At 59.0% G+C, this 57671-nt stretch carries 48 protein-coding genes and 2 tRNA genes (1 of these 50 running past the window's edge); 37 read left to right on the forward strand and 13 right to left on the reverse strand.

Annotated features, from left to right (window positions below; all coding sequences use genetic code 11):
* Nucleotides 1–36: 36 nt before the first annotated feature.
* Nucleotides 37–558, reverse strand: coding sequence for an outer membrane protein assembly factor BamE (locus DW49_RS0110890; protein ID WP_003377475.1), 522 nt, complete (start codon nucleotides 556–558; stop codon nucleotides 37–39).
* Between the two features lie 98 nt (nucleotides 559–656).
* Between DW49_RS0110890 and fur the strand changes: the two genes are divergently transcribed.
* The gene (fur, locus tag DW49_RS0110895; RefSeq protein WP_002555142.1) at nucleotides 657–1064 is read left to right on the forward strand and encodes a ferric iron uptake transcriptional regulator; all 408 of its coding nucleotides are present in this window, start codon (nucleotides 657–659) and stop codon (nucleotides 1062–1064) included.
* Between the two features lie 79 nt (nucleotides 1065–1143).
* On the opposite strand, the gene recN is transcribed toward fur, so the two are convergent.
* Nucleotides 1144–2817 carry a DNA repair protein RecN gene (gene recN / locus DW49_RS0110900; RefSeq protein WP_005620425.1) on the reverse strand — a complete coding sequence of 558 codons (1674 nt, stop codon included), beginning with the start codon at nucleotides 2815–2817 and terminating at the stop codon, nucleotides 1144–1146.
* A 269-nt stretch (nucleotides 2818–3086) separates the two neighbouring features.
* Between recN and grpE the strand changes: the two genes are divergently transcribed.
* From grpE to greA, 7 genes are all read left to right on the forward strand, one after another.
* Nucleotides 3087–3650, forward strand: coding sequence for a nucleotide exchange factor GrpE (gene grpE, locus DW49_RS0110905; RefSeq protein ID WP_002555140.1), 564 nt, complete (start codon nucleotides 3087–3089; stop codon nucleotides 3648–3650).
* Between the two features lie 110 nt (nucleotides 3651–3760).
* Entirely contained in the window at nucleotides 3761–5677 is a 1917-nt protein-coding gene (gene dnaK, locus DW49_RS0110910; protein ID WP_005620421.1) for a molecular chaperone DnaK, read from the forward strand.
* A 324-nt stretch (nucleotides 5678–6001) separates the two neighbouring features.
* Nucleotides 6002–7144 carry a molecular chaperone DnaJ gene (dnaJ, locus tag DW49_RS0110915; protein ID WP_005620418.1) on the forward strand — a complete coding sequence of 381 codons (1143 nt, stop codon included), beginning with the start codon at nucleotides 6002–6004 and terminating at the stop codon, nucleotides 7142–7144.
* A 22-nt stretch (nucleotides 7145–7166) separates the two neighbouring features.
* A complete protein-coding gene (gene dapB / locus DW49_RS0110920) occupies nucleotides 7167–7970 on the forward strand; it encodes a 4-hydroxy-tetrahydrodipicolinate reductase (protein WP_003377483.1) in 804 nt (267 codons plus the stop codon).
* A 216-nt stretch (nucleotides 7971–8186) separates the two neighbouring features.
* On the forward strand, nucleotides 8187–9323 hold the full coding sequence (gene carA / locus DW49_RS0110925) for a glutamine-hydrolyzing carbamoyl-phosphate synthase small subunit (RefSeq protein ID WP_005620415.1): 1137 nt from the start codon (nucleotides 8187–8189) through the stop codon (nucleotides 9321–9323).
* A 135-nt stretch (nucleotides 9324–9458) separates the two neighbouring features.
* Nucleotides 9459–12680 carry a carbamoyl-phosphate synthase large subunit gene (gene carB, locus DW49_RS0110930; protein WP_005620413.1) on the forward strand — a complete coding sequence of 1074 codons (3222 nt, stop codon included), beginning with the start codon at nucleotides 9459–9461 and terminating at the stop codon, nucleotides 12678–12680.
* A complete protein-coding gene (gene greA / locus DW49_RS0110935; protein WP_005620412.1) occupies nucleotides 12677–13153 on the forward strand; it encodes a transcription elongation factor GreA in 477 nt (158 codons plus the stop codon). Before carB ends, greA begins: the two co-directional genes overlap by 4 nt.
* 79 nt (nucleotides 13154–13232) lie before the next feature.
* Here the strand turns inward: greA and DW49_RS0110940 are convergent, their stop codons facing one another.
* Nucleotides 13233–13544: a YhbY family RNA-binding protein gene (locus DW49_RS0110940; RefSeq protein ID WP_003377487.1), complete on the reverse strand. Its 312-nt coding sequence runs from the start codon at nucleotides 13542–13544 to the stop codon at nucleotides 13233–13235.
* A gap of 103 nt (nucleotides 13545–13647) precedes the next feature.
* On the opposite strand from DW49_RS0110940, the gene rlmE reads away from it, so the two are divergent.
* The 16 genes from rlmE to DW49_RS0111020 all read left to right on the forward strand — a co-directional run bounded on the left by rlmE (nucleotide 13648) and on the right by DW49_RS0111020 (nucleotide 29659).
* Complete coding sequence (gene rlmE, locus DW49_RS0110945) at nucleotides 13648–14298, forward strand: 23S rRNA (uridine(2552)-2'-O)-methyltransferase RlmE (protein WP_005620411.1); 651 nt, start codon at nucleotides 13648–13650, stop codon at nucleotides 14296–14298.
* Nucleotides 14299–14491: 193 nt separating this feature from the next.
* On the forward strand, nucleotides 14492–16396 hold the full coding sequence (gene ftsH / locus DW49_RS0110950; protein ID WP_005620409.1) for an ATP-dependent zinc metalloprotease FtsH: 1905 nt from the start codon (nucleotides 14492–14494) through the stop codon (nucleotides 16394–16396).
* Nucleotides 16397–16404: 8 nt separating this feature from the next.
* Nucleotides 16405–17256, forward strand: a complete 852-nt coding sequence (gene folP / locus DW49_RS0110955; protein WP_024419630.1) for a dihydropteroate synthase — start codon at nucleotides 16405–16407, stop codon at nucleotides 17254–17256.
* Between the two features lie 16 nt (nucleotides 17257–17272).
* Nucleotides 17273–18616, forward strand: a complete 1344-nt coding sequence (gene glmM / locus DW49_RS0110960; protein WP_003377494.1) for a phosphoglucosamine mutase — start codon at nucleotides 17273–17275, stop codon at nucleotides 18614–18616.
* 66 nt (nucleotides 18617–18682) lie between these two features.
* The gene (tpiA, locus tag DW49_RS0110965; protein WP_005739097.1) at nucleotides 18683–19438 is read left to right on the forward strand and encodes a triose-phosphate isomerase; all 756 of its coding nucleotides are present in this window, start codon (nucleotides 18683–18685) and stop codon (nucleotides 19436–19438) included.
* A 4-nt stretch (nucleotides 19439–19442) separates the two neighbouring features.
* Entirely contained in the window at nucleotides 19443–19823 is a 381-nt protein-coding gene (gene secG, locus DW49_RS0110970) for a preprotein translocase subunit SecG (protein WP_005739096.1), read from the forward strand.
* Nucleotides 19824–19869: 46 nt separating this feature from the next.
* A tRNA-Leu gene (locus DW49_RS0110975) sits at nucleotides 19870–19955 on the forward strand.
* 95 nt (nucleotides 19956–20050) lie between these two features.
* Nucleotides 20051–20127 (forward strand) — tRNA-Met (locus DW49_RS0110980).
* 130 nt (nucleotides 20128–20257) lie between these two features.
* Entirely contained in the window at nucleotides 20258–20716 is a 459-nt protein-coding gene (gene rimP / locus DW49_RS0110985) for a ribosome maturation factor RimP (RefSeq protein WP_024419631.1), read from the forward strand.
* A gap of 59 nt (nucleotides 20717–20775) precedes the next feature.
* The gene (nusA, locus tag DW49_RS0110990) at nucleotides 20776–22257 is read left to right on the forward strand and encodes a transcription termination factor NusA (RefSeq protein WP_005620402.1); all 1482 of its coding nucleotides are present in this window, start codon (nucleotides 20776–20778) and stop codon (nucleotides 22255–22257) included.
* Nucleotides 22258–22284: 27 nt separating this feature from the next.
* Complete coding sequence (gene infB / locus DW49_RS0110995) at nucleotides 22285–24810, forward strand: translation initiation factor IF-2 (protein ID WP_005620400.1); 2526 nt, start codon at nucleotides 22285–22287, stop codon at nucleotides 24808–24810.
* A gap of 159 nt (nucleotides 24811–24969) precedes the next feature.
* Complete coding sequence (gene rbfA / locus DW49_RS0111000) at nucleotides 24970–25386, forward strand: 30S ribosome-binding factor RbfA (RefSeq protein WP_003377505.1); 417 nt, start codon at nucleotides 24970–24972, stop codon at nucleotides 25384–25386.
* 3 nt (nucleotides 25387–25389) lie between these two features.
* Nucleotides 25390–26307: a tRNA pseudouridine(55) synthase TruB gene (truB, locus tag DW49_RS0111005; RefSeq protein ID WP_003377507.1), complete on the forward strand. Its 918-nt coding sequence runs from the start codon at nucleotides 25390–25392 to the stop codon at nucleotides 26305–26307.
* A gap of 158 nt (nucleotides 26308–26465) precedes the next feature.
* Nucleotides 26466–26735: a 30S ribosomal protein S15 gene (rpsO, locus tag DW49_RS0111010; protein WP_002555121.1), complete on the forward strand. Its 270-nt coding sequence runs from the start codon at nucleotides 26466–26468 to the stop codon at nucleotides 26733–26735.
* A gap of 175 nt (nucleotides 26736–26910) precedes the next feature.
* On the forward strand, nucleotides 26911–29016 hold the full coding sequence (gene pnp, locus DW49_RS0111015) for a polyribonucleotide nucleotidyltransferase (RefSeq protein ID WP_005620399.1): 2106 nt from the start codon (nucleotides 26911–26913) through the stop codon (nucleotides 29014–29016).
* A gap of 289 nt (nucleotides 29017–29305) precedes the next feature.
* Nucleotides 29306–29659, forward strand: coding sequence for a BON domain-containing protein (locus DW49_RS0111020; protein WP_003377509.1), 354 nt, complete (start codon nucleotides 29306–29308; stop codon nucleotides 29657–29659).
* Between the two features lie 154 nt (nucleotides 29660–29813).
* Here the strand turns inward: DW49_RS0111020 and DW49_RS0111025 are convergent, their stop codons facing one another.
* The 3 genes from DW49_RS0111025 to DW49_RS0111035 form a co-directional block, all read right to left on the reverse strand.
* A complete protein-coding gene (locus DW49_RS0111025) occupies nucleotides 29814–30122 on the reverse strand; it encodes a DUF2845 domain-containing protein (protein ID WP_020337805.1) in 309 nt (102 codons plus the stop codon).
* A gap of 25 nt (nucleotides 30123–30147) precedes the next feature.
* Nucleotides 30148–33111: a DUF748 domain-containing protein gene (locus DW49_RS0111030; RefSeq protein ID WP_024419632.1), complete on the reverse strand. Its 2964-nt coding sequence runs from the start codon at nucleotides 33109–33111 to the stop codon at nucleotides 30148–30150.
* Between the two features lie 124 nt (nucleotides 33112–33235).
* Nucleotides 33236–34252, reverse strand: a complete 1017-nt coding sequence (locus tag DW49_RS0111035) for a class I SAM-dependent rRNA methyltransferase (RefSeq protein WP_005620394.1) — start codon at nucleotides 34250–34252, stop codon at nucleotides 33236–33238.
* Between the two features lie 148 nt (nucleotides 34253–34400).
* Here DW49_RS0111035 and DW49_RS0111040 point away from each other — a divergent pair, with 148 nt between their 5' ends.
* Both DW49_RS0111040 and DW49_RS0111045 read left to right on the forward strand, forming a co-directional pair.
* The gene (locus DW49_RS0111040) at nucleotides 34401–35984 is read left to right on the forward strand and encodes an alkaline phosphatase D family protein (RefSeq protein WP_005620393.1); all 1584 of its coding nucleotides are present in this window, start codon (nucleotides 34401–34403) and stop codon (nucleotides 35982–35984) included.
* A 104-nt stretch (nucleotides 35985–36088) separates the two neighbouring features.
* Nucleotides 36089–37039, forward strand: coding sequence for an AEC family transporter (locus DW49_RS0111045; RefSeq protein WP_005620391.1), 951 nt, complete (start codon nucleotides 36089–36091; stop codon nucleotides 37037–37039).
* On the opposite strand, the gene DW49_RS0111050 is transcribed toward DW49_RS0111045, so the two are convergent.
* The 6 genes from DW49_RS0111050 to gatC form a co-directional block, all read right to left on the reverse strand.
* Nucleotides 37026–37409 (reverse strand): carboxymuconolactone decarboxylase family protein, encoded by a 384-nt coding sequence (locus DW49_RS0111050; protein ID WP_003377515.1) that lies wholly within the window; start codon nucleotides 37407–37409, stop codon nucleotides 37026–37028. The genes DW49_RS0111045 and DW49_RS0111050 overlap by 14 nt on opposite strands.
* A 31-nt stretch (nucleotides 37410–37440) precedes the next feature.
* Nucleotides 37441–38472: a calcium/sodium antiporter gene (locus tag DW49_RS0111055; protein WP_005620389.1), complete on the reverse strand. Its 1032-nt coding sequence runs from the start codon at nucleotides 38470–38472 to the stop codon at nucleotides 37441–37443.
* Nucleotides 38473–38538: 66 nt separating this feature from the next.
* The gene (locus tag DW49_RS0111060; protein ID WP_005620387.1) at nucleotides 38539–38907 is read right to left on the reverse strand and encodes a septal ring lytic transglycosylase RlpA family protein; all 369 of its coding nucleotides are present in this window, start codon (nucleotides 38905–38907) and stop codon (nucleotides 38539–38541) included.
* Between the two features lie 270 nt (nucleotides 38908–39177).
* A complete protein-coding gene (gene gatB, locus DW49_RS0111065; protein ID WP_005620386.1) occupies nucleotides 39178–40623 on the reverse strand; it encodes an Asp-tRNA(Asn)/Glu-tRNA(Gln) amidotransferase subunit GatB in 1446 nt (481 codons plus the stop codon).
* Between the two features lie 10 nt (nucleotides 40624–40633).
* Complete coding sequence (gene gatA, locus DW49_RS0111070) at nucleotides 40634–42085, reverse strand: Asp-tRNA(Asn)/Glu-tRNA(Gln) amidotransferase subunit GatA (RefSeq protein WP_024421239.1); 1452 nt, start codon at nucleotides 42083–42085, stop codon at nucleotides 40634–40636.
* Nucleotides 42086–42099: 14 nt separating this feature from the next.
* Complete coding sequence (gene gatC, locus DW49_RS0111075) at nucleotides 42100–42387, reverse strand: Asp-tRNA(Asn)/Glu-tRNA(Gln) amidotransferase subunit GatC (RefSeq protein ID WP_002555109.1); 288 nt, start codon at nucleotides 42385–42387, stop codon at nucleotides 42100–42102.
* A 206-nt stretch (nucleotides 42388–42593) separates the two neighbouring features.
* Between gatC and mreB the strand changes: the two genes are divergently transcribed.
* From mreB to tldD, 8 genes are all read left to right on the forward strand, one after another.
* On the forward strand, nucleotides 42594–43631 hold the full coding sequence (mreB, locus tag DW49_RS0111080) for a rod shape-determining protein MreB (RefSeq protein WP_002555108.1): 1038 nt from the start codon (nucleotides 42594–42596) through the stop codon (nucleotides 43629–43631).
* 230 nt (nucleotides 43632–43861) lie between these two features.
* Nucleotides 43862–44941 (forward strand): rod shape-determining protein MreC, encoded by a 1080-nt coding sequence (gene mreC / locus DW49_RS0111085; protein ID WP_005620363.1) that lies wholly within the window; start codon nucleotides 43862–43864, stop codon nucleotides 44939–44941.
* The gene (gene mreD / locus DW49_RS0111090; protein ID WP_003377527.1) at nucleotides 44934–45425 is read left to right on the forward strand and encodes a rod shape-determining protein MreD; all 492 of its coding nucleotides are present in this window, start codon (nucleotides 44934–44936) and stop codon (nucleotides 45423–45425) included. Before mreC ends, mreD begins: the two co-directional genes overlap by 8 nt.
* Nucleotides 45426–45492: 67 nt before the next feature.
* Nucleotides 45493–46095: a Maf family protein gene (locus DW49_RS0111095; RefSeq protein WP_005620361.1), complete on the forward strand. Its 603-nt coding sequence runs from the start codon at nucleotides 45493–45495 to the stop codon at nucleotides 46093–46095.
* On the forward strand, nucleotides 46092–47549 hold the full coding sequence (rng, locus tag DW49_RS0111100) for a ribonuclease G (RefSeq protein WP_005620360.1): 1458 nt from the start codon (nucleotides 46092–46094) through the stop codon (nucleotides 47547–47549). Before DW49_RS0111095 ends, rng begins: the two co-directional genes overlap by 4 nt.
* Before the next feature lie 181 nt (nucleotides 47550–47730).
* Nucleotides 47731–51546, forward strand: coding sequence for a YhdP family protein (locus tag DW49_RS0111105; RefSeq protein WP_024419636.1), 3816 nt, complete (start codon nucleotides 47731–47733; stop codon nucleotides 51544–51546).
* Nucleotides 51547–51594: 48 nt separating this feature from the next.
* Nucleotides 51595–52440, forward strand: coding sequence for a carbon-nitrogen hydrolase family protein (locus tag DW49_RS0111110; protein ID WP_005620357.1), 846 nt, complete (start codon nucleotides 51595–51597; stop codon nucleotides 52438–52440).
* Between the two features lie 2 nt (nucleotides 52441–52442).
* Nucleotides 52443–53882, forward strand: coding sequence for a metalloprotease TldD (gene tldD, locus DW49_RS0111115; RefSeq protein ID WP_005620355.1), 1440 nt, complete (start codon nucleotides 52443–52445; stop codon nucleotides 53880–53882).
* A gap of 48 nt (nucleotides 53883–53930) precedes the next feature.
* Here the strand turns inward: tldD and yjgA are convergent, their stop codons facing one another.
* Nucleotides 53931–54452 carry a ribosome biogenesis factor YjgA gene (gene yjgA / locus DW49_RS0111120; RefSeq protein WP_024419637.1) on the reverse strand — a complete coding sequence of 174 codons (522 nt, stop codon included), beginning with the start codon at nucleotides 54450–54452 and terminating at the stop codon, nucleotides 53931–53933.
* Nucleotides 54453–54559: 107 nt separating this feature from the next.
* Here yjgA and pmbA point away from each other — a divergent pair, with 107 nt between their 5' ends.
* From pmbA to DW49_RS0111135, 3 genes are all read left to right on the forward strand, one after another.
* Nucleotides 54560–55906 (forward strand): metalloprotease PmbA, encoded by a 1347-nt coding sequence (pmbA, locus tag DW49_RS0111125; protein WP_005739075.1) that lies wholly within the window; start codon nucleotides 54560–54562, stop codon nucleotides 55904–55906.
* Nucleotides 55907–56193: 287 nt separating this feature from the next.
* Entirely contained in the window at nucleotides 56194–56589 is a 396-nt protein-coding gene (locus DW49_RS0111130; RefSeq protein ID WP_005620349.1) for a hypothetical protein, read from the forward strand.
* Nucleotides 56582–57671, forward strand: the 5' portion of a protein-coding gene (locus DW49_RS0111135) for a class II fumarate hydratase (RefSeq protein ID WP_005620348.1). 287 nt of this gene lie beyond the right edge of the window; only the first 1090 of its 1377 coding nucleotides appear in the window; the start codon lies at nucleotides 56582–56584; the stop codon falls past the right edge of the window. The genes DW49_RS0111130 and DW49_RS0111135 overlap by 8 nt, the downstream gene beginning before the upstream one ends.

A 57671-nucleotide genomic window follows, 5' to 3' on the forward strand; every position in this document is an offset into this window, starting at 1 on the left:
GCCGGCGTGCCGGGCTTTTTGCTGAGCGGCTGGTGACTAACGGGTGTTAGTGTCCAGTGGCTCTTGAGTCGGGACCGGTACGGTCTCGACGCTGTCGACGTCCTTCTGGATGGTGTCCAGCAGCGAGCCTGGCTTGGCTGGCTGTTCAGGCGGCTGCTGCGGCTGATTCTCTACAGGCGCAGTGGTATCGCTGCCTTTGCCGAGAATGGCTTCATCGCGGCTGACGCCTGGCATGAAGTCGCCGGACAGGCTCACGAGCTGGTCATTGCCATTGAATATCAGGCTGACACGCTCCTGCTGGCGTTCACCGCCACCTGGCTGCAGGCTGTACAGGTAATCCCACCGATCGGCGTGGAAGGTGTCGGTCAGCAGGGGGTTGCCCATGATAAACCGTACTTGCCGCCGGGTCATTCCGGGGCGTAACTGGTCTATCATGTCCTGCGTGACGACATTACCCTGCTGGATGTCGATTTTGTAAACCCCGGGGAATGAACAACCGGCGAGTGCGAGCAGTCCCACGAAGGTGAAACTGGTTAGCAAGAGCTTGGTGTTTTGCATCGGTGGGCGACTTCCACTATCTTGGCTGGGACAACGTAAACCCCGATCATACCTGCATTAAGAGAAGCTGCGAAGCAGCGTCTGCGAGAAAGCTGACCATGGTTGAAAATAGCGAACTACGAAAAGCAGGACTAAAGGTAACCCTACCGAGGGTTAAAATACTCCAAATGCTCGATTCTGCCGAGCAGCGCCACATGAGTGCCGAGGATGTTTACAAGGCGCTGATGGAGGCTAGCGAGGACGTCGGCCTGGCCACGGTTTACCGTGTCCTGACCCAGTTTGAAGCTGCGGGATTGGTGGTTCGCCACAATTTCGACGGTGGTCATGCTGTGTTTGAGCTGGCTGATGGCGGCCATCACGACCACATGGTCAACGTGGAATCAGGCGAGGTGATCGAATTCTTCGACGAAGAAATCGAGAAGCTTCAAAAAGCCATCGTCGAAAGACACGGCTTTGACCTGGTGGACCACAATCTGGTGCTCTACGTCCGTAACAAGAAGGCGTGAAACCAGATGACACAAAGGCGACCCAAGGTCGCCTTTGTGCTTTCTATGATTGCGTTTTAAGTGACTGCGTTTCAGTGGCTCAGGTTTTAGCCGTCACGACCATCTTCTTGGCGTGTGCCAAGGATTCCTTGGTCAGGTCGATGCCGCCCAGCATTCGGGCCACTTCTTCTATGCGCTCGGTTTTCGTCAGTTTGGAGACCGCCGTGCGCGTCGCTTCGTTATCCCTGACTTTGTGCACGAACAGATGCTGATGGCCCTGCGCGGCGACCTGCGGCAAGTGCGTGACGGTCATGACCTGCCCACGCTCGCCCAGGCGACGCAGCAGTTGACCCACGATCTCGGCAGTCGGGCCGCCAATGCCCACATCCACCTCGTCGAACACCAGTGTCGGCACTCGTGAGGTTTGTGCGGTGATCACCTGAATGGCAAGGCTGATCCGTGACAGTTCGCCTCCCGAAGCCACTTTAGCCAGCGCTTTCAGTGGTTGACCGGGGTTGGCGCTGACCAGTAGCTCCACTTGCTCAAGGCCGTGAGGCAGCGGCTCGGCATTGGCGTTGGGTTTGAGGTCGATCTGGAAGCGCCCGCCCGGCATGCCCAGGCGATGAATTTCCTGCTCTACCGCATTGGCCAGTGTGGTCGCTGACATATGACGCCGGTCGCTCAATTCGCGCGCTTTCTCCTGATAATGGCGGGCAAAGGCCTGCACCTCGTGCTCCAGGCGCTCGATGGATTCGTCGTTGGCGTTCAGTGTTTCTATTTCATCCAGCAGCTTTTGTTGCAGTGTGGCCACTTCGCCCGGCTGGATACGGTGCTTGCGCGCCAGCGTATAGATAGCATCGAGTCGCTCTTCAAGCTGTTGCAAGCGGGCTGGATCGGCATCGAAATGATCCAGAAAGCGATTCAGCTCGCCTACGGCCTCTTCTACCTGGATCTGCGCACTGGACAGCAAGCCTGTGGCCTCGCTCAGGGCGGTGGGTGAGTGGTCGACGCTGCCGAGGCGATGCAGGCTGGCGGTCAAGGCTGTGAGTACGTTGCCGGAATCGCTTTCGCTGCATTGCTCGACGACCTGTCGGCAAATGCTCAGCAGGCTTTCGGCGTTGGTCAGGTCCTTGTGTTCCTGCTCGAGCTGCTCCAGCTCGTTTTCGCCCAGGCTCAGGCTTTCCAGTTCTTCAAGCTGGTAGCTGAGCAGTTGATGGCGTGCGCGTTGCTCGTCGCCGGAGTTGGAGAGGCGCTCCAGCTCCTGTCGCGTCTGCCGCCAGCGCTGCGCAGCAAGATGAACCTGGCGGGCAAGGTCGGTCGCGCCCGCGTATTCATCCAGCAGGCGTCGGTGGGTGTCGGTCTTGAGCAGCGACTGATGCTCGTGCTGGCTGTGGATATCAATGAGCAGTTCGCCCAGCGCTTTCAAGTCTCCCTGAGGGCAGGGCGAGCCATTGATGTAAGAGCGCGAGCGACCTTCGGCGGTAATCACCCGGCGCAGGATGCAGGGGCCGTCGTTGTCGAGGTCGCGTTCTTTGAGCCAGGCCTGGGCCTCGGGAATGTCGCCCAGGTCGAACGTGGCAAGGATGTCTGCCTTGTCGGCCCCCGGCCTGACCACGCCGCTGTCGGCCCGGTCGCCCAGAGTCAGGCCCAGGGCGTCGAGCATGATCGACTTGCCGGCACCGGTTTCGCCAGTAATAACGCTCATGCCTCGATCCAGTTCCAGATCAAGGTGTTCGACGATGGCGTAGTTGTGTACGGAAAGGTGCACCAGCATTGAGCGGCTCCCGGGCTGTTTGTCTGGATATTTATACAGTGTTTTGTTCGTGGCTGACAATGCCTCTGCTTAGCTCGATTTGGTCTGCTTTCAGTGTTTTTTAGTACCGGTTGCTTCATGGCGCCATTTTTTTCTGGCCCCATATCCGGTTTTTTTGTCAGGGAATACGTATCTCGATCACATCAGACCCTTGAAGCGGGAAATTCCGATCCCATATAGGTGGCAGAAGCGCGAGTCGGGATCGCGGACGTTTTTAGAGGAGAATATTTATGGCTGACGAACAGAATCTGGATGCGCAGGCTCAGGATCAGGCTGCCGAGGCAGGCGCGGGTGAAGAACTGACAACCCGTGTGCAGGTGCTCGAAGAGCAACTGGCTGCTGCGCAGGACCAATCCCTTCGGGTGGCTGCGGATTTGCAGAATGTCCGCCGCCGTGCCGAACAGGATGTTGAAAAGGCGCACAAGTTTGCGCTGGAAAAATTTGCCGGTGATCTGTTGCCGATCATCGACAGTCTGGAGCGAGGCCTTGATCTGTCCAACCCGGACGATGAAAGCATTCGCCCGATGCGTGAAGGCATCGAGCTGACCTTGAAGATGTTTCAGGACACCCTCAAGCGTTATCAGCTGGAAGCCATTGATCCGCATGGTCAACCGTTCAGTGCCGACCAGCACCAGGCAATGGCCATGCAGGAAAGTGCCGATGTAGAGCCTAACACTGTGCTCAAGGTATTCCAGAAGGGTTATCAGCTTAATGGTCGTCTGCTGCGCCCGGCCATGGTCGTGGTCAGCAAGGCACCATCGCCTGCAACGCCGTCAATCAACGAGCAGGCTTGAAATCAGCTGTAAGGCCCCCATTTAAAGGTCAAGCGTTTAAGAGCTACCGCAATTTGTAAACGCAATTGCGGCAACTACATCAAATTTTTGCAAGTTTCGGGAGAGTCAAGATGGGCAGAATTATCGGTATCGACCTGGGGACTACCAACTCCTGCGTCTCCATTCTGGAAAACGGTAACGTCAAGGTTATCGAGAACGCCGAAGGCACGCGTACCACGCCTTCGATCATTGCTTATGCCAACGATGGCGAGATCCTGGTCGGTCAGTCCGCCAAGCGTCAGGCCGTGACCAACCCGCACAACACCCTGTACGCGGTAAAGCGTCTGATCGGTCGCAAGTTCGACGAGCAAGTCGTTCAGAAAGACATCCAGATGGTCCCTTACAAGATCGTCAAGGCTGACAACGGTGATGCCTGGGTTGAAGTGAATGGCCAGAAAATGGCGCCTCCTCAGATTTCCGCTGAAATCCTGAAGAAGATGAAGAAGACTGCCGAAGACTACCTCGGTGAAGCGGTTACCGAAGCGGTCATCACCGTTCCGGCCTACTTCAACGACAGTCAGCGTCAGGCGACCAAGGACGCTGGCCGTATCGCCGGTCTGGACGTCAAGCGCATCATCAACGAACCTACCGCAGCCGCTCTGGCGTACGGTATGGACAAAGCCAAGGGCGACCACACTGTCATCGTTTATGACCTGGGTGGCGGTACTTTCGACGTTTCGGTTATCGAAATTGCCGAAGTCGATGGCGAGCACCAGTTCGAAGTGTTGGCCACCAACGGTGACACGTTCCTGGGCGGTGAAGACTTTGATATTCGTCTGATCGACTACTTCGTTGACGAATTCAAGAAAGAAAGCGGCATGAGCCTCAAAGGCGACCCGCTGGCCATGCAGCGTCTGAAAGAAGCGGCTGAAAAAGCCAAGATCGAGCTGTCTTCCAGCACCCAGACCGAAGTCAACCTGCCGTACATCACTGCAGATGCCACCGGTCCAAAGCACCTGGTCGTGAAGATCTCGCGCTCCAAGCTGGAATCGCTGGTTGAAGACCTGGTTCAGCGCACCATCGAGCCTTGCCGTACTGCATTGAAAGATGCTGGCATCGACATCGGCAAGATTAATGACGTGATTCTGGTCGGTGGCCAGACGCGTATGCCGCTGGTACAGAAGCTGGTAACCGAGTTCTTCGGTAAAGAAGCCCGTAAAGACGTCAACCCGGACGAAGCTGTTGCAATGGGGGCTGCTATCCAGGGCGCCGTATTGGCCGGTGATGTAAAAGACGTTCTGCTGCTGGACGTCAGCCCGCTGACTCTGGGTATCGAAACCATGGGCGGCGTGATGACTGCGCTGATCGAGAAAAACACCACGATTCCTACCAAGAAATCCCAGGTGTTCTCGACGGCCGATGACAACCAGAACGCTGTGACCATTCACGTACTGCAGGGTGAGCGCAAGCAAGCCGGTCAGAACAAGTCCTTGGGCAAGTTCGACCTGGCCGAGATTCCACCTGCTCCACGTGGCGTGCCACAGATCGAAGTGACCTTCGACATCGACGCAAACGGCATCCTGCACGTTGGCGCGAAAGACAAGGCTACCGGCAAGCAGCAGTCCATCGTGATCAAGGCCAACTCCGGTCTGTCCGAGGAAGAAATTCAGCAGATGGTTCGCGATGCTGAAGTCAACTCCGAAGAAGATCGCAAGTTCGAAGAGCTGGCCTCTGCCCGTAACCAAGGTGATGCGCTGGTCCACTCGACTCGCAAGATGATCGCTGACGCAGGCGACAAGGTCACTGCTGAAGAGAAGACGGCTGTTGAAGCGGCGCTGGTTGCTCTGGAAGCGGCCATCAAGGGCGACGACAAGGCTGCCATTGAAGCCAAGGTCGAAGAACTGTCGAAGGTTTCCGCGCCAATCGCTCAGAAGATGTACGCCGAGCAGGCCGAGAATCCGGAAGCAGCAGCCAAGCCGGCTGAAGAAACTGCCAAGGCTGACGACGTCGTTGACGCCGAGTTTGAAGAAGTGAAAGACCACAAGTAAGCGCAGGCTCACTTGCAAGCCGGTTGACCTCTTTTGAGCGCTGACTGGTAGGATGTCGCCGCGCGGGAGCTTGCTCCCGCGTTGGCGTGTCTGGAACATGCAAAATTTCGGCGTGCGGATTCGCTCCGTGCGCCATGTGGCAAGATCGTTACGCTCCTGCGTGGCGAATCATTCTGCCGCTTTCTCGGCCAGTTCGTCTGGCTGTTGAACGAAGACCAGGATCGTTGAATTGACGTGAGTTGGGTCCGGGCCTGTATGGGGCTCAACGAGTTTGGCTGGGCTCAGGAGAGTCTTGCCAAACGTCCTCAAGAGTGCGGAAGAACTATGGCAAAGCGTGATTATTACGAAGTGTTGGGTGTGGAGCGAGGCTCCAGCGAGGCGGACCTGAAGAAGGCTTATCGTCGTCTGGCGATGAAGCATCACCCTGACCGCAACCCTGATGACAAAGCGTCTGAAGAGATGTTCAAGGAGGCCAACGAGGCCTACGAAGTGCTGTCCGATGCCAGCAAGCGCGCGGCCTACGATCAGTACGGCCATGCGGGCGTTGACCCGAGCATGGGCGGCGGCGGTGGGTTTGGTGGTGGTGCCGGTGGCGCCAACTTCTCGGATATCTTCGGCGACGTGTTCAGCGACTTCTTCGGCGGTGGCCGGGGCGGTGGCGGCGGCGGTCGTGGCGGTGCCCAGCGTGGCAGCGACCTGCGTTACACGCTTGAGCTGAACCTCGAGGAAGCGGTTCGTGGCACGACGGTCAATATCCGCGTTCCGACGCTGGTCAACTGCAAGCCTTGCGACGGCAGCGGCGCCAAGAAGGGTTCGTCCCCGGTGACCTGTCCGACCTGTGGCGGTATTGGCCAGGTGCGCATGCAGCAGGGTTTCTTCTCTGTGCAGCAAACCTGCCCACGTTGCCACGGCCACGGCAAGATCATTTCCGACCCGTGCGATTCGTGCCACGGCGAAGGGCGTGTCGAAGAGTCCAAGACCCTTTCCGTCAAAGTGCCGCCAGGTGTTGATACCGGTGACCGCATTCGCCTGTCGGGCGAAGGCGAGGCAGGTGCTCAGGGTGGGCCGACCGGCGACCTGTATGTCGTGATTAACGTGCGCGAACACGCGATCTTCCAGCGTGACGGCAAGCATCTGTTCTGCGAAGTGCCGATCAGCTTCACCGATGCGGCGCTGGGCGGCGAGCTTGAAGTGCCGACGCTCGATGGTCGCGTCAAGCTGAAAATCCCTGAGGGCACCCAGACCGGCAAGCAGTTCCGCTTGCGTGGCAAGGGTGTTGCTCCGGTGCGTGGCGGTGGCGCGGGTGACTTGATGTGCCGTGTCGCAGTCGAAACACCGGTCAACCTGAGCAAGCGTCAGCGTGAATTGCTCGAAGAGTTCCGCACATCGCTTGAGAGCGACGAGTCGCACTCTCCCAAGGCCAGTGGCTGGTTCGAGGGTGTGAAGCGTTTCTTCGGCGATCTGTAAGGCTTATCAACGGGAGCAGGGCATGCGACGTATTGCTGTAGTAGGCGCCGCCGGGCGCATGGGCAAGACTTTGATCGAAGCGGTTCAGCAGGCGCCTGGCGCCGGGCTGACCGCTGCCGTCGATCGTCCCGACAGCACGCTGGTGGGTGCTGATGCGGGCGAACTGGCGGCGCTGGGGCGTATCGGTGTGCCGCTGTCAGGTGATCTGGCAAAGGTGGCGGATGAGTTCGACGTGTTGATCGACTTCACTCACCCGTCGGTCACGCTGAAAAATCTGGCGTTCTGCCGCAAGGCAGGCAAGGCCATGATTATCGGGACGACCGGTTTCAGTGCCGAAGAGAAGCAGCGTCTGGTCGAGGCGGGGAAAGATATCCCGATCGTTTTCGCGGCCAATTTCAGCATCGGTGTGAATCTGTGCCTGAAGTTGCTCGACACCGCTGCTCGCGTGCTGGGTGATGAGGTCGATATCGAAATCACCGAGGCGCACCATCGGCACAAGGTCGATGCGCCGTCTGGCACCGCGCTGCGCATGGGCGAAGTCGTAGCTAATGCATTGGGCCGTGATCTGGAGAAAGTCGCGGTCTACGGGCGTGAAGGTCAGACCGGCGCGCGCGATCGTCAGACCATCGGTTTTGCGACTATTCGCGCCGGTGACGTGGTCGGTGACCATACTGTGCTGTTCGCAGCGGACGGTGAGCGGGTTGAAATCACCCACAAGGCGTCCAGCCGCATGACCTTCGCCAAGGGCGCGGTCAGGGCTGCAATGTGGCTCGACGGCAAGGCCCCAGGCTTGTACGACATGCAGGATGTACTGGGTCTGCATTGATTCAATACATGGTCTTTAAAGGCCCTGTCGCATTTTCCCGCATTTCAGGCTCATTGGTGGTAGACCAAAATGGGCCTTTTCTGTAAGCTACAGCTTTAGTGTGTCCACTAAAAGCGCGCAGATGATTCCATAAGAAAGCGGGGTGACGTAACTACGTCATTCCGCTTTTTTGCAACCTGCGATCGCCCTTTCAGGCTTTATTTACGGGAGGTCTTCTTGACTAAGCCAGCCATACTCGCCCTTGCTGATGGCAGCATTTTTCGCGGCGAAGCCATTGGAGCCGACGGTCAAACCGTTGGTGAGGTGGTGTTTAACACCGCAATGACAGGCTATCAGGAAATTCTTACCGATCCTTCCTACGCCCAGCAGATCGTTACCCTGACTTACCCGCACATCGGCAACACCGGTACTACACCTGAAGACGCCGAGTCGGATCGTGTCTGGTCAGCTGGCCTGGTCATCCGTGACCTGCCACTGGTTGCCAGCAACTGGCGTAACAAGATGTCCCTTGGTGATTACCTGAAAGCCAACAATGTCGTTGCCATCGCAGGCATCGATACGCGTCGCCTGACCCGCATCCTGCGTGAGAAAGGCGCCCAGAACGGCTGCATCATGGCGGGTGACAACATTTCCGAAGAGGCAGCGATCGCCGCCGCTCGCGGGTTCCCTGGCCTCAAGGGCATGGACCTGGCGAAGGAAGTCAGCACCAAGGACACCTACGAGTGGCGCCACAGTGTCTGGAACCTGCAGACCGACAGCCACCCTGAAATCGCCGCTTCCGAGCTGCCTTATCACGTGGTTGCCTACGACTACGGCGTCAAGTTCAACATCCTGCGCATGCTGGTCGAGCGCGGTTGCCGGGTGACGGTAGTCCCTGCGCAAACGCCTGCCAGCGAAGTGCTTGCCTATAAGCCGGACGGTGTTTTCCTGTCCAACGGCCCTGGCGACCCTGAGCCATGCGACTACGCCATCAAGGCGATCAAGCAAGTGCTGGGAACCGAAGTGCCGGTGTTCGGCATCTGCCTCGGTCACCAGTTACTGGCGCTGGCTGCCGGTGCCAAGACCGTGAAAATGGGTCATGGCCACCACGGTGCAAACCACCCGGTTCAGGATCTGGACACCGGCGTTGTGATGATCACCAGTCAGAACCACGGTTTTGCGGTTGATGAATCGACGTTGCCGGGCAACGTTCGCGCTATCCACAAGTCGCTGTTCGACGGCACCCTGCAGGGTATCGAGCTGACTGACAAAAGCGCGTTCAGCTTCCAGGGTCACCCTGAAGCAAGCCCGGGCCCGAACGATGTAGCGCCCCTGTTTGACCGCTTTATCGACGCCATGGCCAAGCGACGCTGACCGGTTGCCTTGAGACTGTAAACGCAGGTGCCCAGGGCGGCCCCGGACCACACGTCCGGTTGCTGCCGCCCAGGCCACCTCAGAAAAATGTTCAAGACGGCTTGCCGACTGACCTGCGGATTTGAGTGACAACCCATGCCAAAACGTACAGACATTAAAAGCATCCTGATTCTCGGCGCCGGCCCCATCGTGATCGGCCAGGCCTGTGAATTCGACTACTCCGGCGCCCAGGCTTGCAAAGCCCTGCGCGAAGAGGGTTACCGCGTCATCCTGGTGAACTCCAACCCGGCGACCATCATGACCGACCCGGCCATGGCCGACGCCACCTACATCGAGCCGATCAAGTGGCAGACCGTTGCCAAGATCATCGAGAAAGAGCGTCCGGACGCGTTGCTGCCAACCATGGGCGGCCAGACCGCACTGAACTGCGCGCTGGATCTGGAGCGTGAAGGCGTTCTGGAGAAATTCGGCGTCGAGATGATCGGTGCCAACGCCGACACCATCGACAAGGCTGAAGACCGTTCGCGTTTCGACAAGGCCATGAAGTCCATCGGCCTGGCGTGCCCGCGTTCCGGCATCGCGCACAGCATGGAAGAAGCCAGCGCGGTTCTTGAAAAACTCGGTTTCCCTTGCATCATCCGTCCGTCGTTCACCATGGGTGGCACGGGTGGCGGTATTGCCTACAACCGTGAAGAGTTCGAAGAAATCTGCGCCCGTGGTCTGGACCTGTCTCCGACCAAGGAACTGCTGATCGACGAATCGCTGATCGGCTGGAAAGAGTACGAAATGGAAGTTGTCCGCGACAAAAAGGACAACTGCATCATCGTCTGCTCCATCGAAAACTTCGACCCGATGGGTGTGCACACTGGTGACTCCATCACCGTTGCTCCGGCACAGACCCTGACCGACAAGGAATATCAGATCCTGCGTAACGCCTCGCTGGCGGTACTGCGCGAGATCGGCGTTGAAACCGGTGGTTCCAACGTTCAGTTCGGCATCTGCCCGGACACCGGCCGTATGGTCGTCATCGAGATGAACCCGCGCGTGTCGCGTTCCTCGGCGCTGGCTTCAAAGGCGACCGGCTTCCCGATTGCCCGGGTCGCGGCCAAGCTTGCAGTGGGTTACACCCTTGACGAGCTGTCCAACGAAATCACCGGCGGCAAGACCCCGGCGTCCTTCGAGCCGTCCATCGACTACGTCGTCACCAAGCTGCCGCGCTTCGCTTTCGAGAAGTTCGCCAAGGCCGATGCACGCCTGACCACGCAGATGAAGTCGGTCGGTGAAGTCATGGCCATCGGCCGTACCTTCCAGGAATCCCTGCAGAAAGCCCTGCGCGGCCTGGAAGTCGGCGTTTGTGGTCTTGATCCGAAGCTGGACCTCAGCCATCCGGAAAGCATGAGCACGCTCAAGCGCGAGCTGACCGTGCCGGGTGCCGAGCGTATCTGGTACGTCGCCGATGCGTTCCGCGCAGGCATGACGGTCGAAGAAATCTTTGCCATGAACATGATCGACCCCTGGTTTCTGGTCCAGATCGAAGATCTGGTCAAGGACGAGGAAAAGATCAAGACGCTTGGCCTGTCGGCAATCGATCGCGACCTGATGTACCGTCTCAAGCGCAAGGGCTTTTCCGATGCACGCCTGGCCAAACTGGTCGGCGTTACCGAGAAAAACCTGCGCACGCACCGTCACAAGCTGGATGTGTTCCCGGTCTACAAGCGCGTCGACACCTGCGCGGCCGAGTTTGCAACTGACACCGCGTATCTGTACTCGACGTACGAAGAAGAGTGCGAAGCCAACCCTTCGACGCGCGACAAGATCATGATCCTCGGCGGTGGCCCTAACCGTATCGGCCAAGGTATCGAGTTCGATTACTGCTGCGTGCACGCAGCCCTGGCGCTGCGTGAAGACGGGTACGAGACCATCATGGTCAACTGCAACCCGGAAACCGTCTCCACCGACTACGACACCTCTGATCGTCTGTATTTCGAGCCGGTCACCCTGGAAGACGTCCTGGAAATCGTGCGCGTCGAGAAGCCCAAGGGCGTGATCGTGCAGTACGGCGGCCAGACCCCGTTGAAACTCGCCCGTGCCCTGGAAGCCGCTGGCGTGCCGATCATCGGCACCAGCCCGGATGCCATCGACCGTGCAGAAGACCGCGAGCGCTTCCAGCAGATGGTCGAGCGTCTCAACCTGCGTCAGCCGCCAAACGCCACCGTGCGCAGCGAAGACGAAGCGATTCGTGCTGCCGCCAAGATCGGTTATCCGCTGGTCGTGCGTCCGTCCTATGTACTGGGCGGCCGGGCGATGGAAATCGTTTACCAGGAAGACGAGCTCAAGCGTTACCTGCGTGAGGCGGTTCAGGTGTCCAACGACAGCCCGGTGCTGCTCGACCACTTCCTGAATTGCGCCATCGAAATGGACGTCGATGCGGTCTGCGACGGTACTGACGTGGTGATCGGCGCGATCATGCAGCATATCGAACAGGCGGGCGTTCACTCCGGTGACTCCGCATGCTCCTTGCCGCCATACTCGCTGCCTGCTCACATCCAGGACGAGATGCGCGAACAGGTCAAGAAGATGGCCTTGGAGTTGGGCGTTGTCGGCCTGATGAACGTACAGCTGGCACTTCAGGGCGAAGACATCTACGTCATCGAAGTGAACCCGCGTGCATCGCGTACCGTGCCGTTCGTTTCCAAGTGCATCGGTGTTTCCCTGGCCATGATCGCTGCGCGCGTGATGGCGGGTAAAACCCTGAAAGAGCTGAATTTCACCAAGGAAATCATTCCTAATTTCTACAGTGTGAAAGAGGCGGTGTTCCCGTTCGCCAAATTCCCTGGCGTTGACCCGATCCTTGGCCCGGAAATGAAGTCGACCGGCGAAGTGATGGGTGTGGGCGACACATTCGGTGAGGCGTTTGCCAAGGCCCAGATGGGCGCCAGCGAAGTGCTGCCGACCGGCGGGACTGCGTTTATCAGCGTACGTGATGACGACAAGCCACTGGTTGAAGCGGTTGCTCGTGACCTGATCAACCTGGGTTTCGAGATTGTCGCTACAGCTGGAACGGCCAAGCTGATCGAAGCGGCCGGCCTGAAAGTGCGTCGCGTCAACAAGGTGACCGAAGGTCGCCCGCACGTGGTCGACATGATCAAGAATGACGAAGTCACCCTGATCATCAACACCACCGAAGGCCGTCAGTCGATCGCTGATTCCTACTCCATCCGTCGCAATGCCTTGCAGCACAAGATCTACTGCACCACTACCATTGCAGCAGGCGAAGCGATCTGCGAAGCGCTCAAGTTCGGTCCAGAGAAGACCGTGCGTCGCTTGCAGGACCTCCATGCAGGATTGAAGGCATGATCAAATACCCGATGACCGTTCAGGGCGCTCGCGCCCTGGAAGAAGAGCTGACCCACCTGACCAAGGTGATCCGTCCCAAATTGAGCCAGGACATTGGTACTGCGCGCGAGCTGGGCGACCTCAAGGAAAACGCCGAATACCATGCTGCCCGCGAGCAGCAGGGTATGGTTGAAGCGCGCATTCGCGATATCGAAGGCCGTATGCAGAACGCGGTGGTGATTGACGTCACCACGATCCCGCATACCGGCAAGGTGATTTTCGGCACGACAGTCGAGATCGCCAACGTCGAAACCGACGAGCGCGTGACTTACAAAATCGTGGGTGAGGACGAGGCGAATATCAAGGATGGCAAGATTTCAGTGGGTTCGCCCATTGCTCGCGCCTTGATTGCCAAGGAAGAAGGCGATGTCGTGGTCGTGAAAACGCCGAGTGGCGTTATCGAGTACGAAATCATCGAAGTGCGTCACGCCTGATGGCGGTCGCCCGCTTCGGCGGGCGCAGTCAGCGGCAAAAAAAGTCAGGGCACGCGTTTCGCGGTCCTGACTTCTGTTTTTATCCGTGTGCGCGGTGGACGTTTGACAGTTGCTTGTTTACCTTTGGGTTCTTGCGGTAGATCAGCGCCATTTTGCCGATGACCTGTACCAAGTCCGCTGAACCAGCCTTGCACAATTCTGCAACGGCGCCGAGGCGGCTTTCGCGGTCAAGGATATTAAGCTTGATCTTGATCAGCTCGTGATCGCTCAATGCGCGTTCAAGCTCTGCAAGTACACCTTCAGTCAAACCATTGTCAGCCACGGTCAATACCGGTTTCAGATGGTGACCAATGGATTTGTATTGTTTCTTCTGCTCTGGAGTGAGCGGCATAATCTGACCTCTGCGTCTGATCTTTTAAAAGCGGCGGCCAGTTTACCCGAGCGAGTCCGGGACCGCCCAGTTAATCACGACTCGTTTATTTTTGAGGTGCCCTGTGGCCCGTTCCAAGACAAGCCATAACTGGCTCAAAGAACACTTCGACGACAAGTACGTCAAAATGGCACAGAAGGACGGCTACCGTTCGCGTGCCAGTTACAAGCTTCTCGAAATCCAGGAAAAGGACAAGATCATCCGCCCTGGCATGACCGTTATCGACCTCGGCGCTGCGCCGGGAGGCTGGTCGCAAGTGACCAGTCGTCTGATCGGGGGTCAAGGTCGCCTGATCGCTTCCGACATTCTTGAGATGGACAGCATCCCGGATGTGACCTTCATTCAGGGGGATTTCACCGAGGACGCCATCCTCGAGCAGATTCTCGAAGCGGTCGGTAATACGCAGGTAGACCTTGTGATTTCCGATATGGCCCCCAATATGAGTGGATTGAGCGCTGTCGATATGCCGCGTGCGATGTTTCTCTGTGAATTGGCGCTCGACCTTGCCGGTCGGGTACTGCGTCCCGGTGGCGATTTTCTGATCAAGGTCTTCCAGGGTGAAGGCTTCGATATCTACCACAAGGACATTCGCAAGCTGTTCGACAAGGTGCAGATGCGCAAGCCTTCGTCGTCCCGCGACCGATCGCGCGAGCAGTACCTGCTGGCTCGTGGTTTTCGCGGAATCGATGGCGCAGCCAGCATCGAACGTTTTTGATAAGGCGCGATAGCTTTTTTCAAATGGCGTCGTCAGTGCAGCATCAACGAACATTATGGTGTCAAAGTTTCACAAAGGGTTACAGACGGTGTCTGCCGTATCTGTAGGTTCTGTAGTAAGTTAGGCCAGTGAATATCATGCGAGGCACGCTTGCTGCGTGGAGCTTGCTTCAGAGGGTAGCTAATTGAACGATATGGCAAAGAATTTGATCCTGTGGTTGATCATCGCAGCTGTCCTTGTGACGGTGATGAACAACTTCTCAAGCCCTAACGAGCCGCAGAACCTCAACTATTCCGAGTTCATCCAGCAGGTCAAGGATGGCAAGGTCGAGAAGGTTTCTGTCGATGGCTACGTGATTACGGGCAAGCGCAGCGACGGTGACACCTTCAAGACCATTCGCCCGAACATTCCGGACAATGGCCTGATCGGCGATCTGGTCAGCAACAACGTTGTGGTCGAAGGCAAGCAGCCTGAACAGCAGAGCATCTGGACCCAGTTGCTGGTCGCCAGCTTCCCGATTCTGGTGATCATCGCCGTCTTCATGTTCTTCATGCGCCAGATGCAGGGCGGAGCGGGCGGCAAAGGCGGCCCGATGAGCTTTGGCAAGAGCAAGGCGCGTCTGTTGTCCGAAGATCAGGTCAAGACCACCCTGGCGGATGTTGCTGGGTGTGACGAAGCCAAGGAAGAAGTCGGCGAGCTCGTCGAGTTCCTCCGTGATCCGGGCAAGTTCCAGCGTCTGGGTGGTCGAATTCCGCGCGGCGTGCTGATGGTCGGTCCTCCGGGTACCGGCAAGACGCTGATCGCCAAGGCGATTGCCGGCGAAGCCAAAGTGCCGTTTTTCACGATTTCCGGTTCCGACTTCGTTGAAATGTTCGTGGGTGTCGGTGCAAGCCGCGTCCGTGACATGTTCGAACAAGCCAAGAAACACGCGCCGTGCATCATCTTCATCGACGAAATTGATGCGGTCGGTCGTCATCGTGGTGCCGGCATGGGCGGTGGTCACGACGAGCGCGAGCAGACCCTCAACCAGTTGCTGGTAGAGATGGACGGCTTTGAAATGAATGACGGCATCATCGTCATTGCCGCGACCAACCGTCCTGACGTACTGGACCCTGCATTGCTGCGTCCAGGCCGTTTCGACCGTCAGGTTGTTGTGGGCCTGCCGGACATCCGTGGTCGCGAGCAGATTCTCAAGGTCCACATGCGCAAAGTGCCTATGGGTGAGGACGTCAATCCAGGCGTTATTGCTCGTGGTACTCCGGGTTTCTCCGGTGCCGATCTGGCCAACCTGGTCAACGAAGCGTCGCTTTTCGCTGCGCGCTCCGGCAAGCGCGTCGTCGAAATGAAGGAATTCGAACTTGCCAAGGACAAGATCATGATGGGCGCCGAGCGCAAATCGATGGTCATGTCCGACAAGGAAAAACGCAACACGGCGTACCACGAGGCGGGTCACGCCATCGTCGGTCGTCTGGTGCCCGAGCATGACCCGGTCTACAAGGTGTCGATCATTCCTCGCGGTCGCGCCCTGGGTGTGACCATGTTCCTGCCGGAAGAAGACCGTTACAGCCTGTCCAAGCGTGCACTGATCAGCCAGATCTGCTCGTTGTATGGCGGTCGTATCGCTGAGGAGATGACTCTGGGCTTTGATGGCGTCACGACGGGTGCGTCCAACGACATCATGCGTGCCAGCCAGATTGCCCGGAACATGGTCACCAAATGGGGCTTGTCTGAAAAGCTGGGTCCATTGATGTACTCCGAAGACGAAGATGCAGGCTACCTGGGGCGCGGCGGCAGCCAGAACTCCAGTGTTTCCGGCGACACCGCCAAGCTGATCGACTCGGAAGTACGCAGCATCATCGACCACTGCTACGGCACCGCCAAGCAGCTGCTGACGGACAATCGCGACAAGCTTGAAGCGATGGCCGATGCTTTGATGAAGTACGAAACCATTGATGCCGATCAGATCGATGACATCATGACCGGTCGCCCACCGCGCGAGCCGCGTGACTGGGATGGCGGTTCAGGCACCAACGGTACTCCGATCACACCTGATCCTCGTCCGGAAGCGCCTATCGGCGGTCCTGCTGCTGAGCATTAAGGTCTGACATGACATCTGCGCTGTACCCAACCCGGTTGCCTTGCGGCAACCGGGTTCTTGATTTGGCCCATACGCATGTGATGGGCATTCTCAATGCGACTCCAGATTCGTTTTCCGACGGCGGCCGCTACAGCCAGCTCGATGCTGCCCTGCGCCATGCAGAAGCCATGGTGCTGGCCGGTGCCACGCTCATCGATGTCGGTGGTGAGTCGACCCGTCCTGGCGCACGTCCGGTGTCCCCCGCGCAAGAAGTCGAGCGTGTGGCGCCGGTTGTCGAGATTATTGCGCGTGAACTCGATGTGATCATCTCGGTTGATACGTCAACGCCTGAGGTCATGCTGGCGACGGCAGGGCTGGGCGCTGGCCTGATCAACGACGTTCGCTCGTTGCAGCGTCCAGGCGCGCTTGAGGCGGCTGCAAGCACCGGTTTGCCGGTGTGCCTGATGCATATGCAGGGCGAGCCGGGCACCATGCAGAATGATCCGCACTATGAGGACCTTCTGGCTGAGGTCAGTGCCTTTTTACTGGATCGCATGAATCAATGTGTGGCTGCGGGGATCGATCGGCAGCAGATCATCCTTGATCCGGGTTTTGGTTTTGCCAAGACGCTGGAACATAATCTGAGCCTGTTCAAGCGTATGGAAGCGTTGCACGCGCTGGGTCGGCCGCTGTTGGTGGGGGTTTCGCGCAAAAGCATGATCGGTGCAGTGCTGGGACGCCCCGTAGATCAGCGTTTGTTCGGCGGGCTGGCCCTGGCCGCCCTGGCGATGACCAAAGGGGCAAAAATTCTACGTGTGCACGATGTCGCCGAAACGGCTGACGTGGTGCGCATGATCGCAGCTGTCCAGGCAGCTGAATAACAACAGTGGGGCATCCATGACTACCAGAAAATACTTCGGAACCGACGGCATTCGCGGTCGTGTAGGGCAATTCCCGATTACGCCAGAGTTCATGCTGAAGCTGGGCTGGGCTGCAGGCATGGCCTTTCGCAAGATGGGCGCCTGCCGCATTCTTGTCGGCAAGGACACGCGCATTTCCGGCTACATGTTCGAATCCGCACTGGAAGCCGGGCTATCTGCAGCGGGCGCTGATGTGCTGCTGCTGGGGCCGATGCCTACACCTGCCATCGCGTACCTGACGCGCACATTTCACGCCGAAGCAGGCATTGTCATCAGTGCTTCGCACAATCCGCACTACGACAACGGCATCAAGTTCTTCTCTGGTCAGGGCACCAAGCTGCCTGACGAGATCGAAATGATGATCGAGGAGTTGCTCGACGCGCCGATGACCGTGGCCGAGTCCGAAAACCTCGGCAAGGTCTCGCGGATCAACGATGCTGCCGGGCGTTACATCGAATTCTGCAAGAGCAGCGTGCCTACCAGTACCGATTTTGCCGGGCTCAAGGTGGTGATCGATTGCGCACACGGCGCGACCTACAAAGTGGCGCCCAACGTATTCCGTGAGTTGGGTGCGCAGGTTGTAGTGCTCTCGGCGCAGCCCGACGGGCTCAACATCAACAAGGACTGCGGTTCTACGCACATGGAGGCCTTGCAGGCCGCTGTGGTTGCGGAGCACGCCGACATGGGCATCGGTTTTGACGGTGACGGCGACCGCGTGCTGATGGTCGACCACACCGGGACCATCGTTGATGGCGATGAGCTGCTTTACATCATTGCGCGTGATCTGCACGAGCGCGGCCGCTTGCAGGGTGGTGTCGTCGGCACGTTGATGAGTAACCTTGGCCTTGAGCTGGCCCTTGCCGAACAGAATATTCCGTTCGTGCGGGCCAACGTTGGCGACCGTTATGTCATTGCCGAGCTACTTGAGCGCAATTGGCAGATCGGTGGTGAAAACTCCGGGCACATCGTGTGCTTCCAGCATGCCACCACCGGTGACGCCATTATCGCCTCGCTGCAAGTGATACTCGCCCTGCGTCGCAGCGGCATCAGCCTTGCCGAGGCGCGCCTGAAATTGCGCAAATGTCCGCAAATCCTGATCAATGTGCGTTTCGAGGGTTCCAGTGTCGACCCGGTTACCCACCCGTCTGTGCAGGAAGCCTGCGCGCGCGTCACCGAGCAGATGGCAGGGCGTGGCAGGGTGCTGTTGCGCAAATCCGGCACAGAGCCTCTGGTGCGTGTGATGGTCGAAGGTGAGGATGAAACGCAGGTCAGGGCGTACGCCGAAGAGCTCGCAAAACTGGTTGCTGAAGTTTGCGCCTGATTTCGGCTTGCCAGTGTCGGAAGTGTTGGGTAACATCTGCGCCCACTTTGACCCACGAGGTGTAGCATGCGTCGCCCAATGGTAGCTGGTAACTGGAAAATGCACGGTACCCGCGCCAGCGTCGCTGAGCTGATCGAGGGTTTGGTCAAGCAGGCGTTGCCTGGCAGCGTCGATATCGCCGTTATGCCTGCAAGCCTGTTTACCAGTCGAGTGATCGAAGGCCTTCAGGGCACGTCGATCATTGTCGGTGCGCAGGATGCAGCCATTCAGGCTGAGCAGGGCGCTCTGACCGGCGAAATCGCATCGAGCCAGTTGGCTGATGCAGGTTGCAAGCTGGTACTTGTCGGGCACTCGGAGCGTCGTCAGCTGATTGGCGAGCAGGACGAGGTGCTTAACAAGAAGTTTGCAGCGATCCAGGCAAGTGGCCTCACCCCTGTGCTTTGCATAGGCGAGACGCTTGAGGAGCGCAAGGCAGGGCAAACGCTTGAAGTTGTCGGGCGTCAGCTTGACAGCGTCATTGCAGAGTTTGGTATCGGCGCGCTGGTCAATGCAGTAATTGCCTACGAGCCAGTTTGGGCCATTGGCACCGGATTGACCGCTTCGCCTCAAGAGGCGCAGGAAGTGCACGCAGCAATCCGTGCGCAACTGGCAAAAGAGAATGCCGAAGTCGCACAAGGCGTGCGACTTCTCTATGGCGGCAGCGTGAAGGCGGCCAATGCGGTCGAGCTTTTCAGCATGCCGGATATCGATGGGGGGCTCATTGGTGGAGCGTCCCTGAATGCAGATGAGTTCGGTGCGATCTGTCGCGCCGCGGGAAACTGAAAAAATGCTGGAAACAGTCGTAATCGTTTTTCACCTGTTGGGCGCTCTGGGCGTTGTCGCTCTGGTATTGCTGCAGCAGGGTAAAGGTGCGGACGCAGGTGCGTCTTTCGGAGCAGGTGCATCAAATACTGTCTTCGGAGGTCAAGGAACCTCTACCTTTCTCAGTAAGTTTACTGCTATACTTGCTGCATGTTTTTTCATAACCAGCTTGGGGTTAGGTTACTTTGCTAAAGAGAAAGCTCAACAGCTGACTCAGGTAGGTTTGCCAGACCCCGCAGTACTGGAAGTGAAGCAAAAGCCGGCGGCAAGTGATGTGCCGGTTCTCGAAGAGCAAAAGCCAGCAGTTGTTCCTGCTGATGCACCTCAGGCTCCAGAGAAGAAGTAAAAAAGAATTCGGCGATGTTTTTGCGAGATCGCCAAAGAGTTGTAATGCCGAGGTGGTGGAATTGGTAGACACGCAACCTTGAGGTGGTTGTGCCCAATGGGTGTAGGGGTTCGAGTCCCCTTCTCGGTACCAATTAACAAGGAAGCCCGCATTGGCGGGCTTGCTTGTAGGTGGATGTTGGATTGACCCAGCAATGGATCGGTCGTATACTTCCGCCCCAGCTTTGTCGCGGGGTGGAGCAGTTTGGTAGCTCGTCGGGCTCATAACCCGAAGGTCGTTGGTTCAAATCCAGCCCCCGCAACCAGTTTTAGCGGAGCCCCTTTTAAGGGGCTTTTTGTTAGCTGGACAGTACGTGACGCCGATGTTCAGCGGCGTTTTCAGGGATGGGCTTTTGCCCATTTTTTTATTTCTAAAGCATGTACGAGGGGGTTCAGGTGTCGAGCAAGCTAGAACAGTTGCAGGGCTTGTTGGCCCCTGTGGTCGTGGCGCTTGGCTATCAATGCTGGGGGATCGATTTCAGTTCCCAGGGCAAGCATTCGGTGCTGCGCATTTATATCGATAAAGAAGGTGGTGTTCTGGTAGACGACTGCGCAATCGTCAGTCGCCAGATCAGCGGTGTGTTGGACGTAGAAGACCCGATCAGCACCGAGTACACCCTTGAAGTCTCTTCTCCTGGCATGGAGCGCCCGCTGTTCACTATCGAGCAGTTCGCTTTGTACGCCGGGGAACAAGTAAGAATAAAGCTGCGTTCGCCTTTCGAAGGTCGACGCAACTTTCAAGGCCTTCTCCGCGGGGTGGAGGAGCAGGATGTCGTGGTGCAGGTTGAAGACCATGAATTCCTGTTGCCGATCGACTTGATCGACAAGGCCAACATTATTCCCACGTTTGACTGATACGTGCCGGTTACTGCGGATCCCGCGGATCCAATGGCTTGCGAAAGGCGAGGCGTACGATGAGCAAAGAAGTACTGCTGGTTGTTGAGTCGGTGTCCAATGAAAAGGGCGTTCCGGCAAGTGTTATTTTTGAAGCGCTGGAGCTGGCTCTGGCCACTGCTACCAAGAAACGTTTTGAAGACGAAGTTGAGCTGCGTGTAGAGATCAACCGCCAAACAGGCAACTACGAGACTTTCCGTCGCTGGACAGTCGTCGAAGACGAAGATCTGGACGATCCTGCTTACGAGCTGGCCGTCGATCAGGCTCAGGCTAAAAAGCCGGGTGCCGTTGCAGGCGATCTGATCGAAGAGAAAATCGATTCCATCGAATTTGGTCGTATTGCTGCACAGACTGCAAAACAGGTCATCGTGCAGAAAGTTCGTGAAGCCGAGCGTGCTCAGGTAGTCGATGCCTACCGTGAGCGTCTGGGTGAAATCATTTCTGGTACTGTTAAAAAGGTTACACGTGACAATGTCATCGTTGACCTGGGTAACAATGCCGAAGCCTTGCTGGCTCGTGAAGACATCATTTCCCGGGAAACTTTCCGGGTCGGTGTTCGCGTCCGTGCTCTGCTGAAGGAAATTCGCACTGAAAACCGTGGCCCTCAGCTGATTCTGTCGCGTACTGCGCCAGAGATGCTGATCGAGCTTTTCCGCATTGAAGTGCCGGAAATTGCCGAAGGTCTCATCGAGGTGATGGCTGCCTCTCGTGACCCGGGCTCTCGTGCGAAAATCGCTGTTCGCTCCAAGGACAAACGAATCGATCCGCAAGGTGCCTGTATCGGCATGCGCGGTTCGCGAGTTCAGGCTGTTTCCGGCGAGCTGGGTGGCGAGCGTGTGGATATCGTGCTTTGGGACGATAACCCTGCGCAGTTCGTGATCAACGCAATGTCCCCTGCAGAAGTAGCGGCAATCATCGTAGATGAAGACGCTCATGCAATGGACATCGCGGTAGGCGCGGACAACCTGGCCCAGGCTATTGGTCGTGGCGGTCAGAACGTGCGTCTGGCCAGTCAGTTGACTGGCTGGACACTGAACGTGATGACCGAATCGGACATCCAGGCCAAGCAGCAAGCTGAAACCGGTGACATCCTGCGCAACTTCATCGAAGAGCTCGAAGTCGATGAAGAACTGGCTCAGGTGCTGGTTGATGAAGGCTTCACCAGCCTGGAAGAGATTGCCTACGTACCGTTGGAAGAAATGCTCAACATCGACGGCTTTGACGAAGATATCGTCAACGAGCTTCGCGCTCGTGCCAAGGATCGTTTGTTGACTAAAGCCATCGCTACAGAGGAAAAGCTGGCAGACGCCCATCCGGCCGAAGACCTGCTCTCGCTTGAGGGTATGGACAAGGATTTGGCGATGGAACTGGCGGTGCGCGGCGTAGTTACCCGCGAAGACCTGGCCGAGCAGTCTATAGATGACCTGCTCGACATCGACGGCATTGACGATGATCGTGCCGGCAAGTTGATCATGGCCGCCCGAGCCCACTGGTTCGAGTAAGTAGGCGCGGCCTGAGGAGAGAAGTGCATGACGCAAGTCACGGTGAAAGAACTGGCCAAAGTGGTCGACACACCGGTAGAGCGCCTGTTACAGCAGATGCGTGAGGCAGGTCTGCCGCACACCGCCGCCGAGCAAGTTGTGACCGATAACGAAAAACAAGCCTTGTTGACGCACCTGAAAAGCGGTCACAAGGCCAAGGTGGAAGAGCCTCGCAAGATTACCTTGCAGCGCAAGACCACCAGCACCCTGCGCGTTGCTGGCAGCAAGAGCATCAGCGTTGAAGTGCGCAAGAAGAAAGTCTTTGTGCAGCGTAGCCCGGAAGAGATCGAAGCCGAGCGCAAGCGCGAGATGGACGAACGCCGTGCGGTAGAAAATGCCGCTCGTCAAAAGGCTGAAGAAGAAGCCAAGCGTCGCGCTGAAGAAGATGCGCGCAATCAGCCTGCTGCCGGCCAGCCTGCTTCGGCACCTGCGCAACCTGTTGCTGCAGTCGAGCCTGTACGTGAAGCACCTGCAGCCGCTGCTCCGGCACCTGCCAGCGCAGCGCCGTCTGCCGATGCTCGCAAGCGTGACGAACAGCGTCGCCCTGACAAGCCTCGTGCTGATGACCGCAATGCCCGTGGCGGCGACGGCGATCGCAAGAACGCTCCGCACCGTGCTTCGGTCAAAGAGAAGGCTCCGGCCCCTCGAGTTGCACCTCGCACCACCGACGAAGAAAGCGACAGCTTCCGTCGTGGTGGTCGTGGCAAGGGCAAGCTGAAGAAGCGTAACGCGCATGGTTTCCAGAGCCCTACCGGCCCGGTTATCCGTGACGTTGCCATCGGCGAGACCATCACTGTCGGCGAATTGTCGGCACAGATGTCCGTCAAGGCTGCCGAAGTCATCAAGTTCATGTTCAAGATGGGTACTCCGGTAACCATCAACCAGGTGCTGGATCAGGAAACTGCCCAGTTGATCGCCGAAGAGCTGGGCCACAAGGTCACGCTGGTCAGCGACAACGCCCTGGAAGATTCCCTGGCTGAATCGCTGAAGTTCGAAGGCGAGTCGTTCTCCCGTGCGCCGGTTGTGACCGTAATGGGCCACGTTGACCACGGTAAGACCTCGCTGCTCGACTACATCCGTCGCGCCAAGGTAGCGGCTAGCGAAGCCGGTGGTATTACTCAGCACATCGGTGCCTACCACGTTGAAACCGAACGCGGCATGGTGACGTTCCTCGACACCCCTGGTCACGCCGCGTTTACCGCAATGCGTGCTCGTGGTGCCAAGGCGACCGACATCGTGATTCTGGTGGTTGCTGCCGACGACGGCGTGATGCCTCAGACCATCGAAGCCGTTCAGCATGCTGTTGCTGCTGGCGTTCCGCTGGTGGTTGCGGTGAACAAGATCGACAAGCCGGGTGCAGATCTCGATCGCATTCGCAGCGAGTTGTCAGTCCATGGCGTGACCTCCGAAGAGTGGGGCGGTGATACGCCTTTCGTTTCGGTCTCCGCGAAAATGGGTACTGGCGTCGACGAGCTGCTGGAAGCTGTCTTGCTGCAAGCCGAAGTCCTGGAACTCAAGGCAACGCCTTCGGCTCCTGGCCGTGGTGTTGTTGTCGAGTCCCGTCTGGACAAGGGCCGTGGTCCGGTTGCTACTGTTCTGGTTCAGGACGGTACGCTGCGTCAGGGCGACATGGTTCTGGTCGGTTCGAACTTCGGCCGTATCCGCGCCATGCTTGACGAGAACGGCAAGCCGGTCAAGGAAGCGGGTCCTTCCATCCCTGTCGAGATTCTCGGCCTGGACGGTACCCCGGACGCTGGCGACGAGATGAGCGTGCTGTCCGACGAGAAGAAAGCCCGTGAAGTGGCTCTGTTCCGTCAAGGCAAGTTCCGCGAAGTCAAACTGGCCCGTGCTCACGCTGGCAAGCTGGAAAATATCTTCGAGAACATGGGCCAGGCAGAGAAGAAGACGCTCAACATCGTCCTCAAATCTGACGTTCGTGGTTCCCTCGAAGCGTTGAACGGCGCCTTGAACGGCCTGGGTAACGACGAAGTACAAGTGCGCGTAGTGGGTGGCGGTGTCGGTGGTATCACCGAGAGCGACGCCAACCTGGCACTGGCTTCCAACGCTGTACTGTTCGGCTTCAACGTGCGTGCCGATGCTGGCGCGCGCAAGATTGTCGAGCAGGAAGGTCTGGATATGCGTTACTACAACGTGATCTACGACATCATCGAAGACGTCAAGAAAGCCCTTACCGGTATGCTTGGCAGCGACGTTCGGGAGAATATCCTGGGTATTGCCGAAGTCCGCGATGTGTTCCGTTCGCCTAAATTCGGCGCGATCGCAGGTTGTATGGTTCTGGAAGGCACGGTTTACCGTAACCGTCCGATCCGTGTTCTGCGTGAAGACATCGTTATCTTCGAAGGCGAGCTGGAATCCCTGCGTCGCTTCAAGGATGACGCTGCCGATGTACGTGCCGGCATGGAATGCGGTATCGGCGTCAAGAGCTACAACGACGTCAAGGTTGGTGACAAGATCGAAGTCTTCGAGAAGGTCCAAGTGGCTCGCAGCCTCTAAATCGCGAGCTTCAGGAGTCATGGTGGGGGCGTCGCATGTACATGCAGCGCTTTCTCCATGGGCTCTAAACGCAACGCCCGGTCTGGCAATTGTCAGGCCGGGCGTTTGCCGCTTTCAGACTGTCAGGGTTTGGTCCCGGATCAGTAACAGGTAACAAGCATGGCAAAAGAATACAGCCGTACCCAACGTATCGGCGATCAGATGCAGCGCGAGCTGGCGCAACTGATCCGTCGCGAAATCAAGGACCCACGTGTGGGTCTGGTCACGATTACCGCCGTAGACGTCAGCCGTGATGTCGGTCACGCAAAGATTTTCATGACCGTCATGGGCCAGGACAACGCGGAAGACATCGCGCAGACCATCAAGGTGCTCAACGCTGCCGCAGGCTTCCTGCGCATGCAGCTGGCGCGTGAAATGAAGCTGCGCAGCGTGCCTCAGTTGCACTTCCATTACGACGAAAGCGTCGTGCGTGGCGCGCACCTCTCGGCACTGATCGAGCGCGCAGTGGCGCAGGACAGTCAGCACCAGGAAGGCCCTGCATCGCCAGATGCAAAGCCTGAAAGTACCGAGGAATAAAGGGTGGCTCAGGTCAAGCGTATACGTCGCAATGTCAGCGGGATCATCCTGCTCGACAAGCCTCTGGGCTTCACGTCCAACGCCGCTCTGCAAAAGGTTCGCTGGCTGCTCAATGCCGAGAAGGCCGGGCACACGGGCAGCCTTGATCCTTTGGCAACCGGCGTTCTGCCGTTGTGCTTTGGCGAGGCGACCAAGTTCTCTCAGTATCTGCTCGATTCGGACAAGTCCTACGAGACGCTGGCCCAGCTGGGTAAGACCACGACCACTGGCGACTCCGAGGGCGATGTTTTGCTCACGCGTCCGGTGACCGTTGGTCGCGATGATATCGAAGCGGTTCTGCCCGATTTCCGCGGGAAAATCAGCCAGATACCTCCCATGTACTCGGCCCTCAAGCGTGACGGGCAGCCACTTTACAAACTGGCGCGTGCAGGGGAAGTAGTGGAGCGCGAGCCCCGTTCTGTTACTATTGCGCGCCTGGAACTACTTGCTTGCGAAGGCGAGACAGCACGTCTGTCGGTGGATTGCAGTAAAGGCACCTATATCCGCACGCTGGTCGAGGATATCGGTGAAAAACTCGGTTGTGGTGCCTACGTCGCAGAGCTGCGCCGCACCCAGGCCGGGCCTTTCACACTGGCTCAGACGGTTACGCTGGAAGAGCTCGAGCAAGTGCATGCCGACGGTGGCAACGAAGCGGTTGACCGCTTCCTGATGCCTTCGGACAGCGGCCTGCTGGACTGGCCACTGCTGAAGTTTTCCGAGCACAGTTCGTTTTACTGGTTGCATGGCCAGCCGGTACGCGCCCCGGATGCACCGAAATTCGGTATGGTGCGGGTGCAGGATCACGAAGGTCGCTTCATCGGTATCGGTGAAGTCAGCGAAGACGGGCGTGTTGCGCCGCGTCGATTGATTCGGTCAGAGTGACCGGAACCAGTCCACTGGCAGGCTAGCCTGGCAGTGGGGTGGAACGAGGATGGCTGTCAACAGGCACGGTCATATCTCATTTTTTAATACGAGGTTTTGTCCTCGGCCTGTTGGAAGCGTTTCCCCGGAAGCGCTTCCCTGAAATAAGGATTGCCCACATGGCACTCAGCGTTGAAGAAAAAGCTCAGATCGTAACCGACTACCAGCAAGCTGTTGGTGATACTGGTTCGCCAGAAGTGCAAGTTGCACTGCTGACCGCCAACATCAACAAACTGCAAGGCCACTTCAAGGCCAACGGTAAGGACCACCACTCCCGTCGTGGTCTGATCCGTATGGTAAACCAGCGCCGCAAGCTGCTGGATTACCTGAAAGGTAAGGACGTTAGCCGTTACAGCGCCCTGATCGGTCGTCTGGGTCTGCGTCGCTAATAACGACGTTGCTAGAGGTTGGTTGTCTGTCACGATCCGTCGGGTTTACCCGGTGGGTCTGGCAGGCTCCCAGCCTCAAGTTTTATCTGGGCTGTGGAAGGGGCCGACTCCCCACGCTGCCCAAGAATTCGCAAGAAACCAGTTCCCCAAGAGCCACAAAGAAAGGTAGGAAACCGTGAACCCGGTAATCAAAAAGTTTCAGTTCGGTCAATCGACCGTAACCCTCGAGACAGGCCGTATCGCCCGTCAAGCCTCTGGCGCAGTATTGGTCACCGTTGACGACGACGTCAGCGTACTTGTGACTGTGGTCGGCGCCAAACAGGCTGATGCTGGTAAAGGCTTCTTCCCTCTGTCCGTGCACTATCAGGAAAAAACCTACGCTGCCGGCAAGATTCCTGGTGGTTTCTTCAAGCGTGAAGGCCGTCCTTCCGAGAAAGAAACCCTGACCTCGCGCCTGATCGACCGTCCGATCCGTCCGCTGTTTCCAGAAGGCTTCATGAACGAAGTGCAGGTTGTCTGCACCGTCGTTTCCACCAGCAAGAAGATCGATCCGGACATCGCTGCGATGATCGGTACTTCGGCTGCTCTGGCCATCTCCGGTATCCCGTTTGACGGTCCGGTTGGCGCTGCGCGCGTTGCTTTCCATGAAAGCACCGGCTACCTGCTGAACCCGACTTACGAGCAACTGCAGGCTTCGAGCCTGGACATGGTCGTAGCCGGTACTTCCGAAGCCGTTCTGATGGTTGAATCGGAAGCCAAAGAGCTGACCGAAGACCAGATGCTGGGCGCTGTGCTGTTTGCCCACGACGAGTTCCAGGTGGTCATCAACGCCATCAAGGAACTGGCTGCCGAAGCCGCCAAGCCTACATGGGATTGGCAGCCAAAGCCTGAAGCGACTGCACTGCTGGGCGCTATCCGTGCCGAGTTCGGCGACGCGATCTCGCAGGCTTACACCATCACCGTCAAAGCAGACCGCTATGCGCGTCTGGGCGAGCTGAAAGACCAGGTCGTTGCCAAGCTGGCTGTCGAAGAAGGCAGCCCGTCTGCCGGCGAAGTCAAAGCGGCTTTCGGTGAAATCGAATACCGCACCGTTCGCGAAAACATCGTCAACGGCAAGCCGCGTATCGATGGCCGTGACACTCGCACTGTCCGCCCGTTGAACATCGAAGTCGGCGTTCTGCCAAAGACTCACGGTTCGGCACTGTTCACCCGTGGCGAAACTCAGGCGCTGGTTGTTGCCACCCTGGGTACTGCACGCGACGCACAGCTGCTCGACACCCTTGAAGGCGAGAAAAAAGACCCCTTCATGCTGCACTACAACTTCCCTCCGTTCTCGGTGGGCGAGTGTGGTCGTATGGGCGGCGCGGGTCGTCGCGAGATCGGTCACGGCCGTCTGGCACGCCGTAGCGTACAGGCCATGCTGCCGGGCGCTGATGTGTTCCCGTACACCATCCGTGTTGTGTCGGAAATCACCGAGTCCAACGGTTCCAGCTCCATGGCTTCGGTCTGCGGCGCTTCCCTGGCACTGATGGACGCTGGTGTTCCGATGAAGGCACCGGTTGCCGGTATCGCCATGGGTCTGGTCAAGGAAGGCGAGAAGTTCGCCATTCTGACCGACATCCTGGGTGACGAAGATCACTTGGGCGACATGGACTTCAAAGTAGCCGGTACCTCCAAGGGTGTTACCGCGCTGCAGATGGACATCAAGATCAAAGGCATCACCGAAGAAATCATGGAGATCGCTCTGGGCCAAGCCCTGGAAGCTCGCCTGAACATTCTCGGTCAGATGAACCATATCATCGGTCAGTCGCGTAACGAGTTGTCGGCCAACGCTCCGACCATGATCGCGATGAAGATCGACACCGACAAGATCCGTGACGTGATCGGCAAGGGTGGCGCAACCATCCGTGCAATCTGCGAAGAGACCAAGGCTTCGATCGACATCGAAGACGACGGCTCGATCAAGATCTTCGGCGAGTCCAAGGAAGCGGCTGAAGCAGCACGTCAGCGCGTTCTGGGTATCACCGCAGAAGCAGAGATCGGCAAGATCTACCTGGGCAAGGTTGAGCGCATCGTCGATTTCGGCGCATTCGTCAACATCCTGCCTGGCAAGGATGGCCTGGTACACATCTCCATGTTGAGCGACGCTCGCGTAGAGAAAGTGACCGACATCCTGAAAGAAGGTGAAGAAGTCGAAGTACTGGTACTGGACGTGGACAACCGCGGCCGTATCAAGCTGTCGATCAAAGACGTCGCCGCAGCGAAAGCGTCGGGCGTCTGATTGATTTAAGCAGCACTTGAAAAAGGACTCTTCGGAGTCCTTTTTTTATGAGTGCAATTAGGGGCTTACGTTTGCACCGCGCGAAATGCCTGATGTGAACATGCATCTTGCAAGCCCGGGAAGTGGTGAACGGGCAATCTGCACGATTTCGTCAAACAACGAAAAATTCAAGTTATTGATTTTAAAGTGTTTTTTGCCTATCTCATATTTGGCACACCGCTTGCGACATAACCGATAACCCTGCAGCCACACAGCTGGCGCAGATTTTGAGAAAAACAGGAGTTATCGTATGAAGAAGTTCGCTATCGCTGCTGCTACCGCTACTGCCCTGACGCTGACCATGGCAAACGCTGCATTCGCTCAGACTTCGGCCCAAGCTCCGATGGTTCTGGCAGCCAACACCACGACTCAAGAAGTCAAAGAAGATACCTCTGACACCTGGATCACCACCAAAGTCAAAGCTGACCTGCTGACTGAAAAAGGCATCCCTGGTTCGGACATCAAGGTTGAAACCAACAAAGGCGTGGTTTCCCTGTCCTCCATGGTAAAAGTCACTGAAGCACAGAAAACCACAGCTGTAGCCATCACCAAGAAAATCAAAGGCGTCAAAGATGTATCGGCTGCTGGCCTGAAAGCCGAGTAATAGAACACTGCACATGAACACCCGCAGTCATTGATTGATGGAAGGTTCATGCGAGGCTACAAGGATGTAGCCATTACAGGCCCCGGCTGAAGAGTTGGGGCCTGTTCTATTGTGGGCGGGAAATATGCATAAGGAGCTGAACGCAACAAGGCGATCAGTTACGACGCTTGCTTTCAATCCTCACCAGGCGACCGCCTTCAAAGCGCAGGTACTGATACATGCCGTTATCAGGGCCGTAGATCCACTCTTCTATCCTGACCGCCTCTGACCTGCGATAAGTGCTGTTAAAGGTCTCTTGAGTGCCAAGAACCTCCTGACTCACGGGCTCGCCACACTTCTGCTGAACCTCGAACGCCCGGTCACCGGTGCTTACCAATTGGCTGCCGCACCGCAAGGTTGAGGTGGCGTACGAAAAGGTAGCGGTTGACCCTGCCAGGGCGGCGAGGGTCAGGGTGATCAGCATCTTGATTCGGGTGCGTGCCAAGGGTTTATTCACTGTCGAGGTGGAGAGGGCTGACGACTTTACCATCCGGTTGAGCCTGACCCAGCCGGGCGTCGACAAAATACACGCGCGCATCTTCCAGCTTGCCGGTGTCCACCAGATAATCCTTGATGCTACTGGCCCTGCTCTGGCCCAGCTCACGCAGCAACAGCTCGTTACCGCTCCAGAATTTAAGCACGGCGGCACGCATCTGGCCTGCGCGTTGTTCCTTGCCCAGGGTTGCCCATTCAGCAGGCGGTTGCTGTTTCAGGCGAGCTCGGTAAATGCCTTCAAGCATCGGCGCTTTCTCATCGTCCGGGACCTGAATCAGCCCGGCCCTGGCCGGGACCTTGTCACCGCGTCTCTGAAGAATCTTGTAATACGTATACTGGTATTCCCGCTCCAGCCTCTGCTGGGCAATCAACGGGCCGTCACTGCTGGCGGCACTGGTGCCTTCAATCTCAAGCTTGAGGTCCGGGCGCTCCTTAAGTGCGGCTGAGAGCTTGTCCAGCGCCTTTTGTGCCTCGGCCGACAAGTCACTGGCGCCTGGCGCGAAACTCACGCTGCCGAGGTCCTCTGAACTGCCGCCTGCGACCAGCCCGCCAAGCATCTTGAACGGCGCTTGCGCGGCGCGCAGCACCAGATTGCGCAGCGTCTGCCAGACAATAGGCATCACGCTGAACTGAGGGCTGTTGAGGTCGCCCTCAATAGGCAACTCCAGGGAAATGCGCCCCTTGGTGTCCTTGAGCAGCGCGACCGCCAAGCGAATAGGCAGGTCCAGTGCATCCGGGCTGTCGACCCGTTCGCCCAGTTGCAACTGTTCGATCAGCACTTTGTTCTGTGCCTTGAGCTGGCCCTTGGTGATCAGGTAATGCAGATCGAGGTTGAGCCTGCCCTTGCGGATCCGGAAGCCGGCGAATTTACCCGAGTACGGCGTCAGGTTGGTCAGCTCGACGCGCTTGAAGCTGGTGGTGATGTCGAGGCTGGCCATCGGGTCGAAAGGGTTGAGGCTGCCTTTGATGGTCACCGGTGCATAGCGGTCTACCTTGCCTTCGATATCAACCGGGGCCGGAGTGGCTTTGCGGTTGTCGATCGTGCCGATGCGACCATTGAGTTGCTGCACCGCGGTCGCGAAGTTGGGCGTCAGGGTCATGTCGGCAAAGTTTGCCGAGCCGTCCTTGATGTTCACTTCACCAACGTAGATCGCCAGCGGGTTCTCTGTTTTGGTTTTGGGCTGCGTCTTGGCTGTTTTTGGCTGCGAGGCAGCCTTGTCACCGGGCTGCGGAATCAGCAGGTCGTCAACGTTGGTGGTGCGGTCTTCGTTGATCATGAAGCGCGCGTAAGGCTGGCTCATGTTGACTTTGGCAATCGACAGGCCTGTGCTGTGCTGGTAGTCCAGCCCTTCGAGCTCCAGTTGCTGCCACTTGAGAAAATCGCGCTGTTTGAGCGTGTCGAGCGTGTGAAGCTGATTGACCTGGGCTTTGCCCGTGACGCTGAACGCCAGCGGCTCGGTGCTTTTCAGGTTGACCGCCAGATCGCTGCCAAGCATGCCGCTGCGCAGTTCAAGAAGAATGAACGGGCTGATGTAAGCCTGCGCGACGCGTAAATCGATGTCGCGGGTGGTCACGTTCAATCGTGCGCTCACCGGGTTCAGGTTAACGTCGCCGGTTGCAGTGAGATTGCCCTGTTTGCCCAGACCGGTGTCGAGCTTGAGCGTGAAGGGGGATTTGTTCAGGCTGTCGAAGTTTTGCATGTCCAGATTCAGCGGGCCAACATCCAGAGCAACAGGCTCTTTGGGTACGCGATCGGCCAAGTGGACCGTGTAATTGCGCAACTGCACGTCGCGCAACAGCACTTGCCACGGCTTGCTCGGCTGAGCATTGGCCTGCGCGTCAGTCTGCGTGGCGGGAGTGGGTTCAGCGGCCTTTTCATCCACTGCCGGTTTTTTCGGCGCGCCTGCCTTGCCCGCAGGGTTGGCGAACAGTTTTTGCCAGTCCAGTTGGCCGTCGGCTTCGCGCGCTGCCCAGGTTTCGAGCTTCTGGCTGCGAATCTTGCCGACGGTGACCAGTTGCCGGGCCAGATCAACCGATGTTTCGCTGACATCCAGGCGTTGCAGGCGCACCAGTGGGCGACCGTCGGGGGTGTTCAGCGCGAAGGGCGCCACACTGGCCGACAGGTTGGTCAGCTTGAGTTCGGTTTCTTTGGAGAGGTCGAGCTTGTACGCGGTGCTGAAATTCAGCACGCCATTTTCAAGCGCCAGCGGCAGGGCGTCACGTACATAAGGCCACCACAGCTTCATCTTGCCGTCCGTGACCTTCAACGTGCCCTCGGAGGTGATCGGCACCAGACTGATGCGGCCCACCCAGTCGATCTGCCCGCCATCGGGGCCTGCCGCGACCAGTGTCATGTCGGCATTGTCTTCGGGCAGGGTGCTGAGGTTTTTGAGTTCGAAATTCAGTGCGTCGTAGAGGAATTCGATCGGCTGGCTGGGGCGCACGTCCTGAAAGTGCACGTAGCCATCAGCCAGCTTGATTTCGCCGATACGCAGCGGAAACGGCTTGCTCGGCGGTTGGTCTTTCGCAGGTTCGCTGGCAGGCAGCTTGAACAGCTGCGCCAGATTGAGCTTGCCTTGCTTGTCGAACAACAGCTCGGCTTTGGGTTTGATCAGTTCGACGCGTTGCAGGTGCAGCGCTTTGGTCCAGAGGCTATCGATCTGCAGATTGGCGTAGAGCTTTTCAAACGCCACCTGTTCTTTGCCCGGCGTGCCGATGTTCAGGCCCCAGAGGGTCAGTTCCAGCGTGTAGGGATTGAATTCCAGGCGTTCGAGCCTGGCGGGCACGGTCGAATAATTGGCCAGTTGCTGATTCGCGATACGCAGGGCGACACCGGGGAGGATGAAAAACCCCAGCAAGCTGTAGAGCACGATCACAGCCAGCAGTGAGCCAAATGTGCGTTTCAATCCTTTGGACATGGGCGGCGGCGTCTCTCTCTTTTGGAAGCCCTTGGAGTATGGCACGCTTGTTCGGTTCCCGAGGTACTGCCGTCGTGGCTTGTAGGAACTTTCCAGTATTGCTTTTCCAATTTCAGGCGACGAATCAGAGTTGCAGGATCAGCGTCTTCAACGGTGGCTGATTGTCTTGAGATGGGAAGTCCCCGGCAGGCAGCATCTCTTGCCACTCACGGACCGGGCGGCCGGTTTTGGTGGCGCAGCGCAGCACTTGCTCGCGCCAGTCTTGCATGCTGACCTTTGCCAGATTGTTGCAGCAGATCAGAACGCCGCCATCTGCCGTCGCCAATAGGGCCGGTTTGAGCAGGCTTTGATAGTCGCGTAACAGGTCAACGGTGCCGAACGCGCTCTTGGCCCAGGCGGGAGGGTCGAGCAGAACCAGGTTATAGTGGCGCGGCTGCAGTTTCACATAGCTGGGCAATTGCTGGCTGCGCCGCGCGGCGACAGGCAACCCGGCCAGTTGGCGGATCGCCGGGAAGTAATCGGACTGAATGAATTGCATGGTCGGCAGCTGTGGGTTAAGCGCGCCGTTTTCGCGGCCCACGGCCAGATTGCCTTCGGCGAAGTCCAGATTGCACACCTCGCTGGCACCACCGGCCGCAGCGCTGAGGCCGACACCGCAGGTGTAGGCGAACAGGTTCAGCACGCTCTTGCCAGCACTGTGCTGCTTGACCCAGCCGCGCGTGTTACGCAGGTCGAGAAACAACAGCGGGTCCTGACCGGCATGCCGCCCCCGAACCCGGTAATTGAGCCCCCATTCATGCCCGACATGGTCGGCCAGGGCCGCTTCTTCGGCCTTGTAGACGGTGTCCTCACGGTCCACCCGCGAGTTGCCCTGCGAGCGATCGTTGTAGACCAGCAGTGTTTCCACACCCAGGTACGTATTGATCTGCGCATGCACGGCGAGCAAAGTCTCGCGATCCAGGCTGGCGTGAAAGCTCTGCACCAGCAATTGCGGGCCGTAGCGGTCGATGGTCAGGCCGCTGGCGCCTTCCTGGCTGCCATGAAACAGGCGATAGCAGTCCGTGCCTTGTGTGTGCAACTCGGCAAGCAACGGTCGACGATTATCGAGGGCGACGCTGAGCGCCTGATTCAGGGAAGACATGCCAAGCGCCTCGGGCTGTAATAAAGCGCGGGAGTTTACCAGCTACCAGTCGTTGATGGCTTGAGCTGTCGAGAATTGGCGCCTCTGTCACACAGCGCCAACATTGCCCTGCTACGTTGCTTTTTTGCCTGTTAGCGAGGGGATAACCGTGAGCCAGTTCGATCTCAAACGTCGCCGTGTCATTCAGGCCGTTGGTGCCGTCGGTGCCGGTCTGCTGTTACCGGGTGTTGCACCAGCGGTCATCGCCTCGGTGCAGGATCGTCCGAAGATGGCCGACGGCGTGCAATCCGGCGATGTATTCGGTGACAAGGCGATAGTCTGGAGCCGCAGCGACCGGCCTTCGCGCATGGTAGTCGAGTGGGACACCCGCAGCATGTTCACCCAGCCACGCCGTGTGGTGTCGGCGCTGGCCGATCAGCGCACTGACTTCACAGCGCGTGTCGAATTAAGCGGGTTACCGGTCGATCAGGCGATTTTCTACCGTGTCTCGTTCGAAGATGCCCAAACCGGTGTCGCCAGCGAACCGTGGTTCGGGCATTTGCGCAGCATGCCACAGCAGCGCCGCGATATCCGTTTTGTCTGGAGTGGCGATACGGTCGGGCAGGGCTTTGGCATCAACCCGGACATCGGCGGCATGCGCATCTATGAAGCCATGCGCCTGCGCTTGCCGGACTTTTTTATCCACAGCGGCGACACTATTTACGCCGACGGCCCGGTGCCGGCGCAGATCACGGCCGAGGGCGGGCGCATTTGGCGCAATATCACCACCGAGGCGAAAAGCAAGGTCGCGGAAACCCTCGACGAATACCGTGGCAATTACCGCTACAATTTGATGGATGAAAACCTGCGCCGCTTCAACGCCGAAGTGCCGCAGATCTGGCAGTGGGACGACCACGAAGTGACCAACAACTGGTCGCCCAGCAAGCAGCTGGATGATCGCTATAAGGTCAAGGACATCCAGCTGTTGTCATCGCGTGCCCGCCAGGCGTATCTGGAGTACGCGCCGCTACGCCTGCAAGAGGCGGACAAGGGCGGGCGCATCTATCGCAAGATTCCCTACGGGCCGATGCTCGACGTGTTTGTTCTCGACATGCGCAGTTACCGCGATGGCAATGACGCCAATCTGGCCGACAAGCCTGGCCCGACGACTGCCTTTATAGGGCGTGAGCAGCTCGACTGGCTCAAGCGTGAACTTGATGCGTCCACTGCGCAGTGGAAAGTGATTGCCGCTGACATGCCCATCGGCCTGGGTGTACCGGATGGCGAAGTGAGCCCGGGCGTGCCGCGCTGGGAAGCGATTGCCAACGGTAACGATGGCCCGGCGCTGGGCCGTGAGCTGGAAATTGCCGAGCTGCTGGCTTACTTGTGTGCGCAGAAGATTCGCGACTGTGTGTGGCTGACCGCCGATGTGCACTATTGCGCCGCGCACCATTATCAGCCGGACTTGGCGGTGTTCCAGGATTTCGATCCGTTCTGGGAGTTCGTCGCCGGGCCGTTGAATGCGGGCAGCTTCGGCCCTAACGTGCTGGACAAGACCTTCGGACCTGAACTGGTGTTCCAGAAGGCGCCTCCCGCGCAGAACACCTCGCCTTTTGCGGGTTATCAATTCTTTGGTGAGGTGAATATCGACGGGCAGACGGGCGAAATGTCTGTCGCCCTGCGCGATCTGGATGGCGTGTCGGTGTTCGAGCGCAAATTGCAGCCGGCAGCGGAAATCAGTCGCATCGTCTGACAGGCAATGAGGCCAATGGCGTAGGTTTTTCGGAAATTCCTTGCAACATGCCTGTCACGGGTAGCCTATCATGAGCTACCTAACGACGGGATCGGGTGTGTTGCATGCTGGCTATTTTTCTCGAAACCCTGAACATCACCGCCCCGGTGTTTGCCATGCTGTTTCTGGGCGTGTTGCTGCGGCGTATCGGCGCAATCAACGACGGGTTCATCGTCGCCGCTTCGGGGCTGGTGTTTAACGTCACCATGCCTGCGCTGTTGTTTCTCGGCATCCTCCATGCCGATCTGCGCACCGCGCTCAAACCCAGCCTGCTGATTTTTTTCAGTGCGGCGACGCTGTTGAGTTTCGCTTTTGCCTGGGGCTGGGCTATATGGCGTTGCCCGTACGAAGAGCGCGGCATCTACGTGCAGGGCGCGTTCCGCGGTAACAACGGTGTGATCGGCCTGGCGCTGGCGGCGAGCATGTATGGGCCGGTAGGGATTTCCCTGGGGGCCATTCTCGCGGCGCTGGTCATCGTCTTCTATAACACGCTGTCGACGGTGGTGCTGGCTGTCTACAGCCCGGTGATCAAGTCCGATCCGTGGAGCATTTTCAAGAGTGTGCTGGTAAACCCGTTGATCATCAGCGTGATCATCGCCTCGCCCTTTGCCTACTTTGGCATCGGCCTGCCCAAATGGCTGGAGACTTCCGGCAGCTTGCTGGCACAGATGACCCTGCCGCTGGCATTGATCTGCATCGGCGGCACGTTGTCGCTGGCGTCGTTGCGCAAGAGCGGCAAGCTGGCCGTCAGTGCCAGCGTCATGAAGATGATCACCTTGCCGCTAATCTGCACACTGGCCGCATGGCTGTTGGGCTTTCGCGGTCCCGAGCTGGGCATTCTGTTTCTTTATTTCGGCAGCCCGACCGCCGCAGCCAGCTACATCATGGCGCGCACCGCCAACGGCAATTACGAGCTGGCCGCAGCGATCATCGTCATCACCACCCTGGCCGCAGCGGTCACCACCAACGTAGGGATTTTCATCCTGCAATGGGGCGGCTGGATCAGTCCGGCTTGACGTAGCTGTCGATCACTTCCTGCGCGGCCCGAAATGCATCGATAGCCGCTGGCACACCGGCATATACCGCACAGTGCAGCAGTGCTTCACGGATTTCTTCGACCGTGCAGCCGTTGTTCAGCGCGCCACGCACATGGCCTTTCAATTCTTGCGGGCATTTAAGGGCGGTGAGGGCGGCCAGGGTGATCAGGCTACGGGTTTTCAGCGGCAGACCTTCACGGCTCCAGACGCTGCCCCAGGCGTGCTCGTTGACGAAATCCTGCAGTGGCTGGCTGAACTCGGTGGCATTGCCCAGTGCGCGGTCAACGAAGACATCGCCCATCACCTGACGACGGATCTGTTCGCCGTTGTTGATTGTCTTGTCTGTCATGGCTTTCCCCTTGAGCAAATGTGGATTGAGATCAGTGCTGGCGTCGCCAGGCGCGAACAGTGCCCCACGCGACGATAATGCCCAGCACAGGCAAAGCGAAAGTCAGCATCAAGCCTTCGAGCCTTTCGGCCAGCGCCATGCCGGTGCTGATCGCCAGGATATGCAGCCCGTAGGTCAGGTACAACGCCAGCAACAGCAAGCCTTCGATACGGTCAATGCGGTAGCCGGAATAGAACAGTGGCACGCACAGCAGCGAAACACCGAGCATGATCGGCAGGTCGAAAACCAGCGCGTTCGGCGAGACGGTCAGCGGCATCGGCGCGACCAGCGCGGTGAGCCCCAGCACGCCCAGCAGGTTGAACAGGTTGCTACCGATCACATTGCCTACTGCGATATCGCGCTCGCCGCGCAGCGCTGCGATCAAGGAAGTCATCAGCGCGGGCAGTGAGGTGCCGATGGCAATGACGGTCAGGCCGATAATACGCTCGGACAGCCCCAGGTGGATGGCAATAACCACCGAGGCATCAACCAGCAAGTGCCCGCCCGCGACGAGCATCAGCAGGCCGACAGCCAACATGGCCATGCGCGTGAAGGTGCGCGGTTTTCCGCTTGTGGCGGCGCGCCCGTGACGTGGGCCCTGGCCTCCCTGGCGGATGATGATGACCAGACAGACCAGCAGCGCGACCAGAAGCAGCGCACCGTCAAATTTGCTGAACTCGCCGCTCCACGACAGGCCGATGGCCAGCAGGCAGGCGCCGATCATCAGCGGGATGTCGATGTGCAATACCTGACGCGCCACGCGCAACGGAATGATCAGCGAACACAGCCCGAGGATGACCAGCACATTGAAGATGTTGCCGCCGATGACGCTGCCCACGGCAATGTCGGTGTTGTCGGAAAACGCGGCCTGCAGGCTGACGGCCATTTGAGGCGCGCTGGTGCCCATCGCCACGACAGTCAGGCCGATGATCAGTGGCCGAACCTTGAAAATCGCCGCCAGGTGCACGGCAGCGCGCACTGACAGCTCGGCCCCGATCAACAGCAACAGCAAACCACTGAGCATCTGAATCAGCGCGGGGGCGGGCAGGGCCGATAGCTGGAGAATAGGGGTGTGTCCTTGATCGAGGGCTTAGTCGAGGGCTTGAACGCGAACTGGCGCGGTGCCGCTGCGCAGCATACCCAGTTGTTCGGCTGCTTCGCGAGAGACATCGATCAGACGACCCCGTGTGTGCGGGCCACGATCATTGACACGCACGATCACTGATTTGTCGTTGTTCAGGTTGGTGACTTTGACGCGGGTGCCAAATGGCAACTGCCGGTGGGCAGCGGTCAGGGCGTTCTGATTGAACGGTTCGCCGCTGGCGGTGCGATTGCCATGATGGCGGGCACCGTAGTACGCGGCGGTGCCGGTCTCGTCATAACCGTGTGGGTCAATGACGTTATTGGCGCAGCCAGCCAGCAAGGTCAGCAGGCTGCTGGCAAGAAGAAGTCGGCGCATGGGTGGGGTCCTGAGTGCCAGTGGGATGGGGTTCTGCAAGATCTACCTGACGCTCGTATCAATAGTCTGCGTGATATACAAAACTTGTGGGAGCGAGCTTGCTCGCGAATAGGCCGGTACAGCCCCAAGAGACAGGGTGCCTGGACCATAGTCTTCGTGAGCAAGCTCACTCCCACAGAGATCTGCAGTCCGTCTGGTGCTACGGTTTCAGACCCATTTTCCCGGCCCATCGAGACTTATGCATGACGATGAGCCCGGAGCGTGGGGCGATCAACCCTCCAGTTTGGCCTTCAGCAGTTCGTTGACCTGCTGTGGGTTGGCCTTGCCTTTGGAGGCTTTCATGGCCTGGCCGACGAAGAAACCGAACATCTTGCCGCGCTTGGCTTCATCCGCTGCACGGTACTGTTCGACCTGTTCTGCGTTGGCAGCCAGTACTTCGTCGAGCATCGATTCGATGGCACCGCTGTCGGTTACCTGTTTCAGGCCGCGCTTCTCGATTACTTCATCGGCGCTGCCTTCACCATTGGCCATCGCTTCAAAAACCATTTTGGCGATCTTGCCCGAAATGGTGTCGTCAGTGATGCGCTTGAGCATGCCGCCCAGTTGCTCGGCGCTGACCGGCGACTGATCGATTTCGACACCCTGTTTGTTCAACAGGCTGCCCAGTTCGACCATGACCCAGTTGGCGGCCAGCTTGGCGTCGCCGCTGATGCTGACCACTTTTTCAAAGTAATCGGCCTGCTCGCGGCTGGAGGCCAGCACGCTGGCGTCGTACGTCGACAGGCCAAACTGGCTCTGGAAGCGTTCGCGTTTCTGCGGTGGCAGTTCCGGCAGTGTGGCGCGGGTTTCTTCGATGAACGAGTCTTCGATGATCACCGGCAACAGGTCGGGGTCAGGGAAGTAACGGTAGTCGTTGGCTTCTTCCTTGCTGCGCATGGCGCGGGTTTCGTTGGTGTTCGGGTCGTACAGACGCGTCTGCTGGATGACCCTGCCGCCGTCTTCGATCAGGTCGATCTGGCGCTGAATCTCGCTGTTGATCGCTTTTTCGATGAAACGGAAAGAGTTGACGTTCTTGATCTCGCAGCGAGTACCGAACTCGACCTGGCCCTTGGGGCGAATCGACACGTTACAGTCGCAACGCAGCGAGCCTTCGGCCATGTTGCCGTCGCAGATGCCCAGGTAACGGACAATCGCGTGGATAGCCTTGACGTAGGCCACGGCTTCTTTGGCGCTGCGCATGTCCGGCTCGGAAACGATCTCCAGCAGCGGCGTGCCGGCACGGTTCAGGTCGATCCCGGTCATGCCCTGAAAGTCTTCATGCAGGCTTTTGCCGGCGTCTTCTTCAAGGTGCGCGCGAGTGATGCCGACGCGTTTGACCGTGCCGTCTTCCAAGGGGATGTCCAGGTGGCCCTTGCCGACAATCGGCAGCTCCATCTGGCTGATCTGATAGCCCTTGGGTAGGTCCGGGTAGAAATAGTTTTTGCGGGCGAACACGTTGTGCTGACCGATTTCGGCATCTACCGCCAGGCCGAACTTGACGGCCATGCGCACGGCTTCCTTGTTCAGCACTGGCAGCACGCCCGGCATGCCCAGATCGACAAGGCTGGCCTGGGTGTTGGGCTCGGAGCCGAACGTGGTGGCGCTGCCGGAAAAAATCTTTGATCGGGTCGAAAGCTGAGTGTGAATCTCAAGCCCGATGACGACTTCCCATTGCATGTGTTTCTCCTCAGAAGCCTGCAGGTGCGCGAGTGTGCCAGTCAGTGACTTGCTGATACTGATGCGCCACATTCAAGAGACGGCCTTCCTGGAAATACGGGGCGAGCAATTGCACGCCGACCGGCAGACCATCGACAAAGCCCGCTGGCATGGACAAGCCGGGCAGGCCCGCCAGGTTGGCGGTGATGGTGTAGAAGTCTTCCAGGTATTCGGCAATCGGGTCGTTGGTCTTGGCGCCGATTTTCCAGGCCGGGTTGGGCGTGGTCGGGCCGAGGATCACGTCGACTTCGGCAAATGCACTCATGAAATCGTTCTTGATCAGGCGGCGGATTTTCTGCGCCTGCAAGTAATAGGCGTCGTAGTAACCCGCCGACAGCGCGTAGGCGCCGACCATGATGCGTCGCTGCACTTCCGGGCCAAAGCCCTCTGCGCGCGAGCGCTTGTACAGGTCAGTCAGGTCTTTCGGGTCTTCGCAGCGGTAGCCGAAGCGCACGCCGTCGAAACGCGACAGGTTGGACGATGCCTCTGCCGGAGCGATGACGTAATAGGCAGGAATGGCGTGTTGCAGGTTCGGCAGGCTGACTTCCTTGACGATTGCGCCGAGCTTTTCCAGTTGCTTGACGCTTTCATGCACCAACTGCGCGATGCGCGGGTCGAGGCCTGCACTGAAATATTCTTTCGGCACGCCGATACGCAGGCCCTTGAGCGAGGTATTGAGGCTGGCGGAGTAGTCCGGGACCGGCTCGTCGATGCTGGTGGAGTCCTGCGGGTCGAAACCGGCCATGCCTTGCAGCAGCAGCGCGCAATCTTCGGCGGTGCGAGCCATCGGGCCTGCCTGATCAAGGCTGGACGCATATGCAATCATGCCCCAGCGCGACACACGACCGTAGGTCGGCTTGAGGCCGGTGAGGTTGGTCAGCGCCGCTGGCTGGCGAATCGAGCCGCCGGTGTCGGTGCCGGTTGCCGCAGGCAGCAGGCGGGCAGCAACTGCCGCAGCCGAACCGCCAGAGGAGCCGCCAGGCACGCATTCCAGGTTCCACGGGTTTTTCACCGCGCCATAGTGGCTGGACTCGTTGGCCGAACCCATGGCGAATTCGTCCATGTTGGTCTTGCCCAGCGTCACCGTGCCGGCCGAAGCCAGTTTCGACACCACCGTGGCGTCGTACGGCGCCTTGAAGTTGTCGAGCATCCGGGAGCCGCAGCTGGTGCGAATGCCCTGGGTGCAGAACAGGTCCTTGTGCGCCAGCGGGGCGCCGAGCAGCGGCCCGTTTTCACCGGCCGTGCGGCGGGCGTCTGCTGCCTGGGCCTGGGTGATGGCCAGGTCTTCGGTGAGGCTGATGAAGCTGTTGAGCTGTGGGTCAAGCTGCGCGATACGCGACAGCAGAACGCGGGTCAGCTCTTCGGAAGAAAACTTTTTTTCGGCGAGTCCGCGAGCGATCTCGGCCAGAGTCATTTGGTGCATGCAGGCGCTTTCCCTTACTCGATGACTTTCGGAACCAGATAAAGTCCGTCTTGGACCGCTGGTGCGATGGCTTGGTAAGTGTCGCGTCGATTTCGCTCGGTTACCGCGTCTTCGCGCAGGCGCTGGGTCGCTTCCAGCGGATGAGCCAGTGGTTCGATGCCGGTGGTGTCGACGGCCTGCATCTGATCGACCAGCCCGAGGATGCTGTTAAGTGCTTCGGTAGTACGCGGAATATCGGCGTCATTAAGGCCAAGTCGGGCCAGATGAGCGATCTTTTCCACGTCGGAGCGTTCAAGCGCCATGGGGTATCTCCAGTGGAATGCTGACGGATTTGCTTTGTTGCCAATTGCGGAACACTATCGCGTTATTACTGTCTCAAGCCGCTAACGTCGAGGGTCGTGTTCGGAAAACCGCCAATTTAGCATATTGGCTCCTTGCCCAAAATCCCTGTCGTTGTTAGAGTTTGCCGCACTTTTTTTACCACGCGTTCCCTAGGGTCCCTTATCCCATGTTCAAGAAACTGCGTGGCATGTTTTCCAGTGATCTATCCATCGACCTGGGCACTGCCAACACCCTTATTTACGTGCGTGAGCGCGGTATCGTCCTGAATGAACCCTCTGTCGTTGCCATTCGTACTCACGGCAATCAGAAGAGTGTCGTCGCTGTCGGTACCGAAGCCAAGCGTATGCTGGGCCGTACTCCAGGCAACATTGCCGCCATTCGCCCAATGAAAGACGGCGTCATCGCCGATTTCAGCGTCTGCGAAAAAATGTTGCAGTACTTCATCAACAAGGTCCACGAAAACAGCTTTCTGCAGCCTAGCCCTCGTGTGCTGATCTGCGTTCCGTGCAAATCCACTCAGGTTGAGCGTCGCGCCATTCGCGAGTCGGCCTTGGGCGCAGGCGCGCGTGAAGTGTTCCTGATCGAAGAGCCTATGGCTGCTGCGATCGGTGCCGGCCTGCCGGTCGAAGAAGCACGTGGCTCGATGGTTGTCGACATCGGCGGCGGCACCACTGAGATCGCGCTGATCTCCCTCAACGGTGTGGTGTATGCCGAATCCGTACGTGTGGGCGGCGACCGTTTCGACGAAGCGATCATCACTTACGTGCGTCGTAACTACGGCAGCCTGATCGGCGAATCCACCGCCGAGCGCATCAAGCAGGAAATCGGCACTGCCTACCCGGGCGGTGAAGTACGTGAAGTCGACGTCCGTGGGCGCAACCTGGCTGAAGGCGTCCCGCGCGCCTTCACCCTGAACTCCAATGAAGTGCTCGAAGCGCTGCAGGAGTCGCTGGCGACCATCGTTCAGGCGGTCAAGAGCGCTCTGGAGCAATCGCCTCCGGAGCTGGCTTCGGACATCGCCGAGCGTGGCCTGGTACTGACCGGTGGCGGCGCGCTGCTGCGTGACCTCGACAAACTGCTGGCTCAGGAAACAGGTCTGCCGGTGATCGTCGCCGAAGACCCGCTGACCTGTGTGGCGCGTGGCGGTGGCCGTGCGCTGGAAATGATGGATAAGCACACCATGGATCTGCTCTCCAGCGAGTAATTCGCCGGGGTGCCTTTCACGGAGTCTTTTGTATGCAGGTGGCGTATGTGCTACCTGTATGCCTCAGGCTGACGCCGAAACAGGGTGCCTATCCCTCTCATTGTCCAGGCCGGTTACATACCGCATGAATAATTGCCAATCGAAGTTCGATCCAACGATCGTATGCCCCGGAGGAGCGGCCTATTAAACCGCTTTTCGCAAAAGGCCCGTCGCTGGGTGTACGTCTGCTGGTGCTGGCCGTTCTGTCGGTAGCGTTGATGGTGGTCGACGCCCGCTTTACGATCCTCAAGCCCGTGCGCAGCCAGATGTCGATGGTGCTCATGCAGTCCTACTGGGTCGTCGATCTGCCACAACGTTTGTATCAGGGCGTTGCCAGTCAGTTCGGCAGCCGCACAGAACTCATCGCCGAAAACGAAAAACTCAAGACCGAAGCGCTGCTCCTGCAAGGTCGCCTGCAAAAGCTGGCGGCACTGACCGAGCAGAACGTGCGCCTGCGCGAGCTGCTGAACTCTTCAGCGCTGGTCAACGAGAAGGTCGAGGTCGCCGAGCTGATCGGCATGGACCCAAACCCCTTCACCCATCGCATCATCATCAACAAGGGCGAGCGCGATGGCGTGGTGCTCGGCCAGCCGGTGCTCGATGCGCGCGGCCTGATGGGCCAGGTTGTCGAACTGATGCCCTATACCTCGCGGGTGCTGCTGTTGACTGACACGACCCACAGCATTCCGGTGCAGGTCAATCGCAACGGCCTGCGTGCCATCGCCAGCGGCACTGGTAACCCGGAACGCCTTGAGCTTCGGCATGTGGCGGACACCGCAGACATCAAGGAAGGCGACCTGCTGGTCAGCTCCGGCCTTGGTCAGCGTTTTCCGGCAGGCTACCCGGTGGCCACGGTCAAGGAGGTCATTCACGACTCCGGCCAGCCTTTCGCGATTGTCCGCGCCGTGCCTACGGCAGCTTTGAACCGCAGTCGCTACCTGTTGCTGGTGTTCTCCGACGGTCGCTCGCCCGAAGAGCGCGCTGCCGATGCCGCGCAGGCTCAGGAGTCGATCGACAAGGGCCTCGAGCCCACGGTCATGGCGACCTTGCCGCCGCCAACACCGGCATTCCCGATGTGGCCGCAAGCAACGGTGCCGACGTTCCCCGGCAGTACAACGACTCATAAACCCGCCGCGCAACCCGCGACGCCAGCTCCGGCTGCCACGCCTGCCGCGACACCGGCAGCAAGGCCCGCCGCCCGGCCTGCTGCGTCGCGTCCCGCTGCGTCCACGCCTTCCAACGCCAACACCCGGGAGCCTATCGATGGTTAGTCATGTTTCCGGGCGCAACGGCTGGGTGGTCTGGCTGACGTTCGCAATCGGTCTGTTGCTGAGTGTTTCGCCGCTGCCGCAGTTCATGGAAATCTTTCGGCCGCTGTGGCTGGCCTTGCTGTTAACCTTCTGGGTACTGGCGCTGCCGCACAAATACGGCATGACCACTGCGTGGATATTGGGGCTGATGGAGGACGTGCTGTATGGCACGCTGCTCGGCCAGAATGCGCTGATCCTCAGCCTGATCACATTCCTGGTGATGTCCTTGCAGCAACGTTTGCGCATGTTCCCCATGTGGCAACAGTGCCTGGTGCTGCTGGTGGTGTTCGGTCTGGCGCAGCTTGCACAGTTGTGGCTCAGTGCCTTGACGGGCAATCGCCAGCCAACCCTGGCGTTGGTGTTGCCTGCATTGGTCAGTGCGCTGTTGTGGCCTTGGGTCAGTTATGGTCTGCGTGGATTGCGCAAACGTTTGAAAATCAATTAAGCGCAAGGTGAGCGCGGCGCTCTGCAGCGTCCATCGCGCCCACCCGTACAGACACGGAGATGTCCTTATGCCCTCGCTTTATCTGGCTTCTGGCTCGCCGCGCCGTCGCGAACTTCTGACTCAGATCGGTGTGCCCTTCACCGTACTCAGCGCTCAGATCGACGAAACCCCCTTCGACGCTGAAACCCCGGCTGCCTATGTCGAGCGTCTTGCGCTTGGCAAGGCTCAGGCCGGGTTGGCCGTATTGCCGGTTGATCAGCAGGCCTGTGTGCTGGGGGCTGACACGGCAGTGGTGCTCGACGGGCGCATTCTCGGCAAGCCGGTTGATCAAGCCGATGCGCTGGCCATGCTTGCCGCGCTGTCCGGGCGCGAACATGAAGTGCTCACCGCCGTGGCATTGACTGACCGGCAGCGCAGTGAAACCTGTGTCGTGACCAGTCGCGTGCGCTTTCGCTCGATTCAACCCCATGAGGCTCACGCCTACTGGACCAGCGGCGAACCTGCCGACAAGGCCGGAGGCTATGCGATTCAAGGCCTGGCGGCGATTTTCGTTGCAGGTCTGCATGGCAGCTATTCTGCTGTGGTGGGTCTGCCACTGTGCGAAACCGCAGAACTGCTCAGCCGTTTCGGCATACCCTGCTGGCAATGCCTGGAAGGTGACAAGTCATGAGTGAAGAGATTCTGATCAACATCACCCCGATGGAATCGCGGGTGGCAGTGGTAGAAAACGGTGTACTGCAAGAGGTGCACGTCGAACGCACCCAGCGTCGTGGCATTGTCGGCAACATCTACAAAGGCAAGGTGGTGCGGGTGTTGCCGGGCATGCAGGCGGCGTTCATCGACATCGGTCTGGATCGCGCAGCATTCATTCATGCCTCGGAAATTTCCATGCGTGAAGGGCCTGCCGTCGAGAGCATTGCGTCGCTGGTGCATGACGGTCAGAGCCTGGTGGTGCAAGTCACCAAAGACCCGATTGGCAGCAAAGGCGCACGCCTGACCACGCAGCTGTCGATTCCGTCGCGGTATCTGGTGTACATGCCGCGTACTGCCCACGTCGGGATTTCTCTGAAAATCGAAGACGAGGCCGAGCGCGAGCGACTGAAAAAAGTTGTCAGCGATTGTGTCGCCCAGGAAGGCATCAAAGAGGCCGGTGGCTTTATTCTGCGCACCGCTGCGGAAGGCGCCGGTGCCGACGAAATCCTCATGGACATTCGTTACTTGCGCAGGCTCTGGGACCAGATCGGCGATCAGATCAAGACCGTCAGCCCGCCCACCGTGATCTACGAAGACCTGGGTCTGGCATTGCGGACCTTGCGTGACCTGGTCAGCCCGCGAATCGAGAAAATTCGCATCGACTCGCGGGAAACGTTCCAGAAAACCACGCAGTTCGTGGCTGAACTGATGCCTGAAATCGCCGACCGCCTTGAGCATTACCCGGGCGAGCGGCCGATTTTCGATCTATACGGTGTCGAAGACGAAATCCAGAAAGCCCTCGATCGCAAGGTGCCGCTCAAGTCCGGTGGTTATCTGGTGATCGACCCGGCCGAGGCGATGAGCACCATCGACGTCAATACCGGTGCGTTCGTCGGGCATCGCAATCTGGAAGAAACCATTTTCAAGACCAACCTGGAGGCGGCAACAGCCATCGCCCGCCAACTGCGCCTGCGCAATCTGGGCGGCATCATCATTATCGATTTCATCGACATGGAAGACGGTGAACACCAGCGTCAGGTGCTGCGTACGCTGGAGAAACAACTGGAGCGCGATCACGCCAAGACCAACATCATCGGTATCACCGAGCTGGGCCTGGTGCAAATGACGCGCAAACGCACTCGCGAAAGTCTTGAGCAAGTGCTGTGCGAGCCCTGCCATTGCTGCGTGGGCCGGGGCAAGCTGAAGACTCCAGAGACCATTTGTTATGAAATCTTCCGGGAAATCCTGCGCGAAGCCAGGGCCTATCAGGCGGTGGGTTATCGCGTTCTGGCCAATCAGCGTGTGGTTGACCGCTTGCTCGACGAAGAGTCGGGCAACGTGGCTGAGCTGGAGAGCTTTATTGGCCGCACCATCCGTTTTCAGGTAGAAACCATGTACTCGCAGGAACAATACGACGTGGTGCTGCTCTGAAGCTGCTGAGCGTATGAAATATTATGACAAGCGCCCAACGGGTTTCTGGCAGGTATGCCGTTTTATCGAGAATGATGTGTGGCAAACGAGCAAAACCTGGACCTGAGCGCAGCTGCACACTTGAGCCGGAATAGATTCGCCGATTGCGGTCTTTGCATCCCGCAGCGGAGGGCATCCTGAGATGGGGCGTCTTCCGCGTGCCGTTGCAACCCTGACCCGCTGGGGCCTGAGCCTCTGCGCCTTGATTCTGGTGCTCGCGGCGCTGTACGTCAGCCTCGGCCGTCAACTGACGCCGCTGGTTGCCGAATACCGCGTCGATGTAGAAACCCGAGCCAGCAGCGCATTGGGCATACCGCTGAGCATTGGCAGCCTGGAAGGCAGCTGGAGCAGGTTTGCCCCGGTATTGCTGGCCCACGACGTCATGGTCGGTGAGGGCGCCAATGCCCTGCGTCTGGACCGTGTGCGGGTTGTTCCTGATCTCTGGGCAAGCCTGTTGGCGCGTCAAGTGCGCATCGCGCATCTTGAAGTGGACGGTCTGCAGTTCACGATCAAGCAGGACCAGGAGGGCGGCTGGGCCGTACAGGGCTTGCCGGTGCGTAACGACACCCCGTTCGACCCAGGGCAGTTGCTCAATCAAATGCAAATGGTGTCGCACCTGTCGCTGCTCGACAGCCAAGTGACGGTGCAACCGCTCGACGCCGCGCCGCTGACCCTGACCTACGTAAACCTGAGCCTGACCACCGGCAGCTATCACCAGCGCCTGGATGCACGCCTGACCCTGCCGGATGGCCAGCCGTTTGCGCTGAATGTGCGCTCACGTATCCAGGCCAGCCAGTGGAAAGAGGGCGAGGCGGATGCCTACGCCAGCTTGCCGCAAAGCGACTGGGCCAAATGGCTGCCGAAAAGCCTCACCCGTGAATGGACGCTTTCCAGGCTGCAAGCCGGCGGCGACCTGTGGATGAGTTGGGGCAAGGGCACCGTGCAAAGCGCGACTGCGCGCCTGAATGCCCCGCAGATCAAAGGTGTCTATGCCGATCGCAAGCCGTCGACCATCGATAATCTGGCGCTCAACGCCTGGTTCGCGCGTACCGTGACCGGCTTCGACCTGAGCCTTGATTCATTGGCGATGAACCTGGGCAGCGACCGCTGGGAAAGCCGCCTGCAACTGACCCAGACCGCTGCAACGCCTGACCGCGAAGAGCTTTGGCATGTGCAGGCTGACCGCCTGGACCTGACACCTCTCACGCCACTGGTCGACTCCCTCGCGCCATTGCCGGAGAAGGCAATGGCGGTGGTCGATGGACTCAAGGTGACGGGCGGGCTTCGCAACGTACTGCTCGATTACCGCCCGCAGGCCACCGGCGACAAGCGCCTGGGTTTTGCCGCCAATCTGGACAAGGTCGGTTTCAATGCCTATCGCGGCGCACCGGCGGCCGGAAATGTCAGCGGCGCGATCAATGGCGATCTGGGGCAGGGCGAACTGCGGCTTGCCACCGACGACTTCATGCTGCACCTGGACCCTATCTTCGCCAAGCCGTGGCGCTATCAGAAAGCCAATGCCCGCCTGACCTGGAAGCTGGATGATCAGGCGTTCACCCTGATCGCGCCGTATATCAAGGTGCTTGGCGATGAAGGCAAGATCGCGGCGGACTTCCTGATCAGAATTCACCTCAGCCACGATCAGGAAGACTACATGGACCTGCGGGTCGGCATGGTCGATGGAGATGGTCGCTACACCAGCAAATACCTGCCTACCGCGCTCAGCCCGGAACTCGATCACTGGCTGCGCACTGCCGTGGTGAGTGGTGCGGTCAAGCAAGGTTTTTTCCAGTACCAGGGTTCGCTGAAGAAGAATTCGCCCGACACTGCGCATGTCATCAGTCTGTTTTTCGATGTCAGCAATGCAACGCTGGCGTTCCAGCCGGGCTGGCCTTCGCTGACCGGCGTGGATGGCAAGGTGTACGTTGAAAACAGCGGCGTGCGGGTCAATGCAAGCAAGGGGCAGTTGTTCGACACCAGAGTCAGCAATGTGCTGGTCAACATTCCCCATGTGCCGTCGGGTCAGGACAGCCACCTGCTGGTGGACGGTAACTTTTCCGGAAGCCTGGTCGATGGCCTGAAGATTCTTCAGCAAGCGCCCATCGGCACGGGCAGCACGTTTGCCGGCTGGCAGGGCGAAGGCCCGCTGGAAGGTAAGCTCAAGCTGGATATCCCGCTGGCCAAGGGCGTCGAGCCAAAGGTCGTGGTGGATTTCAGCACCGACAATGCGCGTCTGAAACTGGCAGATCCGGTGCTGGAGCTGACCCGGCTCAAGGGTGACTTCCGTTTTGACAGCAACAGTGGGCTGAGCGGCAAAGGCATCAGGGCACAAGCGTTCGATCGTCCGGTGACGGCTGAAATTGCGGCCGAAGGCAAGCCGGGCGCGAATGTCACGCGTATCACGGCAAACGGGCAAATCACCGTGAAGAAACTGACGGACTGGCTGAGCGTCACCCAGCCGGTACCCGCGTCGGGTGACTTGCCTTATCAGTTGCAACTGACCCTGGACAGCAAAGACAGCCCGTTGCTGATCAACTCCACGCTCAAGGGTGTGGCAATCGATCTGCCTGCGCCGTTTGGCAAAGCCGCCGATCAAGAGCGCCCGAGCGAATTTCGCATGACCCTGCAAGGCCCAGAGCGCAGGCTGGGTGTGGCGTACGACAACCTGGCGAACTTCGCTTTCGCAGCGCCGGGTGGCAAGTTTGCCGACGGTCGCGGCGAGCTGTATCTGGGGCGCGGCGGGGCCGTCGTGCCAGACGCCAAGGGCTTGCGGATCCGCGGTGAATTGTCCGAACTGGACATTGCCCCGTGGCAGGCGCTGGCAGAGCGATACTCCAGCAATGATCCGGGTGGCAGTGCAAAACAGCGGCTTAACAGCGTGGACCTGCAGATTGGCAAGCTGACCGCGATTGGCACAACGCTCAATGACGTGCGTGTTCAATTGCAGCGCAGCGCTGCGGCCTGGGCCTTGTCGCTGGACAGCGCGCTGGCCAAGGGCACGGCAACGCTGCCAGACGCCAAAGCTGCGCCGATCGGTATCAACATGGCGTATGTGCGCCTGCCTGCGACCGATCCGAATGCCACCGTGGTCGAAAACGCGCCCGATCCGCTGGCTGACGTTGACCCGCGCAAGATTCCGGCGCTGGATATCAAGATCTCGCAACTGTTTCAGGGCGACCAGTTATTGGGTGCCTGGGCGTTGAAGATTCGGCCGACGCCGACCGGGATGCGCATGTCTGACCTGAGCCTGGGGCTCAAAGGCATCCTGCTGGAAGGCGACGGTGCCTGGGAAGGTGCGCCGGGAACCAGCAGCAGCTGGTTCAAAGGGCGTATGGCCGGCAAGAATCTAGAGGACGTGCTCAAAGCCTGGAACTTCGCCCCGACCGTCACCAGCGAAAGCTTTGAAATGAACGTCGACGGGCGCTGGCCCGGCTCACCTGCGTGGGTAGGGCTAAAGCGCTACTCAGGCAGCCTGGATGCCACGTTGAACAGAGGTCAGTTTGTCGAAGTGGAGGGCGGTGCCCAGGCATTGCGCGTATTCGGGCTGCTGAACTTCAATTCCATTGGTCGCCGTTTGCGTCTGGACTTCTCCGACCTGCTCGGTAAAGGCCTCAGCTATGACCGGGTCAAAGGGCTGCTGGTGGCCAGCGACGGCGTTTACGTGACGCGCAGCCCGATCACGCTGACCGGGCCGTCCAGCAATCTGGAACTCAACGGTACGCTGGACATGGTTCGCGACCGCGTCGATGCCAAGCTGTTGGTGACCTTGCCGGTGACCAACAACCTGCCTATCGCCGCGTTGATTGTCGGCGCGCCGGCCATTGGCGGCGCGTTGTTTCTGGTCGACAAGCTGCTGGGCGACCGGGTTGCCCGCTTCGCCAGCGTGCAGTACAAGGTCGAAGGCCCGTGGAAAGAGCCGAAGATCACCTTCGACAAGCCATTTGAAAAGCCCCAGTAGCGTCTCTTGGAGTACAGTGGTGGCCATGTCCTCAAGGAGCACGTTGCCATGACCTTCGCTGTGATTCAGATGGTCAGCCAGAGCGATGTCCAGGCTAATCTGGCCAGCGCCCGCCGATTGCTCGAACAGGCGGCAGAAGGTGGTGCCAGGCTTGCCGTGCTGCCGGAAAACTTCGTCGCAATGGGGCGGCGTGATGTCGCGGATATCGGTCTTGCCGAGGCTGATGGGCACGGCCCCATCCTGCCATGGTTGAAACTGGCCGCTCGCGACCTCAAGTTATGGATTGTTGCCGGAACGTTGCCACTGCCGTCGAACGCGCAGCCAACGGGCAAGGTCACGGCCTGTTCGTTGCTGATTGACGAGCATGGCGATCAGATAGCGCGCTATGACAAGCTGCATTTGTTTGACGTGGATGTTGCTGACAGCCGAGGCCGCTACCGTGAGTCGGATGACTATGCTCACGGCAGCAAGGTTGTGGTGGTCGATACGCCGGTCGGTCGTCTGGGGTTGAGCGTGTGTTATGACCTGCGCTTCCCGGAGCTTTACACCGCGCTGCGTGAAGCCGGTGCTGAACTGATCACGGCCCCGTCGGCCTTCACTGCGGTCACCGGCGCTGCGCACTGGGACATTCTGATCCGGGCGCGCGCCATCGAAACCCAGTGCTACGTGCTGGCGGCGGCACAAGGCGGGGTCCATCCGGGGCCTCGCGAGACTTACGGACACGCGGCCATCGTTGATCCATGGGGCCGCGTACTGGCTCAGCAAGCGCAGGGTGAAGCCGTGCTGCTGGCCACACGCGACAGTGAAGAACAAGCGTCCATACGGGCGCGGATGCCGGTGTCCAGTCACCGGCGCTTTTTTTCGCAGGACGCCATGCGGCCTGCTTCGGAGTGAATATGAGTGATCTGTCCTCAGTCAGCGAACACCTTCTGGCACCTGGCGGCCTGACCCTCGACAGCCTGCAATCGGTGCTCGGCGAGCTTGCCGGGCCTGGTATCGACGCGGCTGATCTGTATTTTCAGGGGATGATCTCTGAGTCCTGGTCGCTCGAAGACGGCATCGTCAAGGAGGGCATTTTCAATCTTGATCAAGGCGTGGGCGTGCGTGCTCAGTCGGGCGAGAAGACCGGCTTTGCGTACAGCAACGCCATCACTGAGGATGCCCTGCGTACCGCTGCCCGTGCGGCCCGCTCCATCTCCCGCGCCGGACAGAATGGCCGGGTGCAGGCGTTCACATCGCAGGACGTGGCCCAGCTGTATGCCCCGGATAACCCGCTGGAAGTGCTGAGCCGCGCCGAGAAGGTCGAACTGCTCAAGCGCATCGACGTCGCGACGCGCGCACTGGACTCGCGCATCCAGCAGGTCTCGGTCAGCATGGCCGGGGTCTGGGAGCGCATTCTGGTCGCTGCCGCTGATGGCAGCCTGGCCGCCGACGTGCGCCCGCTGGTGCGCTTCAATGTCAGCGTCATTGTCGAGCAGAACGGCCGTCGCGAGCGCGGCGGGCACGGCGGTGGCGGGCGTACCGACTACCGTTATTTCCTGACGGATGATCGCGCCATGGGCTACGCCCGCGAAGCGTTGCGTCAGGCACTGGTCAATCTGGAAGCGATTCCTGCACCGGCCGGCACCTTGCCGGTGGTACTGGGTTCAGGCTGGTCTGGCGTGCTGTTGCACGAAGCAGTCGGTCATGGTCTGGAAGGCGATTTCAACCGCAAGGGCAGTTCGGCCTACAGCGGGCGCATGGGCGAGATGGTTGCGTCGAAACTTTGCACCATCGTTGACGACGGCGCCCTCGCCGGGCGTCGCGGCTCGTTGAGCGTCGATGACGAAGGTACGCCGACCGAATGCACCACGCTGATCGAGAACGGCGTGCTCAAGGGCTACATGCAGGACAAACTCAATGCTCGGCTGATGGGTGTTGCGCGGACCGGTAACGGTCGTCGCGAGTCTTACGCTCATCTGCCAATGCCACGCATGACCAATACTTACATGCTGGCTGGGCAAAGCGACCCGCAGGAGATCATCGCCTCGGTGAAACGCGGTATCTACTGCGCCAATCTGGGCGGCGGTCAGGTGGACATCACCAGCGGCAAGTTCGTGTTTTCGACCAGTGAGGCGTACCTGATCGAAGACGGCAAGATCACCGCACCGGTCAAAGGCGCGACCTTGATCGGCAACGGGCCGGAAGCCATGAGCAGGGTTTCGATGGTGGGTAACGACCTGTCGCTGGACAGCGGCGTGGGTACGTGCGGAAAAGACGGCCAGTCGCTGCCGGTCGGCGTGGGTCAGCCTACGCTGAAAATCGACGCGATCACGGTTGGCGGTACGGGCAACTGAATGTGAGTCGGGGCTGGCCGCTTGGTGCTGCCGGCCCCGCGGTTGAAATCAACGCAGACCGCGTTGAAGTTCGTCCAGCTCACGGATGTATTTAAAGATTTTGCGGCTGGTGGCCGGCGGTTTGTTACGTGCAACTTCGTGTTGCGCCTGACGAATCAGCGAACGCAGCTGCTGACGGTCGGCGTCGGGGTATTCGATAACGAATTTATCGAGGTCGGCGTCATCACCCGCGATCAGGCGATCACGCCAGCGCTCCAGATTGTGAAAACGTTCATTGTACTGGCGAGTGGAGGCATCGAGTTGGTCCAGCAACACCAGAATGGCTTCCTGGTCCTGATCACGCATCAGCTTGCCAATGAACAGGATATGCCGTTTTCGGGCGATGTTGGCCGTGTGCTTGGGCGCTTCGGCCAAGGCCTTGCGCAAAGCGTCGGTCAGCGGCAGCTTTGCCAGCACATCGGCTTTGAGTGTTGTCAGTCGCTCGCCGAGGTCGACCAGAGCATGCAGCTCTCGTTTGACCTGGGTTTTGCTTTTCTCCCCGTCGAGGGAGTCGTCGTAAGAATCAACCATGGGGGCAGTCCGCAAAGAAACGCCGCCATGATAACCAGTCGGGGGCCGCTTGTCCGGCCCGGTCGGTATTCGGCCTGTGCTGAAAGAAGAATTTGATGGAGAAAGTCATGAGTGCAACCCAAAGCGTCGGCCCACAAGCCTTGCCCGAGCTGCAGGAACAGGTCGAACAGATCATCGCCGAAGCCAGGCGTCAGGGCGCCAGTGCCTGCGAAGTTGCAGTGTCGGTGGATCAGGGGCTGTCGACATCGGTCCGTCAGCGAGAAGTCGAAACCGTCGAATTCAACCGTGACCAGGGTTTTGGTATCACCCTGTACGTCGGGCAGCGCAAAGGTTCGGCCAGCACCTCGGCCACCGGCGCTGATGCGATTCGCGAAACGGTCGCCGCCGCACTGGCGATTGCCGAACACACCTCCGAGGACGAAAGTTCCGGGCTGGCGGATGCCGCGCTGATGGCCAAAGAGGTCATGGATTTCGATCTTTATCACACCTGGGACATCACCCCTGAACAAGCCATCGAAAAGGCGCTGATCTGCGAGGCCGCAGCCTTTGATGCCGACAGCCGGATCAAGAACGCCGATGGCACCACGCTCAACACGCATCAGGGGTGCCGTGTGTATGGCAACAGCAACGGTTTCATCGGTGGCTATGCATCAACACGGCACAGCCTCAGTTGCGTGATGATCGCTGAGGGCGAAGGCCAGATGCAGCGTGATTACTGGTACGACGTCAATCGCAAGGGTGAGCTGCTGGTTGATGCGCAAAGCATTGGCCGCAAGGCTGCGCTGCGTGCCGCGAGCCGTCTGGGTGCGCGCCCTGTGCCGACCTGTGAAGTTCCGGTGCTGTTTGCTGCGGAATTGGCCGGTGGTCTGTTCGGCAGTTTTCTCGGCGCTATTTCCGGTGGCAACCTGTATCGCAAGTCTTCATTCCTTGAAGGTACGCTCGGCCAGCGGCTGTTCCCCGAGTGGATGACCATCGACGAGCGTCCGCACCTGAAACACGCCATGGGCAGCTCGGCGTTCGACAGCGATGGCCTGGCGACCTATGCCAAGCCATTTGTGGAAAACGGCGACCTGGTGTCCTACATATTGAGCACCTATTCCGGTCGCAAGCTGGGCATGCCGAGCACCGCCAATGCGGGCGGCGTTCATAACCTGTTCGTCACTCACGGGTCGGAAGACCAGGCAGCGCTGATCCGGCGCATGGGCCGTGGCCTGCTGGTCACCGAGTTGATGGGCAGCGGCCTGAACATGGTGACCGGCGACTACTCCCGAGGCGCGGCAGGTTTCTGGGTCGAGAATGGCGAGATTCAGTTCCCGGTCCAGGAAGTGACCATTGCCGGCAACATGCGTGACATGTTCAAGCAGATCGTCGCCGTTGGCAGCGATCTTGAACTGCGCAGCAACATCCGCACCGGCTCTGTCCTGATCGAGCGCATGACTGTCGCGGGTAGCTGAGCCTGGCGACGCTTCAAACCGGAGCATGCGGTGCATCAGGCACAATCAGGGCGGCCCGTTCCAGGGCCGCTTCGCGGACAAGTCCCACGCCCTCCGGGCCGAAGCAGCCCTTCGCTTGTCCACGATATCCAGGTTTTGTAGGAGCGGACTTGTCCGCGAACTGCCGGGAACCGGCAGCAAAACGGGCATCTCGGCACCTGTGTATAACGCCCTTGCTCAAGATCAGGCTTGTAATGAGTCAATATCTCATTTAATAATGAATATCATTACCAAAATGAGCTGTGGTCATGGGACGTGTTCTGCACGAGCTGTCATACTTGGAAAACTGGCGCGCGCTCAGTCTGCGGATTCGTTGTGCCCTTGAGCCTGACGAGCCTCGACTGATCGAGCACTACCTCGCCGAGGGGCGTTATCTGGCGCGTTTCACCGCCACTCCCCAGCCCATGATTGCAGAAACCACCTTTCGTCTGTTGATGGACACCGCGCGCGACACGGTGCTGCCGTGGCATTGGCGCTGCTTGTGTCTGGATCAGGTCTGGCGGCCGCTGCGTGATTTACAGGCCATCGCCACCACGCCAGACCGACGCCAGCGCTGGCAAGCCTGTGCTCATCAGCTCGCGACCTGCGTGTTACAGCCCTCGATTCCCCTTTCTGAACTGGTGCAAGGACATTGCGATGAGTAATACCCGTATCGAACGCGACAGCATGGGCCAATTGCAGGTCCCGGCCGAGGCCCTTTACGGCGCGCAGACTCAGCGTGCGGTGGAAAACTTTCCGATCAGCCATCAGCGTATGCCCAGGCTGTTCATTCGCGCGCTGCTGCTGGCCAAAGCGGCCGCTGCACAGGCAAACCTTGAGCTGGAGCAAATCAGCGAAGGGCAGAGCAAGGCGATTGCCGGTGCCGTGAAAGAGCTGTTGGCCAGCGACTACATGACCCATTTCCCGGTCGATATCTTCCAGACCGGTTCCGGCACCAGCACCAACATGAACGCCAACGAGGTGATCGCAACGCTGGCAACGCGGTTACTGGGCGAAGAGGTCAACCCCAACGATCACGTCAACTGCGGGCAAAGCAGCAACGACATCATTCCGACCACGATTCACGTCAGCGCCGCGCTGGCACTCCATGAACAACTGCTGCCAGCGCTTGCGCATCTGGTGCAGGTCACCGAGCACAAGGCTGTGCAAGTCCACGCCTTCGTCAAGACCGGCCGCACACACCTGATGGACGCCATGCCCGTGCGCATGAGCCAGGTGCTCAATGGCTGGGCGCAGCAGATTCGCGCCAACATCGAACATCTGCAGGGTTTGCAGCCCAGCCTGCAAGCACTGGCTCAAGGCGGCACAGCGGTCGGCACCGGAATCAATGCGCATCCTGAGTTTGCGGCGCGCTTCAGTCGCCAATTGAGCACATTGACCGGCGTGCAGTTCGCACCGGGCAAGGACCTTTTTGCGCTGATCGGCTCGCAGGACACAGCCGTCGCGGTGTCCGGTCAGCTCAAGGCCACGGCGGTGTCGCTGATGAAAATTGCCAACGATTTGCGCTGGATGAACTCCGGGCCGCTGGCAGGGCTGGGTGAGATTGAGCTTGAAGCCCTGCAACCGGGCTCGTCGATCATGCCTGGCAAGGTCAACCCGGTGATTCCCGAAGCCACCGCGATGGTGGCCGCGCAGGTCATCGGCAACGACGCCACCATCACCGTGGCGGGGCAGTCTGGCAACTTCGAGCTGAACGTGATGCTGCCGATCATCGCCCAGAACCTGC

This window comes from Pseudomonas avellanae BPIC 631, assembly GCF_000444135.1.
Lineage (GTDB): Bacteria > Pseudomonadota > Gammaproteobacteria > Pseudomonadales > Pseudomonadaceae > Aquipseudomonas > Aquipseudomonas avellanae.

What these genes read in the sequence shown, in the direction of transcription:
- DW49_RS0111130 (WP_005620349.1), top strand. Translation starts at nt 56,194, where the DNA reads ATGGGACGTGTTCTGCACGAGCTGTCATACTTGGAAAACTGGCGCGCG.
- DW49_RS0111060 (WP_005620387.1), bottom strand. Translation starts at nt 38,907, where the DNA reads ATGCGCCGACTTCTTCTTGCCAGCAGCCTGCTGACCTTGCTGGCTGGC.
- folP (WP_024419630.1), top strand. Translation starts at nt 16,405, where the DNA reads ATGACATCTGCGCTGTACCCAACCCGGTTGCCTTGCGGCAACCGGGTT.
- rbfA (WP_003377505.1), top strand. Translation starts at nt 24,970, where the DNA reads ATGGCAAAAGAATACAGCCGTACCCAACGTATCGGCGATCAGATGCAG.
- DW49_RS0111110 (WP_005620357.1), top strand. Translation starts at nt 51,595, where the DNA reads ATGACCTTCGCTGTGATTCAGATGGTCAGCCAGAGCGATGTCCAGGCT.
- mreD (WP_003377527.1), top strand. Translation starts at nt 44,934, where the DNA reads ATGGTTAGTCATGTTTCCGGGCGCAACGGCTGGGTGGTCTGGCTGACG.
- DW49_RS0111050 (WP_003377515.1), bottom strand. Translation starts at nt 37,409, where the DNA reads ATGACAGACAAGACAATCAACAACGGCGAACAGATCCGTCGTCAGGTG.
- DW49_RS0111020 (WP_003377509.1), top strand. Translation starts at nt 29,306, where the DNA reads ATGAAGAAGTTCGCTATCGCTGCTGCTACCGCTACTGCCCTGACGCTG.
- pmbA (WP_005739075.1), top strand. Translation starts at nt 54,560, where the DNA reads ATGAGTGCAACCCAAAGCGTCGGCCCACAAGCCTTGCCCGAGCTGCAG.
- dapB (WP_003377483.1), top strand. Translation starts at nt 7,167, where the DNA reads ATGCGACGTATTGCTGTAGTAGGCGCCGCCGGGCGCATGGGCAAGACT.
- rpsO (WP_002555121.1), top strand. Translation starts at nt 26,466, where the DNA reads ATGGCACTCAGCGTTGAAGAAAAAGCTCAGATCGTAACCGACTACCAG.
- gatC (WP_002555109.1), bottom strand. Translation starts at nt 42,387, where the DNA reads ATGGCGCTTGAACGCTCCGACGTGGAAAAGATCGCTCATCTGGCCCGA.
- mreB (WP_002555108.1), top strand. Translation starts at nt 42,594, where the DNA reads ATGTTCAAGAAACTGCGTGGCATGTTTTCCAGTGATCTATCCATCGAC.
- DW49_RS0110940 (WP_003377487.1), bottom strand. Translation starts at nt 13,544, where the DNA reads ATGCCGCTCACTCCAGAGCAGAAGAAACAATACAAATCCATTGGTCAC.
- DW49_RS0111025 (WP_020337805.1), bottom strand. Translation starts at nt 30,122, where the DNA reads ATGCTGATCACCCTGACCCTCGCCGCCCTGGCAGGGTCAACCGCTACC.
- dnaJ (WP_005620418.1), top strand. Translation starts at nt 6,002, where the DNA reads ATGGCAAAGCGTGATTATTACGAAGTGTTGGGTGTGGAGCGAGGCTCC.
- DW49_RS0111095 (WP_005620361.1), top strand. Translation starts at nt 45,493, where the DNA reads ATGCCCTCGCTTTATCTGGCTTCTGGCTCGCCGCGCCGTCGCGAACTT.
- glmM (WP_003377494.1), top strand. Translation starts at nt 17,273, where the DNA reads ATGACTACCAGAAAATACTTCGGAACCGACGGCATTCGCGGTCGTGTA.
- infB (WP_005620400.1), top strand. Translation starts at nt 22,285, where the DNA reads ATGACGCAAGTCACGGTGAAAGAACTGGCCAAAGTGGTCGACACACCG.
- ftsH (WP_005620409.1), top strand. Translation starts at nt 14,492, where the DNA reads ATGGCAAAGAATTTGATCCTGTGGTTGATCATCGCAGCTGTCCTTGTG.
- DW49_RS0110890 (WP_003377475.1), bottom strand. Translation starts at nt 558, where the DNA reads ATGCAAAACACCAAGCTCTTGCTAACCAGTTTCACCTTCGTGGGACTG.
- secG (WP_005739096.1), top strand. Translation starts at nt 19,443, where the DNA reads ATGCTGGAAACAGTCGTAATCGTTTTTCACCTGTTGGGCGCTCTGGGC.
- DW49_RS0111055 (WP_005620389.1), bottom strand. Translation starts at nt 38,472, where the DNA reads ATGCTCAGTGGTTTGCTGTTGCTGTTGATCGGGGCCGAGCTGTCAGTG.
- greA (WP_005620412.1), top strand. Translation starts at nt 12,677, where the DNA reads ATGATCAAATACCCGATGACCGTTCAGGGCGCTCGCGCCCTGGAAGAA.
- fur (WP_002555142.1), top strand. Translation starts at nt 657, where the DNA reads ATGGTTGAAAATAGCGAACTACGAAAAGCAGGACTAAAGGTAACCCTA.
- gatB (WP_005620386.1), bottom strand. Translation starts at nt 40,623, where the DNA reads ATGCAATGGGAAGTCGTCATCGGGCTTGAGATTCACACTCAGCTTTCG.
- gatA (WP_024421239.1), bottom strand. Translation starts at nt 42,085, where the DNA reads ATGCACCAAATGACTCTGGCCGAGATCGCTCGCGGACTCGCCGAAAAA.
- DW49_RS0111030 (WP_024419632.1), bottom strand. Translation starts at nt 33,111, where the DNA reads ATGTCCAAAGGATTGAAACGCACATTTGGCTCACTGCTGGCTGTGATC.
- tpiA (WP_005739097.1), top strand. Translation starts at nt 18,683, where the DNA reads ATGCGTCGCCCAATGGTAGCTGGTAACTGGAAAATGCACGGTACCCGC.
- nusA (WP_005620402.1), top strand. Translation starts at nt 20,776, where the DNA reads ATGAGCAAAGAAGTACTGCTGGTTGTTGAGTCGGTGTCCAATGAAAAG.
- DW49_RS0111035 (WP_005620394.1), bottom strand. Translation starts at nt 34,252, where the DNA reads ATGTCTTCCCTGAATCAGGCGCTCAGCGTCGCCCTCGATAATCGTCGA.
- DW49_RS0111105 (WP_024419636.1), top strand. Translation starts at nt 47,731, where the DNA reads ATGGGGCGTCTTCCGCGTGCCGTTGCAACCCTGACCCGCTGGGGCCTG.
- grpE (WP_002555140.1), top strand. Translation starts at nt 3,087, where the DNA reads ATGGCTGACGAACAGAATCTGGATGCGCAGGCTCAGGATCAGGCTGCC.
- rng (WP_005620360.1), top strand. Translation starts at nt 46,092, where the DNA reads ATGAGTGAAGAGATTCTGATCAACATCACCCCGATGGAATCGCGGGTG.
- yjgA (WP_024419637.1), bottom strand. Translation starts at nt 54,452, where the DNA reads ATGGTTGATTCTTACGACGACTCCCTCGACGGGGAGAAAAGCAAAACC.
- carB (WP_005620413.1), top strand. Translation starts at nt 9,459, where the DNA reads ATGCCAAAACGTACAGACATTAAAAGCATCCTGATTCTCGGCGCCGGC.
- recN (WP_005620425.1), bottom strand. Translation starts at nt 2,817, where the DNA reads ATGCTGGTGCACCTTTCCGTACACAACTACGCCATCGTCGAACACCTT.
- dnaK (WP_005620421.1), top strand. Translation starts at nt 3,761, where the DNA reads ATGGGCAGAATTATCGGTATCGACCTGGGGACTACCAACTCCTGCGTC.
- tldD (WP_005620355.1), top strand. Translation starts at nt 52,443, where the DNA reads ATGAGTGATCTGTCCTCAGTCAGCGAACACCTTCTGGCACCTGGCGGC.
- DW49_RS0111045 (WP_005620391.1), top strand. Translation starts at nt 36,089, where the DNA reads ATGCTGGCTATTTTTCTCGAAACCCTGAACATCACCGCCCCGGTGTTT.